Source organism: Paracoccus sp. S-4012, assembly GCF_009674885.1.
Classification (GTDB): Bacteria; Pseudomonadota; Alphaproteobacteria; order Rhodobacterales; family Rhodobacteraceae; genus Paracoccus.
Genome location: NZ_WKKA01000001.1, coordinates 554,314 through 609,111 on the forward strand (window position 1 = coordinate 554,314; position 54,798 = coordinate 609,111).

Here is a 54,798-nt window from a genome sequence, read left to right on the forward strand (position 1 = left end):
AGCTTCCGCGTGACGAGCGGGGCCGCCACCCGCTGGAAGGACGCCGCCTGGCTGCGCCGCGCGGGGGCGGGGCGGAACGTGACCGTCTCGGACGTGACCGAGGCCGAGGTCGTCATCGGCGTCATGGGCGCCGGCTCGCGCGCGCTGTTGCAGGCGCTCTCGCCCGACGACTGGTCGGCATTCCCGTTCTCGACCTCGCGCGCCGTGACCAGCGCCGGGGTGCCCTGCCGGGCGACCCGCATCAGCTTCGTGGGCGAACTCGGCTGGGAGCTGTCCATCGACGCCGCGCGCGGGGCTCCCGTGTTCGACGCCTTTCGCGCGGCGGGGGCGCAGCCGCTCGGCCACTACGCCCTCGACGGCTGCCGCATCGAGAAGGGGTTCCGCCACTGGGGCCACGACCTCGGCCCGGAGGTGACGCCGCTGGAGGCGGGCCTCGGCTTCACCATCGACTGGGACAAGGACTTCCTCGGGCGCGGGGCCCTGCGCGCGCAGCGCGAGGCGGGGCTGGCGCGGCGCATGGTGCTGTTCGACCTGCCCTCGCGCCCGCTCATCCTCCATGACGAGCCGATCCGCGAGGGTGGACGCGTCGTCGGCCTCACGACCTCCGGCGCGCGGGGCGCGCGCACGCGCCTCGGCCTCGCGCTCGGGCTGGTCGCCATCGCGCCGGGCGAGAGCCTGCGCGACACCTGCGCCCGCAGCTTCGAGGTCGAGGTCGCGGGCCGCCTCCACCCGGCGACCGCCCTCGCACGGCCGCCCTTCGATCCCAGCGGCGCACGGATGAAAGCATGAGCACGGACGCGCAGGTTCTCATCATCGGCGGCGGCGCCATGGGCGTCTCGCTGCTCTATCATCTTGCCAAGCTCGGCTGGTCGGACCTCGTGCTGACCGAGAAGAACGACCTCACGCATGGCTCGACCTGGCACGCCGCGGGCCTCTGCACCCATTTCGCCCACAACCCGACCATCCAGGAGATGCGCGCGACCTCGGTCCGCCTCTACCGGGACATCCTGCCGCAGGAGACCGGGCAGGACTGCGGCTTCCACCGTTCGGGCGCGATGCGCGTCACCCGCAACCCCGACCGCATGGACGAGTTCGCCCATGTCGCCGGACTCTCGCGCTTCACCGGCTACGAGCTGCGGCTGCTCGGCCCGGACGAAATCGCGGAGCTGCATCCGCTGGCCCGGACCGAGGGGCTGCTGGGCGGCATCTACGAGCCCGACGACGGCCATGTGGACCCGACCCTCGCCACCCACGCCATGGCACAGGTCGCGCGCGAACGGGGCGCGACGATCCTGCGCCGGAACCCGGTCACGGCGATCCGGCGCGAGGGCGGCGGCTGGCTGGTCGAGACCGCGAAAGGCGCTATCCGCGCGCGCCACATCGTCAACGCGGCCGGCACCTGGGGCTGGGAGGTCGGGCACATGATGGGGCTGAACATCCCCTCGGTGCCGGTGCTGCACCAGTATCTCGTGACCGACACGCTGCCCGAAGTGGCCGAGCGCATCGCCGCGGGGCTGCCCGAACTGCCGATCATCCGCGACCCCGAGGAAAGCTGGTATGTGCGGCAGGAGCGCGACGGCCTGATCCTCGGCCCCTACGAGAAGGACGCCGAAGCCTGGTCCATCGACGGCTGCCCGCCCGACTTCGGCGCCGACCTGATGCCCCCGGACCTCGACCGGGTCGAGGACATCATCGCCGCCGCCATGGCCCGCATCCCGGCGCTCGAGACCGGGGGCGTGAAGTCGGTCGTGAACGGCCCGATCACCTTCACCCCCGACGCCAACCCGCTGATCGGCCCCGCCCACGGGCTGCCCGGCGCGTGGCTGCTGACCGGCTCGTCGATGGGGGTGATGGAGGGCGGCGGCGCGGGATGGTTCCTCGCGCACTGGATGACGCATGGGGCGCCGCCGATGGACGCGCTCGCGGTGGACAGCCGCCGCTTCGGCGCCTGGGCCGACCGCGATTATCGCGTGGCGAAGGCGGTCGAGTGCTTCGGGCTGCAATTCGGCGTCCACTACCCTTTCGAGGAACGCCCCGCCGCCCGCGGCAAGCGCCTGACGCCTCTGCACTCGCGGATGCTGGAGCGCGGCGCGGTGATGGGGGCGGCGCATGGCTGGGAGCGGCCGAACTGGTTTTCCGACGCGCCGGGCGCCGAGGCGGTCCCGAGCTTCCGCCGCAGCAACTGGTTCGACGCGGTCGCCCGCGAATGCCGCGGCGTGACCGAGGGCGTGGGGGTCGCCGACATGTCGGTCTTCTCGAAGTTCGAGATCAGCGGGGCCGGCACCGCCGCCTTCCTCGCCACCCTCGGCAGCAACACGCCCCCGCGCGCCGGGCGTGTCGGCCTGATCCACGTCCTGACCCCTGCCGGCGGCGTGCAGGCCGAGTTCACCGTCGCCCGGCTGGCCGAGGACCGCGCCTGGCTCACCTCCGCCGCCGCGGCCGAGGAGATGGACGAGGACCTGCTCCGCGCCCGCGCCGAAGGCCATGACGTGACGGTCGAGGCCATGACCGAGGACTACGGCGTCCTCGCGGTCATGGGTCCGCGCGCGCGCGATCTGCTCGCGACCGTGACCGAGGCCAACCTCGGCGCGGGCTTCCCCTGGATGAGCATCCGCGAGATCGAGGTCGCGGGCATTCCCGTCCGCGCCCTGCGCCTCTCCTATGTCGGCGAACTGGGCTGGGAGTTGCACGCCCGCGCCGCCGACATGCCGGCCCTCTTCGACGCGGTCTGGGCCGCGGGCCAGCCCCTCGGGCTTGTCCCCTTCGGCGCCTATGCCATGAACGCCATGCGGATCGAGAAGGGCTATCCGGCTTGGGGCTCCGACCTCACGACCGAACGCACGCCGGAGGAGTCGGGCCTCGGCTTTCTCGTCAAGACCGACGGGCGCGACTTCGTCGGCCGCGAGGCGCTGCTGGCGCGGATGGCCTCGGCCGACCGCTGGGAGATGGTGCTGCTGGAGGTTGCGACCGAGGGCACCGATCCCTTCTACAGCCACCCCGTCCTGCACGAAGGCCGCGCGGTCGGCATCGTCACCTCCGGCGCCTGGGGCCATCGGACCGGCCGCCCGCTCACCCTCGCCTCCCTGCGCGAGCGCGGGTTGCGCGAGGGGCTCAAGGTCGCGATCCTCGGCCGCGAATGCCCGGCGACGGTTCTCGACCGCCCGCCCTTCGACCCGGAGAACACGCGCCTCAAGTCCTGAGGAGGACCGCCATGCACCCGATCATCGCCCTCTGGTCGCACCCCCGCTCGATGTCCACCGCGACCGAGCGGCTGATGCGCGAGCGTGGCGATCTGGACTGCCTGCACGAGCCCTTCATGTATGACTATTACGTCCACCGCGCCCGCCGCGAGATGCCGCATTTCGAGGCGCAGGACGACCATCCGACGCGATACGAGGACATCCGCGACATGCTGCTGGCGCGGGCCGAGGCGGGGCCGGTCTTCTTCAAGGACATGTCCTACTACGTCATGCCGCAGATCCTCGAGGACCGGGCTTTCGGCGGCCGCCTGCGCAACGCCTTCCTGATCCGCAACCCGATCGCCTCGATCGCCTCCTACTACAAGCTCGACCCCGAGCTGACGCTGGAGGAGATCGGGCTGGCGGCGCAGTGGCGGCATTTGGAGGGGCTGGCGGCGCAGGGCCAGACGCCGCCGGTGATCCGGGCCGAAGATGTGCGGAACGATCCGCAGGGCATCATGGCCGCGCTGTGGCGGCGCTTGGGCCTGCCCTACCGGGCCGAGGCCTTCGACTGGCAGCGCCAGACGCCCGAGGACTGGGCGCAGGTGGAGGGCTGGCACGCCGACGTGAGCCAGTCGAAGCAAATCCGCCCGCTGACCGAGGCCGAACTGCGCCAGCAGGCCGAGAACTTCGAGGCCGCCGCCGCCGAGGCACCGCATCTGCGCGACTTCCTGGCGCATGAGATGCCGTTTCACGAGAAGCTGTCCGCCCATGCGCTGACGCCCGAGACGCCGCCGTAAGGGCGCTAATGAAACGCATCAGTCTGGCTAATTCGGCGCGATGGCGGGATACTTCGGCGCCCGCCTCGCTGATCCTCCCCGCAAACCGCATCCTGAGGAGCATGTTCCGGTGAAACGCCTCGCCTCCGTCCTCGCGCCACTGGCCCTCGGCCTCGCCCCGCTCGCGGCCGCCGCCGCTGATGTCGTCATCCCCGAGCCGAATTATTCCTCCGGCCAGGCCACCGCCTACGCCGTCAAGGCCATCATCGAGGAGGCCCTCGGCCTTGAGGTCGAGATGGTCAACACCACCGCCGTCCCGGTGATCTGGGAGGCGATGGCCAAGGGCGCGGGCGATATCGACATCTGGACCGAGACCTGGCTGCCGAACCAGGCTGGCCTCGTCGAGCAGTATGTGAAGGACGCCGGCACGGTCGTCATGTCCGAGAACTCCTTTCCCGCCGTGCAGGGTTACTGCGTGACGCGGGTCACGGTGGACGAGCACGGCATCGCCTCGGTGTTCGACCTCGCCAGCCCCGAGGCGGCGCGGCTCTTCGACCGCAACGGCGATGGCCGGGGCGAGCTGTGGGTCGGGCCGCAGGGCTGGCAGTCGGTCAATATCGAGACGATCCGCGCCCGCGACTACGGCCTCGCCGATTTCTACGAGCTGCAATCGACCGACGAGGCGGTGGCGAATGCCGGGCTGGCCGAGGCCGACCGCGCCGGCGAGCCCTGGGTCGGCTACTGCTACGGCCCGCACCAGAACTTCGCGCAATACGACATCGTGCTGCTGGAGGAGCCGCCCTACAACCCGGACGACTTCGTGATGGTCCAGCCGAACGAGGATCCCGCCTGGCAGGAGAAGTCGCATGTCGCCTCCGCCTACGAGGACGGGACGGTTCACATCAGCTGGTCCGCCTCGCTGGCGGAGCGCCAGCCGGCGCTGGTCACGCTGCTGTCGAACATCCAGCTCTCCGACGAGGACGTGAACGACTGGTCGCTCCAGATCGTCAACGGCACCCCGCCGCAGGAGGTTGCCGAGGCCTGGGTGGCCGAGAACGCCGATCAGGTCGCCGGCTGGCTGGCCGAGTGATCGAGGCGACCCGCACGCAGGTGAGATGACGGACACGCCCGCGATCGAGCTGGAGGGGGTCTGGAAGATCTTCGGCCCGCGCGAGCAGGAGGCGCTGACCGCCGCTCGCGCCGGGCTCTCCAAGGCCGAGGTCCTGCAGCGCTACAACTGCGTCGTGGGCGTGGCCGATGCGACGGTGCGGGTTGCGACCGGCGAGATCTTCTGCGTCATGGGCCTCTCGGGCTCGGGCAAGTCGACGCTCGTGCGCCACGTCAACCGCCTGCTGGAGCCGACCGCCGGGGCCGTGCGGGTGATGGGCGAGGACATGCTGGCGAAGCCCCCCGCCGCGCTGCGCGCCGCGCGGGCCGCGCGGATCGGCATGGTGTTCCAGCATTTCGGCCTGATGCCGCACCGCACCGTGCGCGAGAACGTGGCCCTGCCGCTGGAGATCCAGGGCGCGAGCCTCAGGCAGCGTTTCGACAGCGCCGAGGGCGCGCTCGCCAAGGTCGGGCTGGCGGACTGGGGCGACCGCCTCCCAGCCGCGCTCTCGGGCGGCATGCAGCAGCGCGTTGGCCTTGCCCGCGCTTTGGCCGCCGACCCGCCGATCCTGCTGATGGACGAACCCTTCAGCGCCCTCGACCCGCTGATCCGCCGCCAGTTGCAGGACGAGTTCCTGCGCCTGAGCCGCGAAATGGGCAAGACGACCATGTTCATCACCCACGACCTCGACGAGGCGATCCGCATCGGCAGCCGCATCGCGATCATGAAGGACGGCGAGATCATCCAGACCGGCACCGCCGAGGAGATCGTGACCAGCCCGCGGACCGATTACGTCGCCGATTTCGTCGCGCACATCCCGCGCCTCGACATCGTCCACGCGCATCGCATCATGGAGGCGCCGGAGGCGTGGCGGGCGCGCAATCCGGGCGCGCCGCCGGTGGAGGGCATGGCCGTGGCGGAGGCGGGGATGACGCTCTCGGCCCTCGTGCGGGCGAGCGCCGAGGCGGAGGGTCCGCTTGCCATCCGCGACGGCCAGGGGGCGGTCGTGGGGGTCGTGGACCGGACCCGGCTGCTCAGGGCGATACAGGGGGAGTTCGGCTGATGACCGGGTCGCGCGACGATGACGCCGCCCTCGTGGGCCGCTTCGCCGGGCGCGGGACCGGATACTATGCGCGCGTTTTCCGCCGCATCGGCGCGACCCGCGGCTTTGCCGTGGTCCCGAACGCGGCCGCCGCCCTCGGCGGCCCGGTCTGGCTCGGGGCGCGCGGCCTCTGGGCGGCGTTCTGGCTGGCCTTCGCGGTGGAGATCTTCGCGGTCGTGCTGCTCGGGATCGGTCTTCTCGGCGACCTCGGCAGCGATTCGCTGCAGCGGGCCGAGCGGCTGGCGGCGCAGGGGGCCGGCCGCGCGGCGGCGGCCGAGGCGGCCATCGCGGCCGGGAATCCGCTGGGCGAGAGCATGCGGACCTCCGCCCTCGCGCTCACCGCCGAGGCCGAGCGGGCGCGGGCCGCCGCCGAGGCGGCGCGGGCCGAAGCGCCGCGCCTTGTCGTGACCGGCGCGGTGATCCTCGCCGCGGTGCGTCTCGCCATCGGCCTCTCCGGCAACGCGATCCTCGCCGCGCGCTTCCGCCGCTGGCGGGCGAACCCGCGGTTGCCGCATGGCCTCCCCGCCGCCCGCGTGGCGCTCGCCCTCGGCATCGTCGCGCTCTGCTGCCCGCTGGCGGTCTACCGCTTCGCCGCGCCACAGGTGCCCGCGTGGCTGGCGACCTTCCCCGCCGCGACCGACCTGCGCAACGCGGTCTCGAGCGGCATCGACACCGCCGTCCGAACCGCCGCCAACAGCTTCGCCCCCTTCTTCCGCGGCATCACCGCGGGCATCGAGGCGGTGCTGGACTTCATGGAAACCGCCCTCGTGGTCACGCCCTGGCCGATCATCATGGTGGCGATCGTGGCGATCGCCTGGCAGGTCTCGGGCGCGCGGGTGGCGATCTTCTCGGCCGCGGCGCTCGCCTATCTGGCGCTGCTGGGCTTCTGGGAGAAGAGCATGGCGACCGTGGCGCTGCTCGGGACGGCGGCGTTCCTCTGCGTCGTGATCGGCATTCCGCTGGGCGTCTGGTCGGGCCGCAGCCGCAGGGTCGCGACTGTCCTGCGTCCGGTCCTCGACTTCATGCAGACCATGCCCGCCTTCGTCTACCTGATCCCGGTCATCGCCTTCTTCGGCATCGGCAAGCCGCCCGGCGTCATCGCCACGCTGGTCTTCGGCCTGCCGCCGGTGGTGCGCCTGACCGCGCTCGGCATCGCCGGCGTCCCGCAGGAGGTGCGCGAGAGCGCGACCGCGTTCGGCGCCTCGCCCGCCTTCCTCCTCTTCAAGGTGGACCTGCCGCTCGCCATGCCGTCGATCATGACCGGCGTGAACCAGACGCTGCTGATGTGCCTGTCGATGGTGGTGATCGCCTCGCTGATCGGCGCCAAGGGCCTCGGCGAGGACGTGCTGAGCGCGCTGCAATACGCCGCCGTGGGGCAGGGCATCCTCGCCGGCCTCGCGATCCTCGCCTGCGCGATGGTGCTGGACCGGATCGTGCAGGGGCGGGTCCGTCCGTGAACCAGAAGACCAACAAGACCAACAAGACCAACAGGGAGAGAACCATGAAACGCATTGCCGCAAGCGCGCTGGCCCTCGGCCTCGCCGCCGCCCCGGCCCTCGCCGATGACGCCGCCTGCAAGGCGGTCCGCTTCTCGGACGTGGGCTGGACCGACATCACCTCGACCACCGCCGTCGCCACGGTGCTGATGGAGGCGCTCGGCTACCAGCCCACCTCGACGCTGCTGTCGATCCCCGTCACCTATGTCAGCATGAAGGCGGGCGATATCGACGCCTATCTGGGCGACTGGCAGCCCAGCATGGAGGTCGACCGCCAGCCCTATCTGGACGACGGCTCGATCGAGGTGGTCTCGACCAACCTGACGGGGGCGAAATACACCTTCGCGGTGCCCGACTACGTCGCCGCCGAGGGTGTCCGCGACTTCGCCGATCTCGACAAGTTCGCCGACCGCTTCGGCCGCGAGATCTACGGCATCGAGCCCGGCAACAACGGCAACCGCATGATCCTCGACATGATCGCCGACGACGCCTTCGGGCTCGGTGACTGGACGCTGGTCGAGTCGAACGAGCAGGCGATGCTGGCCCAGGTCGCGCGTGACATCGGGCAGGGCGAGTGGATCGTGTTCCTCGGCTGGGAGCCGCACCCGATGAACAGCAACTTCGACATCGAATATCTCAGCGGCGGCGACGACTATTTCGGCCCCGACTTCGGCGGCGCCGTGATCCACACGAACCTGCGGACGGGCTACGCCGCGGAATGCCCGAACGCGGCGAAGTTCATCACCAATCTCCGGTTCACGCTGGAGATGGAGAACGAGATCATGGGTGCGATCCTCGGCGACGCGGAGGAGCCGAAGGTGGCGGCGACGGCGTGGCTCAAGGCGCATCCCGATGTGATCTGGCCGTGGCTCGAGGGGGTGACGACCTTCGACGGCGGCGATGCCGAGGCCGCGGTGCGGGACAGCCTCGGCCTGTGACCGATCCGGGCGAGGCTACCAGAGCGCCCCGCCCGTGATCTGGATGTTCTCGGCGGTGATGCCGCGCGCGTCCTCACCGCAGAGATAGAGGGCGAGGGCCGCGACCTCCGAGGGCTGGATGATGCGCCCCTGCGGGTTCTGCGCGGCGATATCGGCCAGCGCGTCCTGGAGGGTGCGGCTGCCGCCCGCGCGCGCGACCACCTGCGCCACGTTGCGGCGCATCAGCTCGGTCTCGACCCAGGTCGGGCTGATCATCACGCAGGTGACGCCCCGCGCCGCCCCTTCGAGCGCCACGCAGCGCGTCAGCCCCAGAAGCCCGGCCTTGGAGGCGCAATAAGCCGGGTTGTCCTTCCAGCCCACGGTGGCGGCGGTCGAGCCGATGTTGATGATCCGCCCCCAGCCCCGCGCCATCATGCCGGGCAGCAGCTCGCGCGTCATGCGGAAGGCGCCGGTGAGGTTGGTGTCGATGATCTTCTCCCACAACGCATCGCTGTGGCCGGAGACCGGCTGCTCGGCCGTGGTGCCGGCGGCGTTGACGAGGATGTCGGCCGGCCTGCAGGCGGCCTCGGCCGCGTCGAGGAAGGCCCGCACCGCGTCCGCGTCCCGCACGTCCAGATGGCCGGCGTGGACGGTCACGCCGAGGGCTTCGATCTCGGCGCGGATCGCCGCGGCGCTCTCTTCGCCCGGATAGGCCGCCGCATCCCCCGCGCGCCCCGCGGCCTCGCCCAGATAGGAGCCGAGGGCGACGTTGGCCCCCGCCCCAGCGAGCGCGCGCGCAATGGCAAGACCCTGACCGCTCAGGCCGCCGGTGATGACGGCGCTGCGTCCCTCGAGGTTCGTGCTGCTCATGGCCCGGCATGGCCGATTGCAAGCGGACGCGTCGTCATTCCGGGTTCTCCCTCTCTCCTGCCGCGCGAGCATAGCCGGGGGGAATCCGCCCGACCACTGCCGGGCGGCGGTGGCCTCATCCATCACGAAGAATGCATCGCGCCCACCATGCCCTTCGGCATCGTTGACTCGGTGGCCGATGACTCTCAAGACTGGCGCCATCATGCCCGCCATCCCCCCGAGGTAGCCAATGAATCAGCGTCTTGCCGTGTCGCGGCGCGTCCTTATGCAGTCCGGACTGATCCTCGGCGCCTCGGCCCTGGCGCCGCGGATGCTGCGCGCGCAGGCCGCCCCCGTGCGGATGGCGGGCGTGCATGGCTCGCCGGTGGAGAACGCGTGGAATTCGGTGCTGCATGCGGCGCTGCAGGACGCCGCCGCCGAGGGCATGATCGAATACACCTTCTCCGAAGGCATCTCGGCCACCGACTATCCGCGCGCGATGCGCGAATATGCCGAGGCCGGGGCGCAGCTGGTCATCGGCGAGACCTTCCCGGTCGAGCGGCAGGGTCGCGAGGTCGCGGCCGAATATCCGCAGACCGCCTTCGCCATGGGGTCGAGCGCGCCGCCCGCGGGCGACAATTTCGGGGTGTTCGGGACCTGGAACTATGACGGTGCGTATCTGGCGGGGATGCTCGCCGGGCGGATGACGCAGACGAACATGCTGGGCTCGGTCGGTGCGATGCCGATCCCCGAGGTCAACCTGCTCATCAACGCCTTTGCCCAGGGCGCGCGGGCGGTGAACCCCGAGGTCCGGCACCAGACCAGCTTCATCGGCACCTTCTTCGACCCGCCGCGGGCGCGCGAAGCGGGGCTGGCGCTGATCGATGCCGGGGCCGACATCCTCTTCGGCGAGCGGATCGGCACCGCCGATGCCGCGAAGGAGCGCGGGCTGAAGGCCGTGGGTTCGCTGATCGACTACACGCCGGTCTATCCCGACACGGTCTTCGCCAACGCCCTGTGGGGCTTCCGGCCGATCCTGAACGCGATCGTGGCCGATGTCGCGGCGGGCAATCCGGTCGGGCGCGACTACACCGCCTACGGGCTGATGAAGGAGGGCGGCAGCGACATCGCCTATGTGCGGGGCGTCGCGCCCGCCGAGGCGGAGGCGGAGATGGAGCGGGTCCGTGCCGCGATCAAGGCCGGCACCTTCGAGGTGCCGCAGGACTTCAGCGAGCCGCAATAACCCTCGATGATATCCGATGCCACGGCGCTGTCCGACGCCATCCGCGCCGGACGGCAGAGCGCGACCGGCGCGCTGGAGGCCTCGCTGGCGCGCGCCGAACTCTGGCGCGGGATCGGGGCCGTCTGCGACTCCCGGCCCGCGCTCGGCCGCGAGGGGGCTGCGGCGTTCGACGGGCTGCCGTCGGGCGATGCGCGGCGGTCCGCCCCGTTCGGCGGCGTGCCGACATTGGCCAAGGACCTCGGCGGACCGTTCCGCGGACTGCCGGTGCGCGCCGGATCGCGGCTGTTTGCAGCGGGCGGAGAGGGCGAGGACTCCGATCTCGCGAGCCGCTTCCGCGCGGCGGGGCTGGTTCCCTTCGGCCTCACCACCAGCCCCGAGTTCGGCTTGTCGCTCGCCAGCGAACCGGCCGCCGGTCCGGCCTGCCGCAACCCGCTCGACCCGGCCCTCAGCCCCGGCGGCTCATCGGGCGGGGCGGCGGCGGCCGTGGCGGCCGGGATCGTCGCGATCGCGCATGCAACGGACGCGGGCGGCTCGATCCGCGTTCCGGCGGCGGCCTGCGGGCTTGTCGGGCTGAAGCCCGGCCGCGGCAGCGTGCCGGCCGGTCCGGGGTTCGGCAATCATCTCGGCGGCATCGCTTCCGAACTCGCGGTCTGCCGCTCGGTCCGCGATTGCGCGGCGCTCCTTGCCGCCTGCACGGGTGACGCCCGCGGCCCGTTCCCCCCGGTCGCACCGGCACGGGTGCCGGAACGACCGCTGCGGATCGGCCTTCTGACCGAGACTGGCGCCGATCACCCGACCGCGCCGGAGCGCGCGCAGGCGGTCGAAGCCGCCGCGCGCTCGCTGGAGGCGCAGGGGCATCGCCTCGTGCCGCTGAACTGGCCGGCCCTCGCGCCCGTGGCCGCTGCGAGCGATCGGGTGTTCCTCGCCATCGTCGCGGCGAACCTTGCCGAACTCGCCGCATCGCTCGGCCTCGACCTCGGCGCGGCGGAGCCGATGACGCAGGCCGTCGCCGCGCGCGGGCAGGCGCTTTCGGGGGCGGAACTGTGGGCGGCGCTGAACGAGGGCGTGCTGGTCAGCCGGGACCTGTGGCGGCTGTTCGACGGCTTCGACCTGCTGCTCGCGCCGATGCTGACCACCGCGCCGCGGCGGCTGGGCTGGCTGCCCACCGATCACCGCGACGTCGAACGCCACTTCGCCGCCATGGCCGGTTTCGCGCCGCTGGCGACGCTCGCCAACGTGTCGGGCTTTCCGGCTCTGACGCTGCCCTACGGCGCCGACGCCGCCGGTCTGCCCTTGCCGCTGCAACTCATCGCGCCGATGGGGGCCGAGGCGCTCCTGCTGATCATCGCGGCGCGGCTCGAGGCCGAGGGCCGCTGGCAGCATCGCCACGCGCTTGCCGGGTTCGACGCATGAGCGAGACGCTTCTCGAGATCGCGAATGTCAGCAAGCGCTTCGGCGCGACGCTCGCCAATGACGACATCTCCCTCAGTCTCGCGAAGGGCGAGATCGTGGCGCTGCTGGGCGAGAACGGCGCCGGCAAGACCACGCTGATGAACATCCTTTTCGGCCATTACCAGCCCGACAGCGGCCATATCCGCGTCATGGGAAAGGACCTGCCGCCAGGCCGCCCGCTGGCCGCGATCCGGGCCGGGATCGGCATGGTGCACCAGCATTTCTCGCTGGCGCCGAACCTGACGGTGCTGGAAAACGTGATGACGGGCACCGAAAGCCTGTGGCGGCCGGTCTCGGACGCCGCCACCGGGCGGCGCCGGCTGATGGAACTGTCGCGGCGCTTCGGCCTCGAGACCGATCCCGACGCCCGCTTGGGCGATCTGTCGGTCGGCGAGCAGCAGCGGGTCGAAGTCCTCAAATCCCTCTACAACCATGCCCGCGTGCTGATCCTCGACGAGCCGACCGCGGTGCTGACGACCATCGAGGCCGAACACCTCTTCGCCACGCTGCGCGACATGGCGCGGCAGGGGCTGTCGCTGATCTTCATCTCGCACAAGCTCGACGAGGTGATGGCCACCGCCGACCGGATCGTCGTGCTGCGCGGGGGGCGCAAGGTGGCCGAGCGGCTGCGGGGCGGGACCACGAAGGCGGAACTGGCGGAGCTGATGGTGGGCCGCGCGGTCCACCGGCCCGAGCGGAAGATGTCGCCGCCCGGCGAGGTCGTGCTCGAGGCCCGGGGCGTCACCTTGCGGCGCGGGGGGGTGGACCGGCTGAAGGCCGTCGATTTCGACCTTCATGCCGGCGAGGTGCTGGGAATCATCGGTGTCGCCGGGAATGGCCAGACCTCGCTCTCCGCGGTGCTGAGCGGCACGGCCCGGCGCACGACGGGCGAGTTGCGCCTCTTCGGCGCGGCGGTGGGCGATCTGTCGGTGCCGGAGGTCGTCGATGCCGGCATCGGCCGCATCCCCGAGGATCGCAACCATGAGGGCGTGATCGGCGAGATGCCGCTCTGGGAAAACGCCGTGCTCGAGCGGCTGTCGCGCTTCTCGCGCGGCGGGCTGGTGGACCGCCGCGCCGCCATCGCCTTCGCGCAGCGGATCATCGACGGTTTCGACGTGCGCGGCGGCACGCCGCTGAGCCGCACGCGGCTGCTCTCGGGCGGCAATATCCAGAAGCTGATCCTCGGCCGGAACCTGATCGAGCATCCGCGCATCCTGATCGCCGCCCAGCCGGCCCGCGGTCTCGACGAGGGGGCGGTGGCGGCGGTCCACGGGCGCATCCTCGCGGCGCGGAATGCCGGGGCGGCGGTGCTGCTGATCTCGGAGGATCTCGACGAGGTCATGGCGCTTGCCGACCGCATCCAGGCGATCGTGGGTGGCCGCCTCTCGCCGCCGGTCGCGCGGGAGACGACCGAACGGGGCCAGCTGGGGCTGATGATGGCCGGAGAATGGGAGGGTGCCCATGCGGTTTGAGCGGCGCGCCCACCGTTCGACGGTTCTGGTGGTGATCGCGCCGGTGATCGCGGTTGCCGCGGCGCTCGCGCTTGCGGGCGTCCTCATCGCGCTGGCGGGCTCGCCGGTGCTGACGGCCTACGAGCGCATCCTCACCGGGGCCTTCGGCTCGCGCCTCGCGGCGACCGAGACGCTCACGCGCGCGGTGCCGCTGATCCTGACCGGGCTCGCGGCGGCGGTGGCCTTCCGCGCGCGGCTCTGGAACATCGGCGCCGAGGGGCAGCTCTATCTCGGAGCCATCGCCGCCGCGGCGCTGAGCGCGGAACTGGCGGGGGGCCTGCCGTCGATCCTGCAGATCCCCATCCTGCTGGTTGCCGCCGCGCTCGCCGGGATGGCGCTGCTGCTGATCCCGCTCTGGCTGCGGCTGCGGTTCTCGGTCGACGAGGTGGTCACGACGCTGCTGCTGAACTTCGTCGCGATCCTGTTCGTGTCGATGCTGATCGACGGCGTGCTGAAGGACCCGATGGCCTTCGGCTGGCCGCAGTCGAAGCCCATCGACGAGGACGGGATGCTGCCGAAGCTCATTCCCCGCTCGCGGCTGCATGCCGGGCTGCTGCTGGCGCTGGCGCTGGCGGTCGTGGTCCATTTCGTCCAGTCGCGCACCGTGTTCGGCACCCGCTCGCGCGCCGCTGGCCTGAACGCGACGGCTGCGGTCTTCGCCGGCGTGCCCCTCGGCCGGACGCTGGTGCAGGTGGCAATGATCTCGGGCGGGCTCGCCGGCCTTGCCGGCGCGGTCGAGGTGATGGGCGTCACCAGCTACGTCACCACTGAGCTTTCGCCCGGCTACGGCTATTCCGGCATCGTGGTGGCGATGCTGGCGAACCTGCACCCGATCGGGGTCGTGCTGGCGGCGATCTTCACCGCCGCCATGTTCGTGGGCGCGGACGCGATGAGCCGCTCCATGGCCATTCCGACCTACATCGCCGATGTGACGGTCGCGCTGTCGCTGCTGGCCATGCTGGTCGCGATCTTCTTCACCCAGTACCGGATCGCCCGATGATGGACCTGCTCGACGTCCTGTTCTCGGCCGGGCTCTGGGCCGCGGTGCTGCGGATCGCCACGCCGCTGATCCTCGGCACGCTGGGCGAGCTTCTGTGCGAGCGTGCAGGCATCCTGAACCTGGGGATCGAGGGCATCATGACCTTCGGGGCGATGATCGGCTGGCTCGCGGTCTACAACGGCGCCGATCTCTGGACCGGCATGCTGGTCGCGGCGCTGTCGGGCGCGGCCTTCGGGCTTCTCCATTCGCTGCTGACCGTGAGTTTCGGGCTCTCGCAGCATGTCTCGGGCCTCGGGATCACGCTCTTTGCCTCCAGCCTCGCCTACTACCTGTTCCGTTTGCTGGTGCCGGTGGTGGGTATCCCGCCGAAAATCCTGTCCTTCCAGCCGCTGAACGTCCCCGGCCTCAGCGATCTGCCCTTCATCGGACCGGCGCTCTTCACCCAGACCGCGCCCACCTATGTCGCGATGCTGCTGGCGGTCCTGATGGGCTGGGTCATCTTCCGCACGCCGCTCGGCCTTGCGATCCGCATGACGGGCGAGACCCCGCATGCGGCCGAGGCGCAGGGCATCAATCCGACCGCGGTCCGCTACGGCGCGGTGACCGTCGGCTCGGCGCTGATGGCGACGGGCGGGGCGTTCCTGACGCTCTCGGCCTTCGACAGCTTCATCCCGACCATGGTGCAGGGCCGCGGCTGGATCTGCATCGCGCTCGTGGTCTTCGCGACCTGGCGGCCCGGCCGGGCGCTGATCGGGGCGCTGCTGTTTGCATTCTTCGACGCCTTCCAGATCCGGCTGCAGACCATGCTGACCGGCGCGATCCCCTATCAGCTGTTCCTGATGATGCCCTATGTGCTCTCGATCGCCGCGCTGGCCGCGACCGCCCGCCGCGCGCGGGTGCCGCAGGCGCTGATGCAACCCTACCGCCGCGGCGAACGCTGAAAGGCCGACCGATGTTCGACACCATCATCCGCAATGGAAACCTGCCCGACGGGCGCGAGCGCATCGACCTGGGCATCCGCGACGGCCGGATCGCGGCCATCGAAAGGGGGCTGGAAGCCGAGGCTGGCGCCGTCATCGAGGCCGAAGGCCGGCTCGTCTCGCCCGCCTTCTGCGACCCGCATTTCCACATGGATGCCACGCTCTCGCTCGGCCTGCCGCGGATGAACGTCTCGGGCACGCTGCTCGAGGGGATCGCCCTCTGGGGCGAGTTGCGCCCGACCCTCACGCGCGAGGCCCTGGTCGAGCGGGCGCTGCGTTATTGCGACCTCGCCGTGTCGCAGGGGCTGCTCTACATCCGCAGCCATGTCGATACCTCGGATCCGCGCCTCGTGACCGCCGAGGCGATGATCGAGGTCCGCGAGCGGGTGAAGCCCTATATCGACCTGCAACTCGTCGCCTTCCCGCAGGACGGCTACTTCCGCGCCCCCGAGGGCGAGCGGTCGCTGGAGCGCGCGCTCGACATGGGCCTCGATATCGTCGGCGGCATCCCGCATTTCGAGCGGACCATGGATGAAGGCCGCCGCTCGCTCGAGGCGCTGTGCCGGATCGCGGCCGAGCGGGGGCTGCCGGTGGACATCCATTGCGACGAAAGCGACGACCCGATGAGCCGCCACATCGAGACGCTGGCCGCCGAGACGGTGCGCCACGGGGTGCAGGGCCGGGTAGCCGGCTCGCACCTGACCTCGATGCATTCGATGGACGACTACTACGTGTCGAAGCTGATCCCGCTGATGGCCGAGGCGCGGGTGAACGTCATCTCGAACCCGCTCATCAACATCATGCTGCAGGGCCGCCACGACACCTATCCGAAACGCCGCGGCATGACCCGCGTGCCCGAGCTGATGGCGGCGGGCCTCAACGTCTCGCTGGGGCAGGACTGCTGCATGGACCCGTGGTACTCGATGGGCTCGGGCGACATGCTGGAGGTCGCGCATATGGCCATCCATGTGGCGCAGATGGGCAGCATCGCGGACAAGCGCCGCCTCTTCGACGCGATCACCGTGAATCCGGCCCGCACCATGGGGATCGAGGATTACGGGCTCGCGGTCGGCTGCCGCGCCGATCTGGTGGTGCTTCAAGCGGGCGACGTGACCGAGGCGCTCCGGCTGAAGCCGGCGCGGCTCTTCGTGCTGCGGGCGGGCCGGATCGTCAGCCGCACGGAGCCCCGGATCGGGCATCTGGCGATTGCGGGACGCCCGGAGCGGATCGACCCGGGCAGGGACTACCGGCCAGCGTAGGACAGCCGCCGGGGTGCGGCTTGCGCGCCAGCATTCGCGGACGCCATCGGCTGCGGCTTTGCGTCATGCCCGTCCGCCATGCCCCTGCCAAGACAGGCAAGTGCAAGCGTTCCTGTTCCGGCATGAGGCCAGGACCGGCGCGCCCGTGTGCAACGGACTTAATCCGGCTCTTTGCATGGCCCCCGAGGAGGGTGTGGAGCGCCTCCCAGTCGGCGTCGTGCGGCCGTGAGCCTCCGGATGAGGGCTCACGGCGCAGGGGAGGGCTTCGAGACGCCGCCTGATCCTTCGTCCAGTCGCCTGGAGATCGCGGCCGTCAGCCGCAGCAGACCATCGAGTTGCGTGTCGCTCGGCTGGCTGCCGAGATGTTGCACCGAGCCGATCAGGCCGATCGCGCCGGCGATCTGCCCGCGGCTGTCGAAGATCGGCGCGGCGAGCGCGTTGATGCCGAGGAGCGACTCTTCCGGCGCGGTGGCATAACCCTGCCGGCGGATCTGCTCCAGTTCCGCCCTGACGCTGCCGACGTCGGTCTGCGTCTTCGGCGTGAACCGCTCGAGCGGCGGCGCGAGCGACTCCGGGAGCGAGGGATCGCCGAAGGCGAGGAAGACCTTGCCCTGCGCCGAGGAGTGAAGCGACAGCTCGCCTCCCGGGCGGACGCCGATCTCGATCGGCTGGTTGCTGCTCAACGTTGCAAGGACATAGGCTGACCGCGCCGTCGGCACGCTCAGGACCACCGCCAGCCCCAACTCGTCGCGGGTCACGCGCATCAGCGGCAGTGCGAGTTCCGCCAACGTCCGCCCCGGCGGGGCCTTCTGTGCCATCAGCCAGATCTTCGGCCCCAGCGAATAGAGGGACGTGACCGGGTCCTGCGCGACCATGCCGTGATCGCCGAGCGTCCGCAGGTGCTTGTGGACCGCCCCCTTGGCGGTGCCGACCTGCGCGGCGATCTGCGTCACCCCGAGCGGCACATCCGAGAAGGCGATCAACTGCAGGATGCGGAGCGAGGTGTCGGCCGCTCGCACGTGGTCGGATTTTTCCACTCTGCCCTCGCATCCGGCCCCTGGCCGGTTGACTCGAATCGCGACTCATGAATATCAGAGAACGACGTTCCCGACTAGGGAACACGGAGGAGGAACACATGAGGCACTTCGCGATCTGCACCGGCATCGGTGCCGCCCTGCTTGCCAGCACGGCGATGGCCGAGCCGGTCACGCTGCGGCTTGGCCACCCGGTCTTCGAGTTTCACCCGATCCACGACACCGCGGTGCGCTTCAAGGAAGCGGTCGAGCGCATCTCGAACGGCGACGTGAAGGTGGACATCTACCCGTCGCGCCAGCTCGGCGACGTGAAGGAGCTGGCCGAGGGTGTGCAGTTCGGCACGGTGGACATGACCGTGAACTCGACCTCGGCCTATGCGACGCTCGAGCCCTCGATCGACGCCTTCCAGCTTCCGGGCCTGATCCCCGACTATGCGGGCTTCGCCACGATGGCCAAGTCGCCCGAAGCGCGCGCGATCATGGACCGGCTGGAGAACCACGGCATGATCGCGCTCGGCGTCTATGACGGCGGACTGCGCCATTTCATGACCGTGGGCGAACCGGTCGAGAGCATCGCCGACATGCAGGGCCTCAAGACCCGCGTGGCGCCGAACCGGATGTTCCTCGACGCCTGGACCGCGGTCGGGGTGAACCCGACGCCGATGGCCTATGGCGAGGTCTATTCCGCCCTCGAGACCGGGACGCTCGACGCGGTCGAGATCAACCTGACCTCGATCGAGAGCGAGAAGTATTACGAGATCGGCAAGGGCGTGACCCTGACCGGCCACTACTTCTGGCCGGGCTTCCTGCTGGTGAACAAGGCCAAGTTCGACAGCCTGACGCCCGAGCAGCAGGCCGCGATGCGCCAGGCGGCCGACGAGACCGTGGAGCCGCAGGTGATGGCGGTGGCCGACCTCGACAAGCAGGTTCTGGCGCACCTCGAGGAATTGCAGATCCCGGTTGTCACCCCATCGGACGCCTTCAAGGCCGAGCTCGCCGCCGCCTTCGCGCCGGTGGTCGAGAAATACGAGGCCGTCGACCCCCTGATCGCGGCCTTCGCGGCCAAGGCCAAGACGCTGACGCCCGCCGCGCAGTGATCCCGTGCGGGGTGCGCGGCGGACGGCCGGGCACCCCCTCCCTGTCATTTTCGAGGCATGAGGACGCGACCATGTCCAAGTTCTGGCGGGCCTATGTGGCCGCAGTCGAAGCCTTCTGCTTTGCGGGTATCGCGGCGATCCTCGCCGTCGGCATCCTGCAGGTCTTTGCCCGCTACGTGATGCACAGCTCGCTGTTCTGGTCGGAAGAGTTCATGCGCTACATGATGCTGTGGATCGTCGCTTTGGGCGCCGGCGTCAGCTATTCGCGCGGCCAGTTCCTCGGCATGCGGATGGTGGTCGAGAAGCTTCCCCCGCCGCTGCGCCGCGCCGCCGACCTGGTCTCGGCGGTGCTGGTGCTGGTCTTTCTCGCCGTCGTCATCTGGCACGGCCTCAAGTTCAGCTGGGGCACGCGGCTGCAGAGCGCGGTGGCGCTGAACGTGTCGATGTTCTGGGTGCATGTCTCGGTGGTCGCCGGCTGTGTGCTGCTGGCGATCCATGTCGCGCTGAACGAGCTGTTCGGCGTCGCCCGCGAGCCGCGCACGCGCGAGGAGCACGTCATGGGCGCGGAGGAGGCGCTGTGATCTGGCTCGGCACCGCGTTCCTTTTTACCATGCTGATCGGCATGCCGATCGCCTTCGTTCTGGGCTTCAGCGCGCTCACCTATTTCGTGATGACCGGCCAGACCCAGTTCCTCCTGGTCCTGCCGCAGCGGATGCTGGCCGGCATGGACTTGTTCGTGCTGCTGGCGATCCCGCTGTTCGTGCTGGCGGGCAGCATCATGGACGTGGGCGGCCTCACGCGACGGCTGATCGGCTTCGCCAACTCGATCGTGGGCCGGTTCCGGGGCGGGCTGTCGCTGACCGCGGTCTGGGGCTGCTTCCTGTTCGGCGGCGTCAGCGGCTCGGCCGCGGCCGACGCCGCGGCCATCGGGACGGTCATGGTGCCCGACATGACGCGGCAGGGCTATGACGTGGACTATTCGGCCGCGCTGATCGCGGTGTCCTCGCTGATGGCGCCGCTGGTGCCGCCCTCGATCGCCATGATCATCTACGGCGCGCTGTCGGGCACCTCGATCTCGCAATTGCTGATCGCGGGCCTCGCGCCCGGCATCCTCCTCGCGATCGCGCTCTCGATCTATGCCGTATGGGTCGCCCGGGTCCGAAATTACCCCAAATCCGAGCCGCAGTCGGCGGCCGAGATCGCGCGCGGCTTCTGGAAGGCCATCCCGGTCATGCTGCTGCCGATCATCATCGTCGTCGGCATCCGGGGCGGCATCTTCACCGCGACCGAGGCCGCCGCCATCGCCGCCGTCTACGCGCTGCTGGTCGCGACCTTCGTCTACCGCGCGATGAGCTTGCGCTTCCTGAAGGACGCCTTCGTCTCGACCGCCATCATCACCTCGGCGATCTATTTCCTGATCGCCATCGCCAACGTCGCCGGCTTCATCTTCGCCATCGAGCAACTGCCGCAAAAGGCGGTCGCGCTGCTGACCGGCATCTCGGACAATCCCTACGTCATCCTGCTGATGGTGAACCTTATCCTGCTGGTCATGGGAATGTTCCTCGACACCATCGGGGTGCTGATCCTGACCGTTCCGGCGCTGATGGCGATCGGCAACACGCTGGGGATGGAGCCGGTGCATCTGGGCGTGATGGTGGTGTTTAACGTGCTCGTCGGCTTCGTGACGCCTCCGGTGGGCCTCTGCCTGTTCGTGATCTCCGGCGTCACCGGGCGGCCGATGGAGAAGGTCGCGGTCAAGGCGCTGCCGATGATCGGGATCGCGCTGATCGTGCTGGGGCTGATCACGGTGTTCCCGCAGATATCGCTGTTTCTGCCAGAGATTCTGGGGGCGCGGTAATGGCCGAGGCGCTGACCGTCAGCATCGGCGAGCTGCCGCTGAAGAACCCCGTTATCGCCGCGCCGGGCGAGCATCTGATCGAGGATGGAGGCCTCGCGGCGGCGATCGCCTCGGGCGCGGGCGCGGTGGTGATGAAGTCCACCAACGAGTCGGATGCTGCCAAGCGGCAACTGCGGCAGGCGGAATACGCGGCACTCGGCCCCGACTGGCGCCCGGTTGCCTGGGACCCCAAGGCGGTCGATGCAACGATCCTCACGCGATCCGGGCTGCATCCGCTCGGGTTCGAGGCCTGGCTCGATCAGGCGGCGCGGCATGACCGGCTTGCCCGCGCGTCCGACTGCCTGCTGATGCCGTCGCTGGTCCTCGCCGACCTTGGCGCGGCGGTCGCCTCCGCGCGCCGGATCGAGCAGGCGGGGCTGCGCGTGCTGGAGCTGAACATCGGCACCCCCTACGCCAGCCAGGCGGCGCGCGGGGCGGTGTCAACCGAACTCGATCCCGGCCGCGTGAGCGAGATCGTCGGCGCGGTGACGGCGGCGGTCTCGATCCCGGTCTGGGTCAAGCTCTCCGGCCAGAGCGAGCGCGTGACGGCGCTTGCCGCCGCCGCGACCGCTGCCGGGGCCGCAACAGTAGTGATCGCCGGACGGGCGCTCGGGCTGGTACCCGACCTCGACACCATGACCCCGCATCTGGGCACGAGCTGCGGCGTCGGCGGCTTCTGGAACCTGCCGCTCACCTGCCACTGGCTGGCCGAGACCCGCGCCGCGCTCGGACCGGAGCAGCCGCTCATCGGCATCAACGGCGCGACCTCGGGCGAGGATGTCGCGCGCATGATGCTGGCGGGGGCGACGGCCGTGGGCCTGTCGTCCGCGGTGATGATGCGCGGTTTCGGCGTGCTGTCCGATGCCGTGGCCGCCCTGCAAGCCTATTGCGACACAAGGGCCCTGCCCGCCGCGGGTCTGATCGGCCGTGCCGCCGACGCGCGCCGCCGGTTTTCCGACCTGCCCGTGCTGGACAATGTCTGGCGCCACCACATCCCCCGCGCCGCCGGCGCGGCCCACTGACCCAAGGGAGAGACCCATGTCCGACATGAAGGACCGCATCGACTCGCTGATGAAGGGCGCGGTGGACCTGCACATCCACTCCGGCCCGTCGCTGCATCCGCGCAAGCTCGATCATATCGAGGCGGTCCGCGAGGCCGACGAGCAGGGCATGGCCGCGATCCTGCTGAAGGACCACTACTACCCGACGATGCCCGTGACCCGCCTCATCAACGAGAATTGCGGCTTCCAGACGCAGGCAATCGGCTCCATCGTGCTGAACAACCCGCTGGGCGGACTGAACCCCTCGGCCGTGGACTATGCGCTGAAACAGGGCGCGCGCGTCGTCTGGATGGCGACGGCGCATGCCAAGAACCACATGGACCACGAGGCCGAGAAGCCCGGCTTCCAGTTCCCGCAGAACACCGCCAAGACCGTCGCGCCGACGCCGCTGACCCTGACCGACGACAGCGGCAAGGTGCGCGACGAGGTCAAGCACATCCTCGACCTGATCGCCGAGGCCGATGCGGTCGTCTCGGGCGGCCATCATCACGCGCGCGAGCTGTTCCCCTTCTACGAGGAGGCGAAGGTGCGCGGCGTGAAGCGGCTGTTCCTGAACCACCCCACCTATGTCAACGACTGCTCGTTCCAGGACATCACCCATCTGGTCGGCATGGGCGTGAAGATCGAGCATTCCGCCTGCATGTTCATCGAATCGACCTTCAAGATGTTCGACACCGACCACCTGAAGGCGGTGATCGACGCCGCGGGCGTGGCCAGCACCTTCTTCGGCACCGACCTCGGGCAGAAAGGCAACCCGAGCCCGGCCCAGGGCATGCGGATGATGATCGAGCTGCTGCTGGACTGCGGCTATTCCGACGAGGAAGTTCGGCAGATGACGACCACCGCCGCGGCGGAGTTGGTCGGGCTGCCGGCATGACCATGCCGGGCTTCCGGGCGCGCATCCGCGCGGGCGAGACGGTGATCGGCACCTTCGTCAAGACGCCCGCGCCGCAGGTCATCGAGATCCTCGGCATCGCCGGTCTCGACTTCGCCCTGGTTGATCAGGAACACGCGCCCATCGGTCTGGCCGACATGGACCGGATGGTCATGGCCGGCCGCGCCAGCGGCCTGCCGGTGCTCTCGCGCCGCTGGGGCGCGCAGCCGGACTGGATCGCGCCGCTGCTCGACCTCGGTTCCGCCGGTGTGATGGTGCCGCATGTGGCCGACCGCGAGACCGCCGAGGCGGTCTGCGCCGCGGTCAAGTTCGCCCGCGGCAGCCGCGGCATCTCGCCCTCGCCGCGGGCGGGCAATTACGGCGCCATCGGCCTCGCCGACTATCGCCGCAAATGCGACGACGAGAGCGTGATCATGGTCCAGATCGAGGACGCGCCCGCGCTGGACCGGCTGGACGACATCGCCGCCTGCCCGGACCTCGACGTGCTCTTCGTCGGCCCCGCCGACCTCTCGCAATCCATGGGCGTGGCCATGCCCTCGCCGGAACTGGATGCGGCGATCACCCGCGTGATCGAGGCCGCGCGCCGCGCCGGGCTCGCCGCGGGCCTCTTCGTGGGCGACGAGGCCCAGATCCCTCTCTGGCAGGAGCGCGGCGTGACCGTCTTCGTCTGCGGCTCCGACCAGAGCCTGCTGATGAAAGGCGCGCGGCGCATGATGACCACCCAGGCGGCCGAGCCCGCCGGTCGCTCAAGGAGTTGACGATGTACAAGGACAAGGACCCCCGCGCCGACCTGTTCGCCGCCGGTTCGGCGCCGCCCGCAACCGGGCTGGTCGCCGAGGAGCAACTGGCGCTCTTCTACGGGACGGCCCCGCAGGCCGAGGGCGAGGGCTGGAAAAGCTGGTATCACCGCGGCAACAACTTCGTGCTGGCCTTTTCCGAGGCCACCGCCCGGGCTTCGTTCGAGCGCAAGGACCAGCCCGACGAATACGTGGTCTACCTGCCCGACGCGGCGAAGGGTGCGGTGATCGAGGCCGGGCCTGAACGCATCGAGGTGCCGGGCCATTCGATCGCCTTCGTCCCTCCCGGCGGCAGCCGCGTGACCCTGCCGGCCGGCGGCGTGCTGGTGCGGCTCTTCACCACCCGCTCCACCGACCTGGCCGAGGCCGCGTCGAACGCGCGCGGCTATGACGTGCCGCGCACGCACATCCCGCCCTTCGAGGCCTGGCCCGAGCCGAAAGGCGGCTTCCGCCTCCGCCACTACTCGCTCGACGTGCCGGCCGAGCCGGGCCGCTTCGGCCGCATCTTCCGCTGCACCACCTTCATGGTGAACGTGTTCGAGCCGCAGATGGGGCCGCGCGACACCTCGAAGATGTCGCCGCACCACCACGACGACTTCGAGCAGTGCTCGCTGACGCTGAAGGGCAGCTTCGTCCACCACCTGCGCTGGCCCTGGACCGTGGACATGGCCGACTGGCGCGACGACCGCCATGTCGAGGTCGGCTCGCCCGCGTCACTGGTGATCCCGCCGCCGGTGATCCACACGACCCGGGCGACGGATGCGGGCGAGAACCAGCTGGTGGACATCTTCTGTCCGCCGCGCATGGACTTCTCGCTGAAGCCGGGCTGGGTGCTGAACGCGGACGACTACCCGCTGCCCGCCGCGGCGTCTGCGTGATCTGAGCCTTGCCAATCCGGCTGCTGGCCGCGGACCTGGCGCTGTGGACAAGACCGGCACGTTGACCGAGGGCCGGCCCGCCGTCACGGGCATCGTTCCCGCGTCCGGCTTCACCGAGGACGAAGCCCGACGCCTCGCGGCGGGCGTGGAGCGGGCGAGCGAGCATCCGCTGGCGCTCGCGGCCGGCCCTGGCCATGGTGCTGTCCTCGGGCAGGGTGATCCTGAACGCCGCGCGGCTGCGGACTGTGGTTCTCTGACGCCCGCGCGGCATGTTGCCGCCCCGCCTTCCCCTCCAGTGGACACCCCAGACTTGACCGAACGATAACGCGAGGCCTGCCATGCCGAACACGATCATCAGCCGCCGCGCCATGCTCTCCGGGGCCGGGGCCCTCGCGCTGCTGACCCCCCTCGCCCTGCGGGTGCAGGCCGACCCGCTGCCGCCGATGACCGTCACCAAGGACCCGTCCTGCGGTTGCTGCGGCGACTGGATCGAGCATCTGCGTTCCGCCGGCTTCCCCGTCCGGGTGATCGAGTCGGATGACGTGCTTGCCCTCAAGCAGAGACTTGGCGTGCCGCATGATCTCGCCTCCTGCCACACGGCCGAGGTGGACGGCTACGTCGTCGAAGGCCATGTCCCGGCGAGCGCGATCCAGCGGTTGCTGGCTGAACGGCCCGAGGCAACCGGGCTCGCGGTGCCGGGAATGCCCGGCGGCTCGCCGGGGATGGACTATCCCGGTGTCGCGCCGGAACGCTACGAAGTCGTCCTGTTCGGCCCGACGGGGCTCGAGACCTTCGCGCGGTTTCGGGGTGCGCGGCAAGTCTGAGGCGAGCGCCAGGTGCTGGCGTTCTTCAGCCAGCTTGCGCCCCGAGGGTGGCGGCCATTTATGGGGCCGTGAGATCGGGGAAGCTGGGCCATGAGGCGCGTCTCATCCCTTCCGCCTGCATCGAGCTCTTCGTGATGCGGGGCGTTCCCAGGCCGGTCGAGCGGGAGATCGGTCCGGGCGTGGCAGCGCGGAAACCGTGGTCTCGCGATCGTCAGGGCCCCCTCGCGGCACCGGCAGGGTTCCAGATCGAGTTGCTACCGTGTAGCAACTCGGCTCGCCAAACCCGGGAAAGCTGGAAAAAACCCGTGGATGCGGCGAACGGAGGGTGACGGAGGTCAGTCCCAGTGAGCCATGAGGTAAAGACACTTGCTCGCAGGGCGGCTCGCCTCAGCGTCGCACCCATGATGGACTGGACCGACCGGCATTGCCGGGGGTTCCACCGGCTGCTGAGCCGCCGGGCGCTGCTCTATACCGAGATGGTGACGGCGGCCGCGGTCGTGCATGGCGACCGCGAGCGGCTGCTGTGGTTCGATCCGGCCGCGGGGCCGGTGGCGCTGCAGCTGGGCGGGTCGGAGCCGGAGCTGCTGGCCGCGGCGGTGCGGGCGGCGCGGGGCTTCGGCTATGACGAGATCAACCTCAACATCGGCTGCCCGAGCGACCGGGTGCAGTCGGGCTGCTTTGGTGCGGTGCTGATGAAGCAGCCCTCGCTCGTCGCCGAGTGCGTCGCAGCCATGATCGGCGAGAGCCCGGTCGAGGTCACCGTCAAGTGCCGCATCGGCGTCGACGAGCAGGAGCCGGAGGCGGTGCTGCCGGCCTTCCTCGAGGCGGTGCGCGCGGCGGGTGTGCGGCGCATCACGATCCATGCGCGCAAGGCCTGGCTGCAGGGCCTCAGCCCGCGCGAGAACCGCGAGATCCCGCCGCTCGACTATCCGCTGGTCCATCGCACAAAGGCGGCGTTCCCGGACCTGCATCTGTCCATCAACGGCGGCATCGCCAGTCTCGACGCGGTCGAGGCACATCTGCGCGTCATGGACGGGGTGATGGTGGGCCGCGCGGCCTATCATCAGCCGTGGGACATTCTGGGCGCGGCCGACCGGCTGTGGGGGGAGGAGCCGCCCTTTGCCGAACCGCGCCACGCCGCCCTCGCCATGCGCCCGAGGATCGCGGCGCATCTGGCCACGGGCGGGCGGCTGCACCAGATCACCCGGCACATGCTGGGGCTGTTCCATGGCCGCCCCGGCGCGCGGGCCTGGAAGCGCATCCTGTCGGAGGCGGGGCCCTCCGGCGATCTGGCGACCTATGACACCGCCCTCGCGGCGGTCGCGGGCGGAGCGGCCTCCGGCGGTCAGATGGCCTCCCAAACCTGCGGCGCGGACATCACGCCCAGCAGATCGTAGCCGCCTCGGGCAGCGAGATCGCTGCACCGGGCAGGCCAGGGCGGGACACACTCATGGGCACGGCTACGCGGATGCCGCGGCCTGGCCCGAGGTTGCGGCCCTCACCGCCTCTCCGCCGCCTTCGCCGCGTCCCAGAGCGCGTCCATCTCCGCCAGCGTGCTGTCCTGCGGCCGCCGTCCGTCGGCGGCGAGCGCGGCTTCGATCGCCTCGAAGCGCCGCGTGAACTTGGCGTTCGCCTGCCGCAGCGCCTCCTCCGGGTCCACGTCGAGATGCCGGGCGAGGTTCGCCGCCACGAACAGCAGGTCGCCCATCTCCTCGGTCAGCGCGGCCGTGTCGGCGCTGTTCCTGGCCGCGACCAGCTCCTCCGCCTCCTCCCGCAGCTTCTCCAGCACCTGCGTGGTCTCGGGCCAGTCGAACCCCACCCGCGCGGCCCGGTTCTGCAGCTTCACGGCCCGCATCAGCGCCGGCAGACCGAGGGCCACGCCGTCGAGCACGCCCTTCTCGGCCTTTCCGGCCCGTTCCTTCGCCTTGATCGCCTCCCAGTCCAGCACCTGCTGGGCGGCGGACTTGTCGCGGCTCTCGTCGCCGAAGACATGGGGGTGGCGGTCCACCAGCTTGTCCGAGATCGCGCGCGCCACGTCGGCGAAGCCGAACATGCCCGCCTCCTCGGCCATCCGGGCGTGGAACACGACCTGCAGCAGCAGGTCGCCCAGCTCGCCCGGCAGCTCGTCCCAGGCCTCGCGCGCGATCGCGTCGGCAACCTCATGCGCTTCCTCGATGGTGTAGGGCGCGATCGAGGCGAAGTCCTGCTCGATGTCCCAGGGGCAGCCGGTCTTCGGGTCGCGCAGCGCCGCCATGATGCCGATGAGGCGCGCGGTCTGCGCCTCGGCTTCCGCATGCTCCGCCATCGAAACCTCGCCCCGCCGCATCGGTCGCCGCGACCTGCCATAGCGGCCGCGCCGAGTCCACCGCGGCACACTGGCCCGTGAGCCGGGGCTTGCTTGTCAAGCCGCCCCCCCGCCACTAGGTTGCGCGCCAATTCGCGCCCCGGTTCTCCCGTTGGCGCCCCTGCGCTCATTCGGAAGGACCGCGATGTTCGTCACACCCGCCTACGCCCAGGCCGCCGGAGGCGGTGCGACCTCTGCGCTGGCGCAGTTCGTGCCGCTGATCCTGATCTTCGCGATCATGTATTTCCTGATGATCCGGCCGCAGCAGAAGAAGATGGGCGAGCATCGCCGCATGGTCGAGGCGCTGAAGAAGGGCGACACCGTCGTCACCCAGGGCGGCGTGATCGGCAAGATCACCGCGGTCCGCGACGGCGAGCTGGAGGTCGAGATCGCGCCGCAGGTCAAGGTCAAGATCGTGCGCGGCACCGTGGCCCAGGTGGTGACGCCGACCACCCCCGCGGCCGCCAACAGCTGAGGCCGCGTCGATGATCCATATCGGGAAGTGGAAGCGACTTGCCATCCTGCTGGTGACGCTGGTCGGCGTCCTGCTGGCGACGCCGAACCTCTTCTACGGGCGGGTCGAGGCGCATAACGACGCCGTTCGCGAGGCCGAACGGCAGGGCTTCTACACGGATGAGCAGGCGGCGGCGCGCGGTCTCTGGCCCGACTGGCTGCCCTCGGGCCTCGTGAATCTCGGCCTCGACCTGCGGGGCGGGGCGCATCTGCTCGGCGAGGTGCATGTCGCGGATGTCTATCAGGCGCGCATGACCTCGCTCTGGCCGGAACTGCGCGACGCCCTCGGGGCCGCGCGCGATGAGGTCGGCGCGGTGCGCCGCGTGTCCTCGCCCCCCGGCACCCTTTACGTCGAGATCGAGAACCCCGCCGCCATGACGCGCGCGGTCCAGATCGCGCGCACGCTCGCGACGCCGGTCGTCTCGGTGACGGGCGCGGGGCAGACCGACCTCGCCATCGCGGCCGAGGGCAACCGGCTGATGATCCAGCTCTCGGATGCCGAGAAGGCCGCGACCGACGACCGCACCGTGCAGCAGAGCCTCGAGATCGTGCGCCGCCGCATCGACGAGGTCGGCACGCGGGAGCCGACCGTGGTCCGCCAGGGCCGCGACCGCATCCTGATCCAGGTGCCCGGCATCGGCTCGGCCGCCGAGCTCAAGTCGCTGATCGGCACCACGGCGAAGCTGACCTTCCACCCGGTCGCGGGCCGCAGCACGGACGCGAACGCCAATCCCGGCATCGGCAACATCCTCGTCCCCTCGCTGGACGAGCCGGGGGTGTTCTACGCCCTCGACGAGGTGCCGGTGGTGACCGGCGAGGACCTCGTGGACGCGCGGCCCGCCTTCGACATGAACGGCCAGCCCTCGGTCACCTTCCGCTTCAACCCCTCGGGCGCGAAACGCTTCGGCACCTTCACGGCCAACAACGTCGGCCAGCCCTTCGCCATCGTGCTGGATGATCAGGTGATCTCGGCCCCCGTGATCCGCGAGGCGATCCCCGGCGGCACCGGCCAGATTTCGGGCAGCATGAACATCGACCAGTCGAACGAACTGGCGGTGCTGCTGCGCGCGGGCGCGCTGCCGGCCGAGATGACCTTCCTCGAGGAGCGGACCATCGGCCCCGAGCTGGGGCAGGACAGCATCGACGCGGGCCGCATCTCCGCCATCATCGGCACCGTCCTTGTGGTCGCCTTCATCATCGCCAGCTACGGCCTCTTCGGCGTCTTCGCCTCGATCGCGGTCATCACCAACGTGATCCTGATCCTCGGCGTGATGTCGGTCATGGGCGCCACGCTGACGCTGCCCGGCATCGCCGGGATCGTGCTGACGGTCGGCACCGCGGTGGATGCCAACGTCATCATCTACGAACGCATCCGCGAGGAACTGCGACGTGGACTTGCCGTCGGCCCGGCCATCGACAAGGGCTTCCGCGAGGCGATGTCGGCCATCATCGACGCCAACCTGACGACCTTCATCGCCGCCATGGTGATGTTCTTCCTCGGCTCCGGGCCGGTCAGGGGCTTTGCGGTCACGCTGACCATCGGCCTCGTCACCTCGGTCTTCACCGCGATCTACGTCACGCGGCTGATGATCGTGCTGTGGTACGAGCGCCGCCGCCCGAAAGAACTGGTTCTGTGAGGGGACGCGCATGAGACTCCTGAAGCTTGTCCCGGACGACACCAACATCAACTTCTTCCGCTGGATGTGGCTGACCTCGGGCGTGTCCTTCGCGCTGATGATCGCCTCGGTCATCGTCCTCTTCATCAACGGCCTGAACTTCGGCATCGACTTCCGCGGCGGCACCACCATCCGCGCGGAATCGACCAATGCCGTGGACGTGGGCGACTACCGCAACCAGCTCGACGACCTGGGGCTGACCGACGTCTCGATCACCGAGGTGTTCGATCCCACCTTCGGCGAGCGCAGCGTCGTCCAGATCCGCCTCGGCGCGCGGCAGGACGCCGAGGCCGTGACGCCGGCGGAGCTGGACACCATCCACGCCGCGCTCCAGGAGATCGATCCGGCGGTCACCTTCACCGCGGTCGAGTCGGTCGGTCCAAAGGTCTCGGGCGAGCTGATCCAGACGGCTTTCCTCGCCGTGGGCGCTGCGGCCCTCGGCATCCTGCTCTATATCTGGCTCCGGTTCGAATGGCAGTTCGCGGTCGGCGGCGTGGTGGCGCTGATCCATGACGTGCTGATCACGGTCGGGATCTTCTCGCTCTTCCAGCTCCGGTTCGACCTCTCGACCATCGCCGCGCTGCTGACGATTCTCGGCTATTCGATCAACGACACCGTCGTGATCTTCGACCGCCTGCGCGAGAACCTGATGAAGTTCAAGACGACGCCGCTGATCGACATCATGAACCTGACGGTGAACGAGACCCTGTCGCGGACCGTTATGACCTCGCTCACCACTGCGCTCGCCCTCGGCGCGCTGCTGGTCTTCGGCGGCGACGTGATCCGCGGCTTCGTCTTCGCGATGCTGTTCGGGGTGGTGATCGGGACCTATTCGACGGTCTATCTCGCCAAGAACATCGTCCTGCAGCTCGGCGTGAAGCGCGACTGGTCGAAGAAGGTCCATGACCCCGAGCGCGAAGTGGCCGAGGGCTCGCCCTTCTCGGACCTGCCCTGATGGCGATGACCCCGGCCGAGTATGACGGCGCCGTGCCGATCGACGGCTACGGGCCGGGCTTCGTCCGGCTCGGGGGCAAGGTCCATCGCGGCGCGGTGGTGATCCACGACGGCCGCGCGACGCCCTGGGGCGGGCTCGAGGATGAGGCCCCGCTGATCGCCCTCGCGGCCGTGGCCGAACTGCTGGTGATCGGCCTCGGCGCCGAAGTGGCGCGCCTGCCTGAGGGCCTCCTCGACGCGCTCGAGGCCGTGGGCTTGCGGGTCGAGGTCATGTCCACCCCCGCCGCCGCCCGCGTCTACAACCTGCTTCTGTCCGAGGGGCGGCAGGTCGCCGCCGCGCTGCTGCCCACATGACCGTGCTCGCGGTCCGCGGGCTGGCCGTCGCGCGCGGGGGCGCGCGGGCGCTCGATGGCGTGAGCTTCACCCTCGACCCCGGCGAGGCGCTGATCCTGCGCGGCCCGAACGGCATCGGCAAGACGACGCTGCTGCGGACCGTCGCCGGGTTGCAGCCGGCGGTCGCAGGCGAGATCGTGGCCACGCCCGAGAGCATCGCCTATTCCGCCCATGCCGACGGTCTGAAGGGCGCGCTGACCGTGACAGAAAACCTGACCTTCTGGCGCGAGGTCTTCGGCGGCCCGCCGATCGAGCCGGCGCTCGCGGCAATGGACCTCACCCACTTGGCTGAGCGCCCGGCCCATGCCCTTTCCGCCGGGCAGAAGCGCCGCCTCGGCCTTGCGCGGCTCCTCGTCACCGGCCGCCCCGTCTGGGCGCTCGACGAGCCGACCGTCTCCCTCGACACCGCATCCGTCGCCCTCTTTGCCGCCGCCATCCGCGCCCACCTGGCCGCGGGCGGCAGCGCGCTGATGGCGACCCATATCGACCTCGGCCTCGCCGAGGCCCGCGTCCTAGACCTCGCCCCCTTCCGCGCCACCGAAGGTTCCCGCGTCGCCCCAGCGAGCTTCGACGAGGCTTTCGCGTGACGCCCCGGCTTCTTCTGTCCTCAAATATCCACTGCAACGCCGCCACCGGCGCCCCAGCCCGATGCTGAGCCTCCTCCTGCGCGACCTGCGCCTCGCGGTCCGCGCGGGCGGCGGTTTCGGCCTCGGCCTCGCCTTCTTCCTCATCACCTGCACGCTGGTCCCCTTCGGCGTGGGCCCGCAAGGCGACATCCTCGCCCGCATCGCCCCCGGCATCCTCTGGGTCGGCGCGCTGCTCGCCTGCCTTCTGTCACTCGACCGCATCTTCGCCCTCGACTGGGAGGACGGCTCGCTCGACCTGCTGGCCACCGCCCCCCTGCCTCTCGAGGGCACCGTCGCGATCAAGGCCCTCGCCCACTGGATCACCACCGGCCTGCCGCTGACGCTCGCAGCACCCCTCTTCGGCATCCTGCTGCACCTGCCTCCCGCCGCGATGCCGTGGCTGGTCGCGTCCCTCGCGCTCGGCACTCCGGCGCTCTCGGTCCTGGGCGCGTTCGGCGCCGCCCTCACGGTCGGCCTGCGCCGCGGCGGGTTGCTGCTGTCGCTGCTGGTCCTGCCCCTCTACGTCCCGACGCTCATCTTCGGCGCCGAGGCCGTGCGCCGCGGGGCCGAGGGTCTCGGGGCCTCCACGCCCCTCGTCCTGCTCGCCGGCATCACCGCCGCCACGCTCGCCCTCGTCCCCTTCGCCGCCGCCGCGGCCCTCCGGGTCAACCTGCGGTGAGCGGGCTTGAGCCTGACCGGACCCCGGCATAGAGGATCACGCATGGCCTCCCTCTGGGAATACGCGAACCCCGTCCGCTTCATGCGGACCTCCGGCGCGCTTCTGCCGTGGGTCACGGCGGCGGCCGCGGCCAGCCTCGGCATCGGCCTCGTGTGGGGGTTCCTCACGCCCGAGGACTACAAGCAGGGCTCGACCGTCAAGATCATGTTCCTGCACGTGCCGGCGGCGATGATGGCGATCAACATCTGGGTGATGATGCTGGTCGCCTCGCTGATCTGGCTGATCCGCCGCCACCATGTCAGCGCGCTCGCCGCCAAGGCCGCGGCCCCGGTCGGCGCCGTGATGACCCTGATCGCGCTCGCCACGGGGGCGATCTGGGGCCAGCCGATGTGGGGGACCTGGTGGGAGTGGGACCCGCGGATGACCTCGTTCCTGATCCTCTTCCTGTTCTATCTCGGCTACATGGCCCTCTGGTCCGCGGTCGAGAACCCCGACAGCGCCGCCGACCTCACGGGCGTGCTCTGCCTTGTCGGCTCGGTCTTCGCGCTTCTGAGCCGCTACGCCGTCAACTTCTGGAACCAGGGCCTGCATCAGGGCGCGACCATCAGCGTGGCGCCGGGCGATCGGATCAGCAGCACCTACAGCTATCCGCTCTACCTCTGCATGCTGGGCTTCTTCCTCCTCTTCGTCGCGCTCCTGCTGCTGCGCACCCGCACCGAGATCCGCATCCGCCGCCTCGCGGCGCTCCGCGCGCGGGAGCTGCGGGCATGATCGAACTCGGCAAATACTCCGCCACTGTCCTTGTCGCCTGGGGCGTCAGCCTGCTGCTGCTGGGCGGCATCGTGGTCCAGTCGCTTATGGCCGCCGCCCGCGCCCGGCGCTCGCTCGAGGCCGAGGAGGCGGCGCGCAAGGTGAAGCATGGCTAAGGTGTCCCCGCTGCTCCTGATCCCGCCGCTGGCCTTCGCCGCGCTTGGCGTCGTGTTCTACATCGGCCTCGGCTCGGCCGGCGACCAGCAGCTTCCCTCGGCGCTGATCGGCCAGCCGGCGCCCGCGGCGGAGCTGCAGCCGCTGGGCGACCTGCCGCCGCTGCCCGAGAACTTGGCCGATGGCCGGGTGAAGCTGGTGAACTTCTGGGCCAGCTGGTGCGCCCCCTGCCGCGTCGAGCATCCGCACCTGAGCGCCCTCGCGGCCGAGGGCGTCCCGATCTACGGCGTCAACTACAAGGACCCCCCGCGGAACGCGGTGGCCTTCCTCGACGAACTCGGCAACCCCTACGAGGCCGTCGCCGCCGACCCGCAGGCGCGCATGGGCCTCGAATGGGGGGTCTATGGGGTGCCGGAGACCTTCGTCGTGGACGGCGAGGGCCGCATCACCTACCGCTTCGCGGGTCCGGTCACGCAGCGCGAGATCGGCGGGTTGCGGGAGGCGATCGAGGCGGCGGGCGGCTGACAGGCCTCTTGTTCCACATCCCATCTGACGCCAAATTGCGTCTGAAGAGGTGGAGGTTGTCATGGGGCTCGCCGCCTACGCCGAACACGGAAGCTTCTCGCCCCGGCGCATCGCTGAGGCGCTCCACACCACGCAGGAGGAGGTGGCGCCCTCGACTGGCCTTGGCCGCGACGCTCTGATGCGGAAGGATCGCGTGACCAGTCCGCGCACGCAAACGCGGCTGCGCGAGATGGTCGAGATCCTGAACCGCGTCGCCCCCCGCTTCGGCTCGGACCTGATCGCCTTCGCCTGGTATCGTTCCGAGCCGTTGGCCGGCTTCGGTGGGCTCACCGCGATGGCGCTCGTCCGCGAGGGACGGGCGGCCGAGGTGATGGAGTATCTCGACGCCGTGGATGATGGCGTCTTCGCCTGAGCCGAGCCCCTCGATCCGCTGGCTGGGCACGCTCTACCGTGCGCTGAACCCCCGCTGGATGCAGGCGCCGCTCTCGGGCGAGGGCGCGCGCCGCCATGGCGGGCGGTTCAACGCGCGGGGCAGGGCGGCGCTCTACGCCGCGCTCGACCCGTTGATCGCGATCGCGGAGGCGTCGCAGGTGGGGCAGCCGCTGCAGCCCGTGACGCTGGTCAGCTATACCGCCGACATCGAGCCGGTGTTCGCCGCGACCGATCCCCATGCCCTCGCGGCGCGGGGCATCGAACCGGAGGCGCCGTCCGCGCCAGACTGGCGGCTGCGGATGGCGGATGGCCTCGCGCCGCGACGGGAGGTCGCCGAGGCGCTGATCGCGGCGGGTTATGCGGAAATGCTGGTCCCGAGCTTCGCCCGCACTGCCCAGCCCGGCGCGCGCAACCTCGTGCTGTGGGACTGGGACGGAGGGCTGCGCGTGAACGATGCCGAGGGACGGCTGCGATAGCCCATGGAGCAGAAAGCCCGCCGGTAAGGGCGGGCTTTCGCGTCTTCGCAGGGGCTTGGCGTCAGGCCGCCTTTGCCAGATTCCGCAGCACGTAGTGCAGCACGCCGCCGTTCTTGAGGTAGTCGATCTCCACCTCCGTATCGACCCGCGCCTTCAGCTGCACCGTCTTCTCGGTCCCGTCCGCGTAGCGGATCGTCGCGGGGACCATCGCCAGCGGCCGCAACCCGTCAGCCAGACCGCTGATCGAGATCACCTCGTCGCCCTTTAGGCCGAGCGTCTTGCGGTTGTCGCCGCCGGTGAACTCGAACGGGATCACGCCCATGCCGACCAGGTTCGAGCGGTGGATGCGCTCGAAGCTCTCGGCGATCACGGCCGAGACGCCCAGCAGGTTGGTGCCCTTCGCCGCCCAGTCGCGCGAGGAGCCGGCGCCGTATTCGATGCCGCCGACGATCACCAGCGGCACGCCGCGGTCCTTCCACGCCATCGCGGCGTCGTAGATCGAGGTCTGCTGCCCGTCCGGCCCCTTGGTGTAGCCGCCCTCGACGCCGTCCAGCATCTCGTTCCTGATGCGGATGTTGGCAAAGGTGCCGCGCATCATCACCTCGTGGTTGCCGCGCCGCGAGCCGTAGCTGTTGAACTCCGACGGCGGGACCTGCCGCTCGACCAGGTACTGGCCGGCCGGCGTCGTCGGCTTGAACGAGCCCGCCGGCGAGATGTGGTCGGTGGTGATCATGTCGCCCAGCAGCGCGAGGACGCGGGCGCCCTCGATGTCCGCGATGGTCCCCGGCTCCCTGGACATGCCCTGGAAGTAGGGCGGATTCTGGATGTAGGTCGAGGTCGGCGGCCAGTCATAGGTCTCGCTGTCGGTGGTCTCGACCGCCTGCCAGCGCTCGTCGCCCTTGAAGACGTCGGCGTATTTCGACTGGAACATCTCGCGCGTGACGACCTTGTGGACGATGTCGCTGACCTCCTGCGAGCTGGGCCAGATGTCCCTCAGATAGACCGGCTGGCCATCCTTGCCGGTGCCGAGCGGCTCCTTCGTGATGTCGATGTTCATGTCCCCGGCGATCGCATAGGCCACGACCAGCGGCGGGCTGGCAAGGTAGTTCGCGCGCACGTCGGGCGAGATGCGGCCCTCGAAGTTGCGGTTGCCGGAGAGGACGCTCACCGCCACGAGGTCGTGGTCGTTGATCGCCTTGCTGATCGGCGCTTCCAGCGGGCCGGAGTTGCCGATGCAGGTGGTGCAGCCGAAGCCCACGAGGTCGAAGCCGAGCGCGTCGAGATCCTCCTGCAGGCCAGCAGCTTCGAGATATTCGCTGACGACCTGCGAGCCGGGGGCGAGCGAGGTCTTGACCCAGGGCTTGCGGTTCAGCCCGAACGCGCGCGCCTTCCGCGCCAGCAGCCCGGCGCCGACCATGACGTAGGGGTTCGAGGTGTTGGTGCAGGAGGTGATCGCCGCGATCACCACCGAGCCGTCATTCAGACAGTAGTCCGCGCCTTCGACCGCGCCGCGCTCGATGGAGCCGGTCCGGTCGCCGCCCGGGATCTGGCCGGGCTTCGGCATCGGCGCGTTGCCCTCGGCCGTCATCTTGGCCTTCTGAGCGGCGGACGCCTTGGGCGCCGGAAGGCCTTGGATATAGGCCTTGAAGGTCTGCGCCGCCTCGTCCAGCGGCACGTGGTCCTGCGGCCGCTTGGGGCCGGAAATCGCCGGCACCACGTCGCCGAGGTCGAGGTGCAGCGTCGATGTGTAGACCGGGTCATAGGCGGCGTCGCGCCACATGCCATTGGCCTTGGCATAGGCCTCGACAAGCGCGATGCGCGCCTCGTCGCGGCCGGTCTGGCGCAGGTAGCGCAGCGTCTCACCGTCCACCGGGAAGAAGCCGCAGGTGGCGCCGTATTCGGGGGCCATGTTGGCGATCGTCGCGCGGTCGGCCAGCGGCATGTTGTCGAGGCCGTCGCCGTAGAACTCGACGAACTTGCCCACCACCTTGTGGTCGCGCAGCATCTTCACGACCTTGAGGACGAGGTCGGTCGCGGTCACGCCCTCGCGCAGCGCGCCGGTGACCTTGAAGCCCACGACCTCGGGGATCAGCATCGAGATCGGCTGGCCCAGCATCGCGGCCTCGGCCTCGATCCCGCCGACACCCCAGCCGAGGACCGCGAGGCCGTTGACCATCGTGGTGTGGCTGTCGGTCCCGACGAGGGTGTCGGGATAGGCCACGGTCGCGCCGGTCTGGTCGGTGTCGGTCCAGACGGTCTGGGCGAGGTATTCGAGGTTGACCTGATGGCAGATGCCGGTGCCGGGCGGGACCACGCGGAAGTTCTCGAACGCGCTCTGGCCCCATTTCAGGAACTGGTAGCGTTCCATGTTGCGCTCGTATTCGCGGTCGACGTTGAACTGGAAGGCGCGCGGCGTGCCGAACTCGTCCACCATGACCGAGTGGTCGATCACGAGGTCCACCGGGTTCAGCGGGTTGATCTTCTGCGCGTCGCCACCGAGCGCCACGATGCCGTCGCGCATCGCGGCGAGGTCCACCACTGCGGGGACGCCGGTGAAGTCCTGCATCAGCACGCGGGCCGGGCGGTAGGCGATCTCGCGCTCGGACTTGCCGCCGCCCTGCGCCCAGGCGGCAAAGGCACGGATGTCGTCGGTCGAGACGGTGCGTCCGCCGTCCTCGAAGCGCAGCATGTTCTCGAGCACGACCTTCAGCGCCGCGGGCAGGCGCGAGAAATCGCCGAGGCCCGCCTCGGTCGCGGCGGGGATCGAGTAGTAGCTGACGGTGGCGCCGCCTGCCGAAAGCTCTCGGCGGGTTCTGGCGCTGTCGGTTCCGGTGACGATCGGCATGGCGGCTCCTTGCGGCTCGAGGGGCGTGGCTGATGTGCATTGCCTGCACGGGGCGGGCTTGGCAACATCTCTGTGCGAATTGTATGCAATGGTATGCCGAGATCACGCGGGCTTCAAGGCGGTGCGAGCGGCGCCCGGCGGCCGAGTCACCCAGCAGTGATTGGGCGGCGGCTCCGGGCTTGATTAAGAACATGACATGATTGCCGCTGCCGCCTCCTTCCTGATGCGCCGCCGGAGGGCGGCGCTGCGGGCCGCCGTCGCCGCCGGGCTGCTTGCCCTGGCCGTGCCCGCCACCTCCGACGAGATGCCGACCATCGACGCCGACGATTCGGTCGCGAGCGTCATGGATTCGATCCGCGAGGGTCCGTCCGAGCCCGCCGGGGCGATGTCGCTGCAGCCGGGCGGCCTCGCCCCCGCCGCGGCAGAGGCCGCGACCCCGCCGGGCGGCACCCGCTCCATCGCCGGGGGCGGCCCGGCCGCGCCCGCGCCGGCGCTCCCTCCTGTCGCGCCTCGTGTGCTGATCGAACTCTACACCTCGCAGGGCTGCGCGCCGTGCCCGCCCGCCGACGCGCTCCTCGCGGATCTGGCCGAGCGCGCGGACGTGCTGCCCCTCAGCCTGCATGTCGATTACTGGGACTATCTCGGCTGGCCCGACGGCTTCGCCCGCCCCGAGTTCACCGCCCGTCAGCAGGCCTATGGCCGCCGCAACGGCGAGCGCGGGGTCTACACGCCGCAGATCATCATCGGCGGCGTGGACACGCTGATCGACGCCGCCCCGGCCGATCTCGCGGCGCTGATCCGCAGCCACCTGCGCGAGCCCGCCGCGGTCCGCGTCACCTCCCGCCGCGAGGGCGAGCGGATCGTCCTCGACCTCGCCCCCGGCGCGCTGCCGCGCGGCCATGCGGCGGTCGAGCTGGTGCGCTACCTGCCCTCGCGGCGCGTGGCCATCCAGGGCGGCGAGAACATCGGCCAGACCGTCAGCTACACCAACATCGTGCTGTCCTTCGAGCGGCTCTCCGAGTGGGACGGCCGCACCCCGCTGCGGATCACCGTGACGCCGCGCGCGGGCATGCACGAGGCGCTGCCCTCGGACACTCGCCACGCCGTGCTGGTGCAGGAATACGGCCGCGGCGGGCTGCCCGGAAAGGTGCTGGCGGCGGTCACGATCGACTGACGCGCTTGCCGGCGCGACCGGGTTGAGCGACAACCCCGGCTCGGAGGAGACGCGATGCGAAAGATCAGCCCCTGGGTGAAGCCGACGCTCGAATACGGGCCGCTGCTCCTGTTCTTCGTGGCCTACTGGCTGCTGCGCGACAGCAGCATCATCATCGGCGGGGCCGAGTACTCCGGCTTCATGGCCGCGACGCTCATCTTCGTGCCGGTCGCGGTCGCCTCGACGCTGGTCCTGTGGCGGCTGACCGGCAAGCTCTCGGTCATGCAGGCGATGACGGCGGTGCTGCTGCTGGTGTTCGGCGGGCTGTCGTTGTGGCTGAACGACCCGCGCTTCTTCAAGATGAAGCCCACGATCATCTACCTGATCTTTGCCGGGCTTCTCGGGACCGGCTGGCTTTTGGGCCGCAACTGGCTGCAGCTCGTCATGGGCGAGGCGCTGCCGATGCGGGCCGAGGGCTGGCGGGTGCTGACAGGGCGGCTGATCGGCCTGTTCCTCGGCCTCGCGGTGCTGAACGAGATCGTCTGGCGCACCATGTCCGAGGCCGCCTGGGTCAACTTCAAGACCTTCGGCCTCACCGCGATCCTGTTTGCGTTCTTCATCGCCCAGTCGGGCCTCTACCAGCGTTACGCGGTGACGGGCGACGAGCCGGGGCCGGGGCCGGTGCCGCCGCCCTCTTGACGCGCCGGGCCGCGGGGGCTAGATGCTCGCGACGGATTTCCGGGCGCCCGCTTCCCGCGGCGCCCGTTCAACTTTCCGGGCTGGCCGCCCACGAAGCCTCCGCCCGCGTGCAACCGAAGGAACTACGCCATGTCGCGCGTCTGCGAACTGACCGGCAAGGGCCCGATGACCGGGAACAACGTCAGCCACGCCAACAACAAGTCCCGCCGCCGCTTCCTGCCGAACCTTAACGAGGTCACGCTGCTGTCGGAATCGACCGGCAAGTCGTACTCGCTGCGGATCTCGGCGCATGGCCTGCGCTCGGTCGACCACCGCGGCGGCCTCGACGCCTTCCTCGCCAAGGCCCGCGACACCGAGCTTTCGGTCCGCGCGCAGCGGATCAAGCGCGAGATCGAGAAGAACCGGGCCGAGGCCTGATACCCGGCCGGGCCCTTGCGGCCCGCCCCCTGCATGGCCCCGCGTCGAGTCGGCGTGGGGCCATGCCTGTTGCGCCAGAGGCGATTCGCGCCGCGCCCTCCCCAGAGGCTGACGTGCCCCGGAGCCGCCGCGCACCCCTTCCCCCTTTCGAGGACAGACCGATGAAGACAGGCATTCTCGCGGCAGGCGCCGCGGCCCTCGCGCTCGCCGCGGCGGCGCAGGAGGCCGCCTCCGACACGGATACCCGCGCGACCCAGGCCGAGCCCGCCCCCGACGCCGTGCTCGCCATCCATGAGGCCTATGTCCGCAGCGCCAATCCGATGACCGGTGCCGCCTTCATGGTGATCGAGAACCGGGGCGCGCAGGACTGCACCCTGACCGGCGCCACCGGCGACGCCTCCGAGCGGATCGAGCTGCACACCCATCGCGAGGTCGATGGCGTGATGCAGATGGTCCATGTCGAGGAGGGACTCACCATCCCGGCCGGCGGCAGCCGCACGCTCGAGCGGGGCGGCGATCACATCATGTTCATGGGTCTGGCGCAGCCGCTGGCGCAGGGCGACACGGTCGCGCTGACGCTCGACTTCGGCGCCTGCGGCACGCTGGCGGTCGAGATCCCGGTGGACAACCTCCACAACCTCAACAACGGCCACGGCGGCATGGCCGCCCACGGGCACTGAGATCAGCGGCGGGCCTCGGCCCGCGCGATCAACTCCAGCACCGAAGGCCCGGCGAGTGCCACCATCGAGGCGACCCCGCGGGCCGAGGCGTGGAGGCCATCGGCCTGCAACCAGTCGCCAGGCTCCCGCTGCGCCCGGATCACCGCATAGAGGTCCGGGACCAGCAACGCCCCGTGCCGCGCCGCGAGGGGCGCCCAGATGCCGTCCCAGGCGGCGCGGAACGCCTCCGGCCCGACCGCGCCGATCCCCAGCAGCAGCAGCGGCCTGCGCCCGTCATCGCCCGCCCGCCGCAGGATCGCATCGAGGTTGCGCGCCGCAGCCCGGGGCGAGAGCCGCATCAGCATGTCGTTGGCGCCAAGCTCGACGATCACCGCGTCGGGCTCGTGACGCAGCGCCCAGCCGATCCGCACCCGGCCGCCATAGCTCGTATCCCCGGAAAGCCCGGCCCCGATCAGCCGCACCGGCCGCCGGCTGCGCGCCTCGACCCAGCGGCTCAGTGCCGGGACGAAGCCCTCGTCCGCGGACAGACCGTAACCCGCGACGAGGCTGTCGCCGAAGACCAGGATCTTCAGCGGCGCCTCGGCCCGGAGGGGCCGCGCGACGGCTGTTCCGGCGGCTGCGAGCAGGAGGGCGCGGCGGTCCATCCGGCGAGGATGGGTGCCCGCAGACGGCGGCGCAATGCCGGCTCACTGAGCTTTGTGTTGCCCGTATGCGCCGAAACCGGTAGCCGCTGTGACAAAAGCCGCAAGGGACAGCCCATGACCCGCCGCCAGATCCTCATGCTCACCGCCGCCGCGCTGATCGCGCCGGCCCTGCCGCGCTTCAGCCATGCCGCGACCACTCCGCAGACCGCCGACCCCTGGGGGCCGACCGAGGTCGCGATCCGCGACGGCTTCGAGGTCGGCTCGATCATCGTCGTCAGCGACGACTTCTACCTCTATCACGTCATCGCGCCCGGCCGCGCGATCCGCTACGGCGTCGCCGTCGGCCGCGACGAGCTGGTCTGGAAGGGCCGGGCCGAGATCGGCCGCAAGGTCGAATGGCCGAGCTGGAAGCCGACCCCCGCGATGATCGAGCGCAACCCCGGCGCCTACGCCAAATACGCCGAGAACGGCATGCCGGGCGGCCCGTCGAACCCGCTCGGTGCCCGCGCCCTCTATCTCTACGCCAACGGCCACGACACCGCGATCCGCATCCACGGCACGACCGAGCCCGGCTCGATCGGCCGCGCCGTCAGCAACGGCTGCATCCGCATGCGCAACGAGGCCGTCATCAGCCTCTTCGACCAGGTCCCGCTGGGCACCCCGGTCTACGTCTACTGACATGCTGACGCGGCAGGCGCCGCATTCGGTCGCGGTGCCCGCGCCCGGCGTGGACGAGATCATCGACGTCCGCACCCCCGCCGAGTTCGCCGAGGACCACCTTCCCGGCGCGATCAACCTGCCCGTGCTGACGGATGAGGAGCGGGTCCGGGTCGGCACCGACTACCGCCAGGTCTCGGCCTTCCACGCCCGGCGCATGGGCGCGGCGCTCGTCGCGGCCAACGCCGCGCGCCACATCGCCGGGCCGCTCAGCACGCGCGGGGGCGGCTGGCGGCCGCTGGTCCATTGCTGGCGCGGGGGGATGCGCTCGGGCGGTTTTGCCACGATCCTCGACCAGATCGGCTGGCGCGTGACGGTGCTCGAGGGCGGCTACAAGGCATGGCGGCGGCTGGTCGTGGCGCGGGTCAGCGAAACGCCGATCGTCTCGCCGGTCTGGGTGCTGGACGGCGACACCGGGTCGGGCAAGACGGCGGTTCTGGCGGCGCTCGCCCGCCGCGGGGTTCAGGTCGTGGATCTCGAGGGGCTGGCGAACCACCGCGGCAGCCTCTTCGGCGGCATGCCGGGCGGCCAGCCCTCCCAGGCGATGTTCGAGGGCCGCCTCGCCGCCGTGCTGGAGGGTGTCGACCCCGCCCGGCCCGTGGTCATCGAGGCCGAATCGAGCCGCGTCGGCGACCGCAGCCTGCCGCAATCGATCTGGGCCGCGATCACCGCCGCCCCGCGCCTGCGCCTCGAGGTGCCGGTGGAGGAACGCGCCCGCTTCACCGCCGCCACCTACCGCGAAATCAGCGCCGCGCCGGGCGAGGTGGACGCCATCCTGTCCCGCCTCGCGCCCGCTCATCCGCGCGAGCGGATCGCCGACTGGCGCGGGATGGCGGCGCGCGGCGAATGGGAGGCCCTCGCCCTGGGCCTCATGCAGGCGCATTACGACCCGCGCTACCGCAAGCACCGCGACCGCTACCCCGAGCGGATGGCCGGGGCGATCCCCCTGCCGCGGCTGGATGCCGCCGGGATCGAGGCGGCTGCGGGCGCGGTGGAGGCACGGTTGCCTCGGCACGGCGGCGCACAAGGGATCGGTTGTCGGCGCCCGCTGTCGGAGTGAGCCTTCACCCTGCCTCGGCGAGGAACGACCGGAACATGTCGTGATAGGCCTGATAGGCGCCTCTGTCCCGGTTGATGTACCCGATCAGGCCCGCCTCGTCCCGAAGATGATCGCCGCGCAGGATCGCCTCGATGCGCTGCGGCTTGGGGCCGTGAAAATGGACGATCTTGGCGCGTTCGTCGACGCCCTGCCATGGCCGCCAGTTGAGATATGGCGGCATCATGTTCCACTTGCGCTTGAAATGGATGTTGAGCAGCACCTGATCATAGGACTGGGCCTTGCGGCTGTAGAAGTTTTTCGAGCGAAAGAACCTGATCAACCTCGGGCGTTCGCGGGCGAAGCGTTCATTGTTGATGGCCATGACGCCGGAATTGAATGATCTTGGCGAAGGCCGGCCGTCCTTCCCCAGCTCTGCGCAGGCGCCGAAGATGTCGATGGTCCCGAAGTCAGGCTCGCCGGTGAACATCACGTCGCAATCGGTGTAGAGGGAAATGCCGCCGCTCGAGAAATCGGGAACGAGCAGCCGCAGGAAATGGCCGGATGCGTTCGCGGGGTTGTAGGGCGTTCCCTCGTTTGCGGCGACCACCGCCTGCGAGGACAACTCGTCCTTGAACGGGACGGCGGTCCTGTGAACCGTCACCCCGTTTCGCCGCAGCCATTCCGTCAGGCCATCGTCCTCTCCGTCGAAAAGGCAGTGCGGCTCAAGGCTGGTGTTCGCTCTCGCGGAAAGGACGGCGACCTTGATCATGTCCCTGAACCACTTGGCCGCATTCCCGCTGTAGCCGAAGAACCATTCCATAGCCGTCATTCCATCCGGTAATCGGCCCGCGGCACCGGGCCCGCGTCAGCTCTGACGCAGGAGCCGCCGCAGCACGCGTTCCAGCTTCGCGGCACCCAGAGGCGCCATGGCCTTCGTGTGCTCGTGGCTGATCGCCTCGGCCGACAGTCCCGCGCCCATGTTGGTGATGACCGACACCGCCGCGCAGCGCAGGCCCAGGAAGCGGGCGAGGATCACCTCGGGGACGGTGGACATGCCGACCGCGTCGGCGCCGAGGATGCAGGCCGCGCGGATCTCGGCCGGGGTCTCGAAGCTGGGGCCGGAGAACCAGCAGTAGACGCCTTCGGGCAAGGCGACGCCCTCGGCCGCGGCGGCGGATTTCAGGGCGGTGCGCAGGTCGGGATCATGGGCGTCGGTCATGGGGACGAAACGCGCGTCGGAGGCCTCGCCGATCAGCGGGTTGGTCCCGGCGAAGGAGATGTGGTCGGAGAGCAGCATCAGCCCGCCGGGGCGGATGTCCGGGCGCAGCGAGCCAGCGGCGTTCGTCAGGATCAGCCGTTCGCAGCCGAGATCGCGCAGCAGTTCCAGCGCCGGGCGCATCGCGTCGGCGCGACCGCTCTCGTAGTAATGCGCCCGGCCGCCGAAGACCGCGACCCGGCGGCCCTCCAGCTGGCCGATCACCAGCTGCGGGTTGTGGCCGCTGACGCCCGCATGGGGGAGGCCCGGAAGGTCGGCATAGGGGATCGCCACGCCCTCGACGGCGCCCGCAAGATGCCCCAGGCCGGAGCCGAGGATCAGGCCCAGTTCCGGCGGCTCGGCGCCCGCGCGGTCGCGCACGAGGGCGGCGAGGTCAGCGTTCCTTGACATAGGGCTCTCCGCCCGCGCGCGGCGGAATGGCGCGGCCGACGAAGCCGGCGAGGATGATGACGGTCAGGATATAGGGCAGGGCGTTCATGAACATGGACGGGATCGTGACGGGGCCGATCTCGATGTTCGGATAGCGGTTGGCGATCGCCTCGAACAGGCCGAAGAGGAAGGTGGCGCCGAGCGCCGGCCAGGGCCGCCACTTGGCGAAAATGAGGGCCGCGAGGGCGATGAAGCCTCGGCCCGCGGTCATCTCCTTCACGAACCCCGCCGAAAGGCCGGTGGCGAGATAGGCCCCGGCAATGCCGCAGAGCAGCCCGGCGATGGCGACCGCCGCGTAGCGCAGCCGCGTGACCGAGACCCCGGCCGTGTCAACCGACGCCGGGTTCTCGCCCACCGCGCGCAGCCGCAGGCCGAAGCGGGTCCGGAACAGCAGCCACCAGGTCAGCGGCACGGCGATAAGCGCGACATAGACGAGCGGCGTGTGGCCGGAGATCACCTCGGCGTAGAAGGGGCCGAGGACGGGCACGCCGCGCAGCGTCTCGGCGAGGGGCAGGGTGACGGGGCCGAAGCGGGCGTCGCCCGCAAGCGACGGGGTGCGGCCGCCGAGGCCGAAGATCTTCTGCCCGAGCAGCACCGTCAGGCCGGAGGCGAGGAAGTTGATCGCCACGCCCGAAATCAGCTGGTTGCCGCGGAAGGTGATGGAAGCGAGCCCGTGCACCGCCGCGAGGATCAGCGAGCCCGCTATCCCCGCGATCAGCCCCAGCCAGACGCTGCCTGTCACCGCGGCGACAGAGGCCGCGGCGAAGGCCGCCATCAGCATCTTGCCCTCGAGGCCGATGTCGAAGACCCCCGCGCGCTCGGAATAGAGGCCCGCGAGGCAGGCGAGCAGCAGCGGCGTCATCAGCCGCACGGCGCTGTCGAGGATCTGCAGGATGGTCGCGTAATCCATCAGCGCGGCGACCCCTGCGCGCTGCGCGGCGAGAACACCCGTTCCAGCGGCATCCGCACCATGTTGTCGAGCGCGCCGGTGAACAGGATCACGAGCGCCTGGATCACGACGATCAGCTCGCGCGGGATCGAGGTCCAGAGGGCCAGCTCGCCCCCGCCCTGGTAGAGAAACCCGAAGAGCAGCGCCGCGAGCAGGATGCCGACAGGGTGGTTGCGGCCCATCAGCGCGACCGCGATGCCGATGAAGCCCGCGCCCTCGACGGCGTTGAGGACCAGCCGCTCGGCCTCGCCCATGACGTTGTTGATCGCCATCAGCCCCGCCAGCCCGCCGGAGATCAGCATGGCGATGACGGTGATCCTGACCGGCGAGATGCCGGCATATAGCGCCGCCTTCTCGGAGCGGCCGAAGGCGCGGATCTCGTAGCCGAGGCGGGTGCGCCAGATCAGCAGCCAGACGCCGAACAGCGCCAGCAGCGCCACGAGGAAGGTGACGTTGGCGGGCGTGTTGCGGCCCCATTCGACACCGATCAGCGCGAAGAAATCGGTCAGCTTCGGCAGGTTCGTGGCTTCGGGGAAGCGGGCCGAGGCCGGGTCCATGCTACCCACCGGGCGCAGCAGGTTCACGAGGACGTAGTTCAGCAGCGCCGCGGCGATGAAGTTGAACATGATCGTCGTGATGACGATGTGGCTGCCGCGCCGGGCCTGCAGCCAGGCCGGGATCAGCGCCCAGAGCGCGCCGAAGGCGGCCGCGCCGACAGCGGCGGCGGGCAGGGCGAGGAGCCAGTGCGGCCACGGCACGGCCAGCAGCACCAGCGTCACCCCGAGGCCGCCGAGCGCCGCCTGCCCCTCGCCGCCGATGTTGAAGAGGCCGGCGTGGTAGGCGACCGCGACGGCAAGCCCGGTGAAGATGAAGTTGGTCGCGTAGTAGAGCGTGAAGCCCCAACCATAGCTGGAGCCGAGCGCGCCTGTGACCATGACCTTGAGCGCCTCGACCGGGCTCTCGCCGATGGCGAGAATCACCAGGGCGGAGATGGCAAAGGCCAGCAGCAGCGAGAGCAGCGGGGTGAGGATCACGTCGGCCCAGCGGCTCATTGGGGCAGGCCCCCCTCATGCGGGTGCGCGGGGTCGGGCGGCTCGGGGCGGTGGCCCGGCGGGATGCCGGCGGCGTCGGGCGCGCGGCCGGTATCGGTGACGCCCGCCATCAGCAGCCCCAGCTCCCCGGGCGTCGTCTCGCCCGGCATGCGCTCGCCCATGATGCGCCCGTCGAACATGACCGCGATCCGGTCGGACAGCGCCATCACCTCGTCCAGCTCGACCGAGACCAGCAGGATCGCCGTCCCGGCGTCGCGCAGCTCGATCAGGCGGCGGTGGATGAACTCGATCGCGCCGATATCGACGCCGCGGGTCGGCTGGCCGACGAGCAGCAGGGCGGGGTGCCGCTCCATCTCGCGGGCGCAGACGAGCTTTTGCTGGTTGCCGCCGGAGAAGCTCTTGGCGGGCAGGTCGGCGTCGAGGGGGCGGACGTCGAAACGTTCCATCTCGGCGGCCGCATGGGCGCGGATGCGGTCGTTTCGCAGCAGCGCAGCCCCCCATTCGGGATCGCCGTGATAGCCGAAGATCGCGTTTTCCCAGGCGTGGAAGTCCATGATGAGGCCCTCGGCTTGGCGATCCTCGGGCACATGGGCGATGCCGAGGGCCCGGCGTCCGGCGGCATCGGCACCGCGGCCGGTCAGCGGGATCGGACGCCCCGCCATCCGCACTTCGCCCGAGAGCTTCGCCGCCACTTCCGGGAAGCCGCCGAGCAGCTCAAGCAGTTCCGACTGCCCGTTGCCGCTGACCCCGGCGATGCCGAGGATCTCGCCCGCGCGCAGGTCGAGGTCGATGCCCCGCAACCGCTCCACCCCTTCCGCGTCGATCAAACGTAGGCCGCGGATTTCCAGCACCGGCTCGCCGGGGCGGGCCGCGGGCTTTTCCACCCGCAGCAGCACCTTGCGGCCGACCATCAGCTCGGCCAGTTCCGCGGGCGAGGTCTCGGCGGTCCTCACCGTCGCCACCATCTCGCCGCGCCGCATGACCGAGACGGCATCCGTCACCTCCATGATCTCGCGCAGCTTGTGGGTGATGAGGATGATCGTCTTGCCCTCGTCCCGCAGGCCCCGGAGGATGCGGAACAGGTGGTCGGCCTCGGCCGGGGTCAGGACGCCCGTCGGCTCGTCGAGGATCAGGATGTCGGCTCGGCGGTAGAGCGCCTTCAGGATCTCCACCCGCTGCTGATGCCCGACCGACAGCTCGTCGATGACTGCGCCGGGGTCCACCTCGAGCTGGTAGTCGCGCGCGAGGCCCGTCAGCTCCGCCCGCGCGCGGGCGAGCGAGGGCCGCAGCAGCGCGCCGTCCTCGGCCCCGAGGATCACGTTCTCCAGCACGGTGAAGTTGCGGACCAGCTTGAAGTGCTGGAACACCATGCCGATGCCCGCCCGGATCGCGGTCTGGCTGTCGGCGATCACGAGGGGCTCGCCGTTCACGCGGATTTCCCCCGCATCGGGGCGGTAGAAGCCGTAGAGGATCGACATCAGCGTCGATTTCCCGGCCCCGTTCTCGCCCACGATGCCGTGGATCGTCCCGCGCGCGACGGTGAGGTCGATGGCGCGGTTGGCCTGCACCGGGCCGAAGGCCTTGGAGATGCCGCGAAGCTCGATGGCGGGCGGGGCGGCCGCATCGGGCCGCCCCTCGTCAGGCATCGCGGCGGGTGCCGCCATCAGCTTACCGGGCAGGTGTTGTCCGTCATGTAGTCGTGGACCTGGATCTCGCCCGAGACGATCTTCGCCGTCGCCTCGTCCACGGCCGCCTGCATCTCGTCGGTCACGAGGTCCTTGTTGTTCTCGTCCACCGCGACCGAGACGCCCTCGGAGGCGAGGTCCATGACCCGCACCCCCGGCTCCACCGCCTCGCCGGCCGTGAAGGCCTCGAACACGGCGTTGTCCACCTTCTTGACCATCGAGGTCAGCACCTGTCCCGGATGCAGGTGGTTCTGGTTGCTGTCCACGCCGATGGAGAGGATGCCCTCGTCGGCCGCGGTCTGGAGCACGCCGATCCCGGTGCCGCCCGCGGCGGCGTAGATCACGTCCGCGCCCTGCGACATCTGCGCCCGCGCCAGCTCGCCCCCCTTCACCGGGTCGTTCCACGCCGCCGGGGTGGTGCCGGTGTAGTTGACGAGGACCTTGCCGTCGGGCCGGGTGGCCATGAAGCCCTGCCGGTAGCCGCATTCGAACTTGTGGATCAGCGGAATGTCCATGCCGCCGATGAAGCCCACGGTCCCGCTCTCGGAGGCCATCGCGGCCATGATCCCGGCGAGGTAGCTGCCCTGCTCCTCGGTGAAGACGACCGACTGCACGTTCGGCTGCTCGACCACCATGTCGATGATGACGAACTTCGTGTCGGGGTAGTCGGGGGCGACCTGGTTGAGCACGTCACCGAAGGCGAAGCCGGTCATCACGATGGGGTTGGCGCCGGTCTCGGCCAGCCGCCGCAGCGCCTGCTCGCGCTGCGCCTCGGACTGCATCTCCAGCTCCTTGTAGGTGCCGCCGGTCTCGGCCTTCCAGCGTTCGCCGCCCATATGCGCGGCTTCGTTGAAGGATTTGTCGAACTTGCCGCCGAGATCGAAGATCAGCGCCGGTTCGGCGGCGGCGAGGCCCGCGGTCAGCGCGAGGCCGGCGGCGCCGGCGAGCAGGGTCTTGAGCATGGGCATCCGTGGTCCCCTCCCGAGGGTTGGCGGGCAGGGCCCGCGGCATCGACGGGATTTAGTCCGCAGCGGGCGCGCCCGGTCAACGGCTATCTTCGGCCAGGGAGAGGTCGAGACGCAGGATCATGGCGTCGCGGCCGGGTCCGTAATAGCCGCGCCTGCGGCCCGCCTCGCGCCAGCCGGCGGCGGCGTAGAGGGCGCGGGCGGGGGCGTTGTCCTCGGCCACCTCGAGGAAGGCGCTTGCGGCTCCATTCGCCCGGCCGGCGGCGGCGAAGCCCTCGCAGAGCGCACGTCCGAGGCCGTGCCGCCGTGCCTCGGGCGCGACGGCGAGGGTCAGCAGCTCCGCCTCATCGGCAACGACGCGGCCCACGAGAAAGCCGCCGGGCTGCAGGATCAGGAAGGCGCCGGGCAGCGACAGGATGTCGGCGAAGGCTGCCGCGCTCCAGGGCGGGGGCGCGGTAAAGCAGCGCGCATGCAGCGCGGCGAGGTCGTCCGGCGTCATCCGGGCAGGATCGCCGGCCCCTGGTCGCGCGCGGGCGCGGCGTCGGCCGGGCGCAGGTAGAGCGGCGCCGGCCGTGCCCCGGGATGGGCGATGCGCGAGGCGGCGATGCGGGCGACGGCCTCGGCCAGCGGCACGGGCTGCGGGTATTCCGGCGGGCCGGGGGGCGGGTCGGCCCCGAGCTCCGGGCGCTCCATCTCGGGGAAGTCCTGCCAGATCGACTGCCCGCCCGGTCCGGGCAGCACGACGCGGCAGGGGCGCGGCAGGCCGAAACCCATCGCCTCGGTCGTGGTCACGCCGATCGCGGGGATGTCGAGCGAAAGCGCCAGCCCGCGCGCCGCCGCAACCGCGATCCGCACCCCGGTGAAGCTGCCCGGACCGATGCCGACACCGATGGCGGCAAGGTCGCGCCACTCCGCCCCGCGCCCGGCCAGCAGCGCCTCGAGCATCGGAAACAGCCGTTCGGCCTGCCCTCGCGGCATCTCCTCGTGGACCGTTTCCACCCATTCGCCGGGGCAAAGCAAAGCGGCCGCGCAATGCGCGGCCGATGTGTCGAAGCCGAGGATCAGCGGCTCAGGTGACAGGACGGACCTCGACCACCTCGGGGACGTAGTGCCGCAGCAGGTTCTCGATCCCCATCTTCAGCGTCAGGGTCGAGGACGGGCAGCCCGAGCAGGCGCCCTTCATGTGCAGATAGACCACCCCGCGGTCGAAGCCGTGGAAGGTGATGTCGCCGCCGTCCTGCGCCACCGCCGGCCGCACGCGGGTGTCGAGCAGCTCCTTGATCTGGCTGACGACCTCGTCATCCTCGGGCGCATGGGCGGCATGGCCGTCATCGCCCTCTCCGCCGCCGGTGACGACCGGCTCGCCCGACTGGAAATGCTCCATGATCGCGCCGAGAACGCCGGGCTTCAGGTGATCCCAGGGCGTCTCCTGATCCTTGGTGACGGTCACGAAGTCGCTGCCGAGGAACACCCCGCGCACGCCCTTGACGCCGAAGATGCGCGTCGCCAGCGGCGACTCCCCGGCCGCCTCCGGCGCCGGGTAATCGGCCGCCCCCTGCGCCAGCACGGTGCGGCCGGGCAGGAACTTCAGGGTTGCCGGGTTCGGCGTGGTCTCGGTCTGGATGAACATTGGCGTGCCCCCTTGCTTGCCAAGGATATGTGGGCCGCGACCGCAGAGGTCAAGGTGATGCGCCTTGCCCACGCCTGCGGCGATTTTCCGCCGGACAAGCGCGGATTGCGGCGGCATCAGTTCCCTTTCCGGGCATCTGCTGCTATCCAGAAGGACAATGACAGACGCCGGACCGGCGCGGGGCAGAGGCTGTTATCGGGTGACGATCAGGCAGGACTGGGATGGTCTCGGTGCGCGCGAAGTCTCCGCGCTTGAAGCCGGGTTCGCCAATCCCGGGTTCGCTGTCTGCCGGATGCCGCTCGGCAAGCGGGTGTTCGATATCAGCCTGGCGCTTCTGCTGCTGGTCCCGCTGTCCTTCGTCATGGCTGCCGTCGCGGTGGTTCTGGCGGTGCGTCAGGGGCGGCCGATCCTTTATGCCGCGCCGCGGATGAAGGGCGTGAACGAGGAGTTCACGCAGTGGAAGTTCCGCACCATGACCCGGGACGAGACCGACAGCGGCGCCTCCGGCGCGCACAAGAACTGGCGCATCACCGGGATCGGCGCGTTCCTGCGGCGCACGCGGATCGACGAGCTGCCGCAGCTCTTCAACATCCTCAAGGGCGACATGAGCTTCGTCGGCCCCCGGCCGCCGCTGCGCGAATATGTCGAGCGTTTCCCAGCCCGCTTCGCCTCGACCCTGCGCTGCCGGCCCGGCGTCACCGGCCTCGCCACGCTGATCTATCACCGCCACGAGGACCGGATCATGGCGGCCTGCGCCACGCCGGAGGCGACCGAGGCGACCTATTACCGCCGCTGCCTGCCGACGAAGCTCCGCATCGACGAGATCTACCGGCAGCGGCGGACCATCGGCCTCGACACCTGGATCATCTGCCACACCGTGGCGACGGTCTTCCGCCCCCGTCATGCAGCCCCGAAGCGCCGCCGGCGCTGAACGGGTCCGCCGGATAGCCCACCCCGGTGAGGCAGAGCCCCTGCGGCGGGCAGACCGGCCCGCAGGCGGCGCGGTCGCGCGCGGCGAGGGCCTCGGCCACGCGCGCGGGCGGCCATGCCCCGGCGCCCACCCGCTCGAGCGTGCCGACGATGCTGCGCACCTGGTTGTGCAGGAAGCTGCGGGCGCGGAGCGCAAGGCGGAACTCGGTTCCGTGGGGAACGGGGACGGCGTCGATGGCGATCTCGTCCAGGGTCTTCACCGGGGTTTTCGACTGGCACATGGTCGAGCGGAACGTGGTGAAATCATGCCGCCCGACGAGATGCGCCGCCCCCTCGCGCATGGCGTCGAGGTCGAGCGCATGGCGCACCTGCCAGACGCGCCCGGCGTCCAGCACCGCGGGCGCGCGGCGGGAGAGCAGGCGGAACAGATACCGCCGCTCCACCGCCGAGAAGCGGGCGTGCCAGTCGTCTGGGACCCGCGCGATGGCCAGCACCGCCACCGGATCAGGCCGCAGATGCGCGTTCACCGCATCGCGCAGCCGGTCGGGAGCCCAGTCGCGGGCCATGTCCGCATGCGCCACCTGCCCGGTCGCATGGACCCCTGCATCGGTCCGCCCCGCCGCCGCGATCCGCGCCCCCGCCGCGAAGCCCGGATCGAGCGCCGCGAGCGCCCGCTCCACCGCGCCCTGCACCGAAGGCAGCCCGGCCTGCGCCTGCCAGCCCGCGAAGGGCCGGCCATCATATTCGATCTTCAGCGCGTAACGAGGCATCGACTCGGGCGCCTCAGCGGCGCTCTTTCCAGCCGGTCTCGTGCAGCAGGTCGTCCAGCCGCTGCCCGCGGTCGCCTTCGAGTCGGGGCATCTCGGGCTCCGGCGCCGGCTGCGGCACCCGCACGCCCTCGCGCGCGAGGCGGTCGCGGAGGACCTCGATCTCGATGTCCATGTCGGCGCGGCTGCCCTGCATGAGGCTGCGGGTCCGGGCGGCGAAGTTGGTCTCCAGATCGGCGATCAGCGCCTCCCATGCCGCGCGGGCCGACGCGTCCTGGGTCTGGACGTAGAGGTCCACGAACTTCACCGTCGCGTCGCGCGCGCCCATCAGGTAGACGCCCAGGTACCGCCGCGCCGCCGTCAGGTCGCCCGGGTCCTCCTCCACCCGCCGGAAGAGGCCGCGCGCGACGCCCGCAAACCGCTCCACCCGTGCCTCGAGGCCGCGGTCACGGGTCCGCAGGATCGCATCGCGCATGGCGGCGAGGTAACCCTCGGCTTCCTCGACGAAGCGCGCCACGCGGTCCTGCTGGACAGGGTCGATGCCTTCCATGCCCTTGTCCTTCATCGGGTCGGGCCCGAACGAGAACCAGTGCAGCGCCGCCCCCATGAGGCCAATGACGCCCGCGCCTGCCATCGCGCCAGTCCCCGGCTCCACCGCACCCACCGCGAGGCCGAGGCCGGTCAGTACGCCGCCGAACAGCTTGCGCGGGATCGCCGGCCGGCGCGCGATGCGCCGTGCATCATAGGCAGCTTCGGCCTGCAGCCCCTGCCGGGTCATGAACATGCCGCCCGCGAGGATGCCGAAGCCCGCGAGGTTCGTCGCCATACCCACCGGGTCCTGAAAGAACGCGCCGAGCAGGAACGGGACGCCCGCGACCGTGATCCAGGTCGTGCGGCCCTCCAGCCGGTGGTGGATCTTGCCCGGCACCGCCCGCGCGGGCAGGTTCGCCTCGGCCTCAGCCTTCGCGCCCGGCGAGTAGCGCCCCCCGAACCGGATCGCCATCAGCCCGCCCCCACGAGCGAGGCGTAGAGCGTGAGCCCCATCAGCAGGAAGAACGACAAGCGGCTCATGGCGTTGCGCGACATCGGCGGCTCCGGCGGGTGTGTCGCCCGGTCAACGGCGGGCGGGCGCGCGGCGTTCCGGGGAAAGGGGTGGAGCGGGTGATGGGAATCGAACCCACGTATTCAGCTTGGAAGGCTGCTGCTCTACCATTGAGCTACACCCGCGACGGGACCGGTATAGGGGCGCACCGGGTTTCAGACAAGGTCAAGCCTTCGCAGCGCGCCCCGCGATCCAGGTCTGCGCCACGGCGCGGTCGTCGCCCATGACCTGCAGCAGGAACAGCGCCTCGGAGAGCGTCTCGACCGCCTCCATCCGCAGCGCCATCTCGGGCGTGGCGCGGGGGTCGAGCGCGATCAGGTCGGCGTCGTAGCCGGGCGCGATGCGGCCGAGGCGGTGGCCGAGGTGCAGCGCCTCGGCATTCCCGGCAGTGGCCCAGTGGAAGGCGTCGAAGGCGTGGAGCCGCTCGCCCCGCATGGCGGCGACCTTGTATGCCTCGCCGAGCGTCTGCAGCATGGACCAAGAGGTGCCGCCGCCGATGTCGGTGGCGAGGGCGGTCGGGATGCCCCCGGCGCGCAGCCCCGCGTGGTCGAAGAGGCCGGAGCCGAGGAACAGGTTCGAGGTCGGGCAGGCCACCGCCCGCGCCTGCGCCTCGGCCATGCGGGCGATCTCGCGCGGGGTCAGGTGCAGGCAGTGGCCGAGCAGCAGCCGGTCGGAGAGCAGCCCGGCGCGGTCATAGACGTCGAGATAGTCGCGGGCCTCGGGGAAAAGCTCGGCGGTCAGGGCGATCTCGGCGTGGTTCTCGGAGATGTGGGTCTGCACGAGGACCTCGGGATGCGCGGCGGCAAGCGCGCCCGCCGCCTCGAGTTGCGCCGGGGTCGAGGTGATCGCGAAGCGGGGAGTGATCGCGACTTGCAGCCGGCCGCGCCCGTGCCAGTCGCGGATCAGCGCCTCGGTGTCG

At 70.5% G+C, this 54,798-nt stretch carries 58 protein-coding genes and 1 tRNA gene (2 of these 59 cut by a window edge); 41 read left to right on the top strand and 18 right to left on the bottom strand.

The window, feature by feature from the left end; genetic code table 11:
- From GI374_RS02735 to GI374_RS02765, 7 genes are all read left to right on the top strand, one after another.
- Window positions 1–789: the 3' end of an FAD-dependent oxidoreductase gene (locus tag GI374_RS02735; RefSeq protein WP_154335456.1), read on the top strand. Its footprint begins 1,605 nt before the window's first position; only the last 789 of its 2,394 coding nucleotides appear in the window; the start codon falls outside the window, past its left edge; the stop codon is at window positions 787–789.
- On the top strand, window positions 786–3,200 hold the full coding sequence (locus GI374_RS02740; RefSeq protein ID WP_154335457.1) for an FAD-dependent oxidoreductase: 2,415 nt from the start codon (window positions 786–788) through the stop codon (window positions 3,198–3,200). Before GI374_RS02735 ends, GI374_RS02740 begins: the two co-directional genes overlap by 4 nt.
- A gap of 11 nt (window positions 3,201–3,211) precedes the next feature.
- Window positions 3,212–3,979, top strand: a complete 768-nt coding sequence (locus tag GI374_RS02745; RefSeq protein WP_154335458.1) for a hypothetical protein — start codon at window positions 3,212–3,214, stop codon at window positions 3,977–3,979.
- Between the two features lie 109 nt (window positions 3,980–4,088).
- A complete protein-coding gene (locus GI374_RS02750) occupies window positions 4,089–5,048 on the top strand; it encodes a glycine betaine ABC transporter substrate-binding protein (protein ID WP_195759809.1) in 960 nt (319 codons plus the stop codon).
- A 25-nt stretch (window positions 5,049–5,073) separates the two neighbouring features.
- Complete coding sequence (locus GI374_RS02755) at window positions 5,074–6,129, top strand: glycine betaine/L-proline ABC transporter ATP-binding protein (RefSeq protein WP_154335460.1); 1,056 nt, start codon at window positions 5,074–5,076, stop codon at window positions 6,127–6,129.
- Window positions 6,129–7,625, top strand: coding sequence for a proline/glycine betaine ABC transporter permease (locus GI374_RS02760; RefSeq protein WP_154335461.1), 1,497 nt, complete (start codon window positions 6,129–6,131; stop codon window positions 7,623–7,625). The genes GI374_RS02755 and GI374_RS02760 overlap by 1 nt, the downstream gene beginning before the upstream one ends.
- 44 nt (window positions 7,626–7,669) lie before the next feature.
- Window positions 7,670–8,602, top strand: a complete 933-nt coding sequence (locus GI374_RS02765) for a choline ABC transporter substrate-binding protein (RefSeq protein WP_154335462.1) — start codon at window positions 7,670–7,672, stop codon at window positions 8,600–8,602.
- A gap of 15 nt (window positions 8,603–8,617) precedes the next feature.
- On the opposite strand, the gene GI374_RS02770 is transcribed toward GI374_RS02765, so the two are convergent.
- Window positions 8,618–9,451, bottom strand: coding sequence for an SDR family NAD(P)-dependent oxidoreductase (locus tag GI374_RS02770; protein ID WP_154335463.1), 834 nt, complete (start codon window positions 9,449–9,451; stop codon window positions 8,618–8,620).
- A gap of 265 nt (window positions 9,452–9,716) precedes the next feature.
- On the opposite strand from GI374_RS02770, the gene GI374_RS02775 reads away from it, so the two are divergent.
- The 6 genes from GI374_RS02775 to GI374_RS02800 are packed head-to-tail and all read left to right on the top strand — an operon-like array spanning window position 9,717 to window position 16,875.
- Window positions 9,717–10,673: a BMP family protein gene (locus GI374_RS02775; RefSeq protein ID WP_229582464.1), complete on the top strand. Its 957-nt coding sequence runs from the start codon at window positions 9,717–9,719 to the stop codon at window positions 10,671–10,673.
- 6 nt (window positions 10,674–10,679) lie between these two features.
- On the top strand, window positions 10,680–12,086 hold the full coding sequence (locus GI374_RS02780) for an amidase (protein WP_154335465.1): 1,407 nt from the start codon (window positions 10,680–10,682) through the stop codon (window positions 12,084–12,086).
- A complete protein-coding gene (locus GI374_RS02785) occupies window positions 12,083–13,597 on the top strand; it encodes an ABC transporter ATP-binding protein (protein WP_154335466.1) in 1,515 nt (504 codons plus the stop codon). The genes GI374_RS02780 and GI374_RS02785 overlap by 4 nt, the downstream gene beginning before the upstream one ends.
- On the top strand, window positions 13,587–14,636 hold the full coding sequence (locus tag GI374_RS02790; RefSeq protein ID WP_154335467.1) for an ABC transporter permease: 1,050 nt from the start codon (window positions 13,587–13,589) through the stop codon (window positions 14,634–14,636). Before GI374_RS02785 ends, GI374_RS02790 begins: the two co-directional genes overlap by 11 nt.
- Complete coding sequence (locus GI374_RS02795; protein WP_229582466.1) at window positions 14,636–15,577, top strand: ABC transporter permease; 942 nt, start codon at window positions 14,636–14,638, stop codon at window positions 15,575–15,577. Before GI374_RS02790 ends, GI374_RS02795 begins: the two co-directional genes overlap by 1 nt.
- Window positions 15,578–15,588: 11 nt before the next feature.
- Window positions 15,589–16,875, top strand: coding sequence for an amidohydrolase family protein (locus tag GI374_RS02800; protein WP_154335469.1), 1,287 nt, complete (start codon window positions 15,589–15,591; stop codon window positions 16,873–16,875).
- Between the two features lie 245 nt (window positions 16,876–17,120).
- Here GI374_RS02800 and GI374_RS02805 read toward each other — a convergent pair whose 3' ends face one another.
- Window positions 17,121–17,912, bottom strand: a complete 792-nt coding sequence (locus tag GI374_RS02805; protein WP_154335470.1) for an IclR family transcriptional regulator — start codon at window positions 17,910–17,912, stop codon at window positions 17,121–17,123.
- Between the two features lie 98 nt (window positions 17,913–18,010).
- Here GI374_RS02805 and GI374_RS02810 point away from each other — a divergent pair, with 98 nt between their 5' ends.
- From GI374_RS02810 to dusA, 10 genes are all read left to right on the top strand, one after another.
- A complete protein-coding gene (locus GI374_RS02810; RefSeq protein WP_195759810.1) occupies window positions 18,011–19,006 on the top strand; it encodes a TRAP transporter substrate-binding protein in 996 nt (331 codons plus the stop codon).
- A gap of 71 nt (window positions 19,007–19,077) precedes the next feature.
- Window positions 19,078–19,587 carry a TRAP transporter small permease gene (locus GI374_RS02815; protein ID WP_154335472.1) on the top strand — a complete coding sequence of 170 codons (510 nt, stop codon included), beginning with the start codon at window positions 19,078–19,080 and terminating at the stop codon, window positions 19,585–19,587.
- Window positions 19,584–20,864 (top strand): TRAP transporter large permease, encoded by a 1,281-nt coding sequence (locus GI374_RS02820; protein WP_370515105.1) that lies wholly within the window; start codon window positions 19,584–19,586, stop codon window positions 20,862–20,864. The genes GI374_RS02815 and GI374_RS02820 overlap by 4 nt, the downstream gene beginning before the upstream one ends.
- On the top strand, window positions 20,864–21,925 hold the full coding sequence (locus GI374_RS02825) for a tRNA-dihydrouridine synthase (RefSeq protein WP_154335473.1): 1,062 nt from the start codon (window positions 20,864–20,866) through the stop codon (window positions 21,923–21,925). The genes GI374_RS02820 and GI374_RS02825 overlap by 1 nt, the downstream gene beginning before the upstream one ends.
- Window positions 21,926–21,941: 16 nt before the next feature.
- On the top strand, window positions 21,942–22,841 hold the full coding sequence (locus GI374_RS02830; protein WP_154335474.1) for a DUF6282 family protein: 900 nt from the start codon (window positions 21,942–21,944) through the stop codon (window positions 22,839–22,841).
- Window positions 22,838–23,617, top strand: coding sequence for an HpcH/HpaI aldolase/citrate lyase family protein (locus GI374_RS02835; protein ID WP_229582468.1), 780 nt, complete (start codon window positions 22,838–22,840; stop codon window positions 23,615–23,617). The genes GI374_RS02830 and GI374_RS02835 overlap by 4 nt, the downstream gene beginning before the upstream one ends.
- A gap of 2 nt (window positions 23,618–23,619) precedes the next feature.
- Window positions 23,620–24,534, top strand: coding sequence for a hypothetical protein (locus GI374_RS02840; RefSeq protein ID WP_154335475.1), 915 nt, complete (start codon window positions 23,620–23,622; stop codon window positions 24,532–24,534).
- Between the two features lie 43 nt (window positions 24,535–24,577).
- The gene (locus GI374_RS19745; RefSeq protein WP_370515113.1) at window positions 24,578–24,859 is read left to right on the top strand and encodes a hypothetical protein; all 282 of its coding nucleotides are present in this window, start codon (window positions 24,578–24,580) and stop codon (window positions 24,857–24,859) included.
- A gap of 13 nt (window positions 24,860–24,872) precedes the next feature.
- Window positions 24,873–25,358: a DUF411 domain-containing protein gene (locus GI374_RS02850; protein WP_154335476.1), complete on the top strand. Its 486-nt coding sequence runs from the start codon at window positions 24,873–24,875 to the stop codon at window positions 25,356–25,358.
- A 344-nt stretch (window positions 25,359–25,702) separates the two neighbouring features.
- Window positions 25,703–26,755: a tRNA dihydrouridine(20/20a) synthase DusA gene (gene dusA, locus GI374_RS02855; RefSeq protein WP_370515106.1), complete on the top strand. Its 1,053-nt coding sequence runs from the start codon at window positions 25,703–25,705 to the stop codon at window positions 26,753–26,755.
- A gap of 101 nt (window positions 26,756–26,856) precedes the next feature.
- Here dusA and mazG read toward each other — a convergent pair whose 3' ends face one another.
- Window positions 26,857–27,663, bottom strand: coding sequence for a nucleoside triphosphate pyrophosphohydrolase (mazG, locus tag GI374_RS02860; protein ID WP_154335478.1), 807 nt, complete (start codon window positions 27,661–27,663; stop codon window positions 26,857–26,859).
- 184 nt (window positions 27,664–27,847) lie between these two features.
- On the opposite strand from mazG, the gene yajC reads away from it, so the two are divergent.
- The 11 genes from yajC (at window position 27,848) to GI374_RS02915 (ending at window position 34,900) form a co-directional block, all read left to right on the top strand.
- A complete protein-coding gene (gene yajC / locus GI374_RS02865) occupies window positions 27,848–28,177 on the top strand; it encodes a preprotein translocase subunit YajC (RefSeq protein ID WP_154335479.1) in 330 nt (109 codons plus the stop codon).
- Window positions 28,178–28,187: 10 nt separating this feature from the next.
- Entirely contained in the window at window positions 28,188–29,852 is a 1,665-nt protein-coding gene (gene secD, locus GI374_RS02870) for a protein translocase subunit SecD (RefSeq protein ID WP_154335480.1), read from the top strand.
- Window positions 29,853–29,862: 10 nt separating this feature from the next.
- Complete coding sequence (secF, locus tag GI374_RS02875) at window positions 29,863–30,846, top strand: protein translocase subunit SecF (RefSeq protein WP_154335481.1); 984 nt, start codon at window positions 29,863–29,865, stop codon at window positions 30,844–30,846.
- The gene (locus GI374_RS02880) at window positions 30,846–31,199 is read left to right on the top strand and encodes an Mth938-like domain-containing protein (RefSeq protein WP_154335482.1); all 354 of its coding nucleotides are present in this window, start codon (window positions 30,846–30,848) and stop codon (window positions 31,197–31,199) included. The genes secF and GI374_RS02880 overlap by 1 nt, the downstream gene beginning before the upstream one ends.
- Window positions 31,196–31,825, top strand: coding sequence for a heme ABC exporter ATP-binding protein CcmA (gene ccmA, locus GI374_RS02885; RefSeq protein ID WP_154335483.1), 630 nt, complete (start codon window positions 31,196–31,198; stop codon window positions 31,823–31,825). Before GI374_RS02880 ends, ccmA begins: the two co-directional genes overlap by 4 nt.
- A gap of 61 nt (window positions 31,826–31,886) precedes the next feature.
- On the top strand, window positions 31,887–32,543 hold the full coding sequence (gene ccmB / locus GI374_RS02890) for a heme exporter protein CcmB (protein ID WP_154335484.1): 657 nt from the start codon (window positions 31,887–31,889) through the stop codon (window positions 32,541–32,543).
- Between the two features lie 42 nt (window positions 32,544–32,585).
- Window positions 32,586–33,314: a heme ABC transporter permease gene (locus GI374_RS02895; RefSeq protein ID WP_154335485.1), complete on the top strand. Its 729-nt coding sequence runs from the start codon at window positions 32,586–32,588 to the stop codon at window positions 33,312–33,314.
- Complete coding sequence (gene ccmD / locus GI374_RS02900) at window positions 33,311–33,469, top strand: heme exporter protein CcmD (protein ID WP_154335486.1); 159 nt, start codon at window positions 33,311–33,313, stop codon at window positions 33,467–33,469. The genes GI374_RS02895 and ccmD overlap by 4 nt, the downstream gene beginning before the upstream one ends.
- On the top strand, window positions 33,462–33,992 hold the full coding sequence (locus GI374_RS02905; protein WP_154335487.1) for a DsbE family thiol:disulfide interchange protein: 531 nt from the start codon (window positions 33,462–33,464) through the stop codon (window positions 33,990–33,992). The genes ccmD and GI374_RS02905 overlap by 8 nt, the downstream gene beginning before the upstream one ends.
- A 61-nt stretch (window positions 33,993–34,053) precedes the next feature.
- Window positions 34,054–34,404: an antitoxin Xre/MbcA/ParS toxin-binding domain-containing protein gene (locus tag GI374_RS02910; protein WP_154335488.1), complete on the top strand. Its 351-nt coding sequence runs from the start codon at window positions 34,054–34,056 to the stop codon at window positions 34,402–34,404.
- Complete coding sequence (locus GI374_RS02915; RefSeq protein ID WP_154335489.1) at window positions 34,388–34,900, top strand: RES family NAD+ phosphorylase; 513 nt, start codon at window positions 34,388–34,390, stop codon at window positions 34,898–34,900. The genes GI374_RS02910 and GI374_RS02915 overlap by 17 nt, the downstream gene beginning before the upstream one ends.
- A gap of 61 nt (window positions 34,901–34,961) precedes the next feature.
- Here the strand turns inward: GI374_RS02915 and acnA are convergent, their stop codons facing one another.
- On the bottom strand, window positions 34,962–37,745 hold the full coding sequence (gene acnA, locus GI374_RS02920) for an aconitate hydratase AcnA (RefSeq protein WP_154335490.1): 2,784 nt from the start codon (window positions 37,743–37,745) through the stop codon (window positions 34,962–34,964).
- Window positions 37,746–37,968: 223 nt separating this feature from the next.
- Here acnA and GI374_RS02925 point away from each other — a divergent pair, with 223 nt between their 5' ends.
- From GI374_RS02925 to GI374_RS02940, 4 genes are all read left to right on the top strand, one after another.
- A complete protein-coding gene (locus GI374_RS02925) occupies window positions 37,969–38,919 on the top strand; it encodes a thioredoxin family protein (RefSeq protein WP_195759811.1) in 951 nt (316 codons plus the stop codon).
- A 54-nt stretch (window positions 38,920–38,973) separates the two neighbouring features.
- Window positions 38,974–39,597 carry an inner membrane-spanning protein YciB gene (locus tag GI374_RS02930; protein ID WP_154335492.1) on the top strand — a complete coding sequence of 208 codons (624 nt, stop codon included), beginning with the start codon at window positions 38,974–38,976 and terminating at the stop codon, window positions 39,595–39,597.
- 129 nt (window positions 39,598–39,726) lie between these two features.
- Window positions 39,727–40,014 carry a 50S ribosomal protein L28 gene (gene rpmB / locus GI374_RS02935; protein ID WP_154335493.1) on the top strand — a complete coding sequence of 96 codons (288 nt, stop codon included), beginning with the start codon at window positions 39,727–39,729 and terminating at the stop codon, window positions 40,012–40,014.
- A gap of 161 nt (window positions 40,015–40,175) precedes the next feature.
- Window positions 40,176–40,694, top strand: a complete 519-nt coding sequence (locus tag GI374_RS02940; RefSeq protein WP_154335494.1) for a copper chaperone PCu(A)C — start codon at window positions 40,176–40,178, stop codon at window positions 40,692–40,694.
- A gap of 2 nt (window positions 40,695–40,696) precedes the next feature.
- Here GI374_RS02940 and GI374_RS02945 read toward each other — a convergent pair whose 3' ends face one another.
- Entirely contained in the window at window positions 40,697–41,338 is a 642-nt protein-coding gene (locus GI374_RS02945) for a GDSL-type esterase/lipase family protein (RefSeq protein WP_154335495.1), read from the bottom strand.
- Window positions 41,339–41,452: 114 nt separating this feature from the next.
- On the opposite strand from GI374_RS02945, the gene GI374_RS02950 reads away from it, so the two are divergent.
- The gene (locus tag GI374_RS02950) at window positions 41,453–42,016 is read left to right on the top strand and encodes a L,D-transpeptidase (RefSeq protein ID WP_154335496.1); all 564 of its coding nucleotides are present in this window, start codon (window positions 41,453–41,455) and stop codon (window positions 42,014–42,016) included.
- A 1-nt stretch (window position 42,017) separates the two neighbouring features.
- On the top strand, window positions 42,018–43,115 hold the full coding sequence (mnmH, locus tag GI374_RS02955) for a tRNA 2-selenouridine(34) synthase MnmH (RefSeq protein WP_154335497.1): 1,098 nt from the start codon (window positions 42,018–42,020) through the stop codon (window positions 43,113–43,115).
- Between the two features lie 4 nt (window positions 43,116–43,119).
- Here the strand turns inward: mnmH and GI374_RS02960 are convergent, their stop codons facing one another.
- The 9 genes from GI374_RS02960 to GI374_RS03000 all read right to left on the bottom strand — a co-directional run bounded on the left by GI374_RS02960 (window position 43,120) and on the right by GI374_RS03000 (window position 51,080).
- The gene (locus tag GI374_RS02960) at window positions 43,120–43,914 is read right to left on the bottom strand and encodes a glycosyltransferase (RefSeq protein WP_195759812.1); all 795 of its coding nucleotides are present in this window, start codon (window positions 43,912–43,914) and stop codon (window positions 43,120–43,122) included.
- A 45-nt stretch (window positions 43,915–43,959) separates the two neighbouring features.
- Complete coding sequence (locus tag GI374_RS02965; protein ID WP_154335499.1) at window positions 43,960–44,760, bottom strand: purine-nucleoside phosphorylase; 801 nt, start codon at window positions 44,758–44,760, stop codon at window positions 43,960–43,962.
- A complete protein-coding gene (locus GI374_RS02970; protein WP_154335500.1) occupies window positions 44,744–45,709 on the bottom strand; it encodes an ABC transporter permease in 966 nt (321 codons plus the stop codon). Before GI374_RS02970 ends, GI374_RS02965 begins: the two co-directional genes overlap by 17 nt.
- Window positions 45,709–46,800 carry an ABC transporter permease gene (locus tag GI374_RS02975; RefSeq protein WP_154335501.1) on the bottom strand — a complete coding sequence of 364 codons (1,092 nt, stop codon included), beginning with the start codon at window positions 46,798–46,800 and terminating at the stop codon, window positions 45,709–45,711. The genes GI374_RS02970 and GI374_RS02975 overlap by 1 nt, the downstream gene beginning before the upstream one ends.
- Complete coding sequence (locus tag GI374_RS02980; RefSeq protein ID WP_229582470.1) at window positions 46,797–48,464, bottom strand: ABC transporter ATP-binding protein; 1,668 nt, start codon at window positions 48,462–48,464, stop codon at window positions 46,797–46,799. The genes GI374_RS02975 and GI374_RS02980 overlap by 4 nt, the downstream gene beginning before the upstream one ends.
- Window positions 48,464–49,453, bottom strand: a complete 990-nt coding sequence (locus tag GI374_RS02985) for a BMP family protein (protein ID WP_154335502.1) — start codon at window positions 49,451–49,453, stop codon at window positions 48,464–48,466. Before GI374_RS02985 ends, GI374_RS02980 begins: the two co-directional genes overlap by 1 nt.
- Before the next feature lie 76 nt (window positions 49,454–49,529).
- Window positions 49,530–49,949, bottom strand: coding sequence for a GNAT family N-acetyltransferase (locus tag GI374_RS02990; RefSeq protein ID WP_154335503.1), 420 nt, complete (start codon window positions 49,947–49,949; stop codon window positions 49,530–49,532).
- Window positions 49,946–50,530: a tRNA (adenosine(37)-N6)-threonylcarbamoyltransferase complex dimerization subunit type 1 TsaB gene (gene tsaB, locus GI374_RS02995; RefSeq protein WP_154335504.1), complete on the bottom strand. Its 585-nt coding sequence runs from the start codon at window positions 50,528–50,530 to the stop codon at window positions 49,946–49,948. Before tsaB ends, GI374_RS02990 begins: the two co-directional genes overlap by 4 nt.
- Window positions 50,520–51,080 carry a NifU family protein gene (locus GI374_RS03000; RefSeq protein WP_154335505.1) on the bottom strand — a complete coding sequence of 187 codons (561 nt, stop codon included), beginning with the start codon at window positions 51,078–51,080 and terminating at the stop codon, window positions 50,520–50,522. Before GI374_RS03000 ends, tsaB begins: the two co-directional genes overlap by 11 nt.
- A 310-nt stretch (window positions 51,081–51,390) precedes the next feature.
- On the opposite strand from GI374_RS03000, the gene GI374_RS03005 reads away from it, so the two are divergent.
- Entirely contained in the window at window positions 51,391–52,011 is a 621-nt protein-coding gene (locus tag GI374_RS03005) for a sugar transferase (protein WP_370515107.1), read from the top strand.
- On the opposite strand, the gene truA is transcribed toward GI374_RS03005, so the two are convergent.
- The 4 genes from truA to guaD form a co-directional block, all read right to left on the bottom strand.
- Window positions 51,944–52,780 carry a tRNA pseudouridine(38-40) synthase TruA gene (gene truA, locus GI374_RS03010; protein ID WP_154335507.1) on the bottom strand — a complete coding sequence of 279 codons (837 nt, stop codon included), beginning with the start codon at window positions 52,778–52,780 and terminating at the stop codon, window positions 51,944–51,946. The genes GI374_RS03005 and truA overlap by 68 nt on opposite strands.
- Window positions 52,781–52,793: 13 nt before the next feature.
- Window positions 52,794–53,780, bottom strand: a complete 987-nt coding sequence (locus tag GI374_RS03015; protein ID WP_154335508.1) for a 5-bromo-4-chloroindolyl phosphate hydrolysis family protein — start codon at window positions 53,778–53,780, stop codon at window positions 52,794–52,796.
- 150 nt (window positions 53,781–53,930) lie between these two features.
- Window positions 53,931–54,004 (bottom strand) — tRNA-Gly (locus tag GI374_RS03020).
- Between the two features lie 40 nt (window positions 54,005–54,044).
- Window positions 54,045–54,798, bottom strand: the 3' portion of a protein-coding gene (gene guaD, locus GI374_RS03025) for a guanine deaminase (RefSeq protein WP_154335509.1). It continues 521 nt past the right edge of the window; only the last 754 of its 1,275 coding nucleotides appear in the window; its start codon lies off the right edge, out of view — the gene reads right to left on this strand; its stop codon occupies window positions 54,045–54,047.

Excerpts from the sequence above, each read along its gene's own strand:
- GI374_RS02930 (WP_154335492.1), top strand. The coding sequence starts at position 38,974 with ATGCGAAAGATCAGCCCCTGGGTGAAGCCGACGCTCGAATACGGGCCG.
- rpmB (WP_154335493.1), top strand. The coding sequence starts at position 39,727 with ATGTCGCGCGTCTGCGAACTGACCGGCAAGGGCCCGATGACCGGGAAC.
- mnmH (WP_154335497.1), top strand. The coding sequence starts at position 42,018 with ATGCTGACGCGGCAGGCGCCGCATTCGGTCGCGGTGCCCGCGCCCGGC.
- GI374_RS02960 (WP_195759812.1), bottom strand. The coding sequence starts at position 43,914 with ATGGAATGGTTCTTCGGCTACAGCGGGAATGCGGCCAAGTGGTTCAGG.
- ccmD (WP_154335486.1), top strand. The coding sequence starts at position 33,311 with ATGATCGAACTCGGCAAATACTCCGCCACTGTCCTTGTCGCCTGGGGC.
- GI374_RS02740 (WP_154335457.1), top strand. The coding sequence starts at position 786 with ATGAGCACGGACGCGCAGGTTCTCATCATCGGCGGCGGCGCCATGGGC.
- GI374_RS02825 (WP_154335473.1), top strand. The coding sequence starts at position 20,864 with ATGGCCGAGGCGCTGACCGTCAGCATCGGCGAGCTGCCGCTGAAGAAC.
- ccmB (WP_154335484.1), top strand. The coding sequence starts at position 31,887 with ATGCTGAGCCTCCTCCTGCGCGACCTGCGCCTCGCGGTCCGCGCGGGC.
- GI374_RS02745 (WP_154335458.1), top strand. The coding sequence starts at position 3,212 with ATGCACCCGATCATCGCCCTCTGGTCGCACCCCCGCTCGATGTCCACC.
- GI374_RS02775 (WP_229582464.1), top strand. The coding sequence starts at position 9,717 with ATGCAGTCCGGACTGATCCTCGGCGCCTCGGCCCTGGCGCCGCGGATG.
- GI374_RS02755 (WP_154335460.1), top strand. The coding sequence starts at position 5,074 with ATGACGGACACGCCCGCGATCGAGCTGGAGGGGGTCTGGAAGATCTTC.
- GI374_RS02760 (WP_154335461.1), top strand. The coding sequence starts at position 6,129 with ATGACCGGGTCGCGCGACGATGACGCCGCCCTCGTGGGCCGCTTCGCC.
- GI374_RS02895 (WP_154335485.1), top strand. The coding sequence starts at position 32,586 with ATGGCCTCCCTCTGGGAATACGCGAACCCCGTCCGCTTCATGCGGACC.
- GI374_RS02925 (WP_195759811.1), top strand. The coding sequence starts at position 37,969 with ATGCGCCGCCGGAGGGCGGCGCTGCGGGCCGCCGTCGCCGCCGGGCTG.
- mazG (WP_154335478.1), bottom strand. The coding sequence starts at position 27,663 with ATGGCGGAGCATGCGGAAGCCGAGGCGCAGACCGCGCGCCTCATCGGC.
- secF (WP_154335481.1), top strand. The coding sequence starts at position 29,863 with ATGAGACTCCTGAAGCTTGTCCCGGACGACACCAACATCAACTTCTTC.
- GI374_RS02965 (WP_154335499.1), bottom strand. The coding sequence starts at position 44,760 with ATGTCAAGGAACGCTGACCTCGCCGCCCTCGTGCGCGACCGCGCGGGC.
- GI374_RS02985 (WP_154335502.1), bottom strand. The coding sequence starts at position 49,453 with ATGCCCATGCTCAAGACCCTGCTCGCCGGCGCCGCCGGCCTCGCGCTG.
- ccmA (WP_154335483.1), top strand. The coding sequence starts at position 31,196 with ATGACCGTGCTCGCGGTCCGCGGGCTGGCCGTCGCGCGCGGGGGCGCG.
- GI374_RS02840 (WP_154335475.1), top strand. The coding sequence starts at position 23,620 with ATGTACAAGGACAAGGACCCCCGCGCCGACCTGTTCGCCGCCGGTTCG.
- GI374_RS02950 (WP_154335496.1), top strand. The coding sequence starts at position 41,453 with ATGACCCGCCGCCAGATCCTCATGCTCACCGCCGCCGCGCTGATCGCG.
- GI374_RS02830 (WP_154335474.1), top strand. The coding sequence starts at position 21,942 with ATGTCCGACATGAAGGACCGCATCGACTCGCTGATGAAGGGCGCGGTG.
- GI374_RS02970 (WP_154335500.1), bottom strand. The coding sequence starts at position 45,709 with ATGGATTACGCGACCATCCTGCAGATCCTCGACAGCGCCGTGCGGCTG.
- GI374_RS02945 (WP_154335495.1), bottom strand. The coding sequence starts at position 41,338 with ATGGACCGCCGCGCCCTCCTGCTCGCAGCCGCCGGAACAGCCGTCGCG.
- GI374_RS02790 (WP_154335467.1), top strand. The coding sequence starts at position 13,587 with ATGCGGTTTGAGCGGCGCGCCCACCGTTCGACGGTTCTGGTGGTGATC.
- GI374_RS02835 (WP_229582468.1), top strand. The coding sequence starts at position 22,838 with ATGACCATGCCGGGCTTCCGGGCGCGCATCCGCGCGGGCGAGACGGTG.
- GI374_RS02975 (WP_154335501.1), bottom strand. The coding sequence starts at position 46,800 with ATGAGCCGCTGGGCCGACGTGATCCTCACCCCGCTGCTCTCGCTGCTG.
- GI374_RS03000 (WP_154335505.1), bottom strand. The coding sequence starts at position 51,080 with ATGTTCATCCAGACCGAGACCACGCCGAACCCGGCAACCCTGAAGTTC.
- acnA (WP_154335490.1), bottom strand. The coding sequence starts at position 37,745 with ATGCCGATCGTCACCGGAACCGACAGCGCCAGAACCCGCCGAGAGCTT.
- GI374_RS02765 (WP_154335462.1), top strand. The coding sequence starts at position 7,670 with ATGAAACGCATTGCCGCAAGCGCGCTGGCCCTCGGCCTCGCCGCCGCC.
- GI374_RS02850 (WP_154335476.1), top strand. The coding sequence starts at position 24,873 with ATGCCGAACACGATCATCAGCCGCCGCGCCATGCTCTCCGGGGCCGGG.
- GI374_RS03015 (WP_154335508.1), bottom strand. The coding sequence starts at position 53,780 with ATGGCGATCCGGTTCGGGGGGCGCTACTCGCCGGGCGCGAAGGCTGAG.
- GI374_RS02810 (WP_195759810.1), top strand. The coding sequence starts at position 18,011 with ATGAGGCACTTCGCGATCTGCACCGGCATCGGTGCCGCCCTGCTTGCC.
- GI374_RS02905 (WP_154335487.1), top strand. The coding sequence starts at position 33,462 with ATGGCTAAGGTGTCCCCGCTGCTCCTGATCCCGCCGCTGGCCTTCGCC.
- truA (WP_154335507.1), bottom strand. The coding sequence starts at position 52,780 with ATGCCTCGTTACGCGCTGAAGATCGAATATGATGGCCGGCCCTTCGCG.
- GI374_RS02990 (WP_154335503.1), bottom strand. The coding sequence starts at position 49,949 with ATGACGCCGGACGACCTCGCCGCGCTGCATGCGCGCTGCTTTACCGCG.
- yajC (WP_154335479.1), top strand. The coding sequence starts at position 27,848 with ATGTTCGTCACACCCGCCTACGCCCAGGCCGCCGGAGGCGGTGCGACC.
- GI374_RS02770 (WP_154335463.1), bottom strand. The coding sequence starts at position 9,451 with ATGAGCAGCACGAACCTCGAGGGACGCAGCGCCGTCATCACCGGCGGC.
- GI374_RS02915 (WP_154335489.1), top strand. The coding sequence starts at position 34,388 with ATGGCGTCTTCGCCTGAGCCGAGCCCCTCGATCCGCTGGCTGGGCACG.
- GI374_RS02780 (WP_154335465.1), top strand. The coding sequence starts at position 10,680 with ATGATATCCGATGCCACGGCGCTGTCCGACGCCATCCGCGCCGGACGG.
- GI374_RS02800 (WP_154335469.1), top strand. The coding sequence starts at position 15,589 with ATGTTCGACACCATCATCCGCAATGGAAACCTGCCCGACGGGCGCGAG.
- GI374_RS02910 (WP_154335488.1), top strand. The coding sequence starts at position 34,054 with ATGGGGCTCGCCGCCTACGCCGAACACGGAAGCTTCTCGCCCCGGCGC.
- GI374_RS02880 (WP_154335482.1), top strand. The coding sequence starts at position 30,846 with ATGGCGATGACCCCGGCCGAGTATGACGGCGCCGTGCCGATCGACGGC.
- GI374_RS02940 (WP_154335494.1), top strand. The coding sequence starts at position 40,176 with ATGAAGACAGGCATTCTCGCGGCAGGCGCCGCGGCCCTCGCGCTCGCC.
- GI374_RS02785 (WP_154335466.1), top strand. The coding sequence starts at position 12,083 with ATGAGCGAGACGCTTCTCGAGATCGCGAATGTCAGCAAGCGCTTCGGC.
- GI374_RS02815 (WP_154335472.1), top strand. The coding sequence starts at position 19,078 with ATGTCCAAGTTCTGGCGGGCCTATGTGGCCGCAGTCGAAGCCTTCTGC.
- secD (WP_154335480.1), top strand. The coding sequence starts at position 28,188 with ATGATCCATATCGGGAAGTGGAAGCGACTTGCCATCCTGCTGGTGACG.
- GI374_RS02795 (WP_229582466.1), top strand. The coding sequence starts at position 14,636 with ATGGACCTGCTCGACGTCCTGTTCTCGGCCGGGCTCTGGGCCGCGGTG.
- GI374_RS02980 (WP_229582470.1), bottom strand. The coding sequence starts at position 48,464 with ATGGCGGCACCCGCCGCGATGCCTGACGAGGGGCGGCCCGATGCGGCC.